The following is a 57,671-nucleotide window of genomic DNA, read 5'->3' on the forward strand; positions in this document are numbered from 1 at the left end:
GGCGAGTTCGAGGCGACCGGCACGGACGAAGAGGGCTGGGCACGCGACCGGAAGGTCGACATCCTGCTTGCGGACTGAGCGCCGCGCCGCGCGCGGCGCTGGGCGAACTTGAAGAGGGCCACGGCCGCGCTTCCAGGCGAGAGAGGGGGCCGTGGCCGCAAACTCCACTGAACTGGGCCGCGCGCGCGGAACCCTGACGAGCCGACTCCCTGACCCGAAGAGATCGAAATGGCCTTCCTGCAAAGCGCCCCTGAGCCGGCGACGGCGGTCCCGATCAAGCTCGATCCCGTCTCCCTCGTCCTTCACGCCTCCGGTCCCGTCTTCCTCGTCGTCTGGCTGCTGATCTTCGCGGCGATCCTCGTCTGGGTGATCGCCGTCCTCAAGGTCCTCCAGCTCGCGCGGCTCGCCTCTCTGCAGGCGCGGTTCGAGCAGGAGTCGGCGCACGCCCACTCGCCCGATCAGCTGTTCGCGCTCGCGCAGCGGCACGCGGACGCGCCCGGCGCCCGCGTCGTGATGGAGCTCAGCCGCCGCGTCGGGACGAGCCGGCTCCTCGACTCGATCGCGAAGCGGGCGATCGTGACCGAGACGCAGCGGGCGAGCGCGCTCATGCCGACGCTCTCGTCGATCGCGGCGGCGTCGCCGTTCATCGGCCTGTTCGGCACGGTCTACGGGATCATGGATGCGTTCCTCCGCATCGGTCAGCAGAAGAGCGCGTCGCTGCCCGTGGTCGCCCCCGCCATCGGCGAGGCGCTCATCGCGACCGCGATCGGGCTGTTCGCCGCGATCCCGGCGGTCATCGCGTACAACGGGATCAACAAGCGCGTCGACGACCTGCTCGCCGCGCTCGAGGCCGCGAGCGAGGGCTGGGTGGAGATCGCGTCGCTCTCCGCGCGGGGGATGCAGGAGTCCATCCCGCTGGCGCTCCAGCGGTCGAGCGACCGGCCCACGCCGGTGATGCCGAAGGGCTGAGGGGCGGGGCCGGTCATGGGCATGTCCCAATCGCGAGATCGATGGAGATCGACGAGAGCCCGACCGCGATCGCGTCCTCGAACCGCTCGAGCACGAACATCGCCACCGCGAGCGAGTTCTTCGCGCGCGCCTCGCTGCGGCGCGCCCCCACCGCGCGGAACACCGCGATCGCCTCGGCGTAGGCCTCCACCGCCTCCTGCACGCGGCCGACCCGGCGCAGGAGCACCCCCTTCGTGCGCAGCACCTCCGCGCGCGCCCGCGGCGTCAGCCCGCCCGCCTGCGTCACCCGGAGCGCGCGATCCGCCGCGTTGATCGCGCCCTGGATGTCGCCGAGCTCGCGCAGCACCTCCGACAGGATCGTGAGCGCCTCGACCTCGAGCGCGGGGCGGCGCGCGATGCGCGCGATCTCGGCCGCGCGCTGCGCGACCGGCAGGCCGCGGGCGAGGTAGCCGTCGTCGAGGTCGAACCGTGCGGTGCGCACGAGCGCGAGCGCCGCCCAGCGCGCCTGGCCGCTCTCCTTCGCGAGCTGGCGCAGCGCCGCGAGGTGCCGCCGCCGATCGCGGCGGCGGCCGAGGTGGCGGAAGATCGCCTCCAGCGCCTCGTGCGCGATCATCACGCGGGCGTCGCCGGCCGGCAGGAGCGACAGCGCCCGCTCGTAGTACCGCCGCGACAGCTGCGCCTGGTGCCCCGCGCGCGCGGCCCGCGCCGCGTCCAGGTAGAGCTCCGCCGCCTGCACGGGCGCCTCGCCCCGCGCGAGGTGCTGCGCCACGATCGCTGCCGAGAGCCCCTGCGCGAGCGGCGTCGTCGAGAGGTGCTCGCCGAGCCGCCGGTGCATGCGCACGCGGCTCGCGCCGTCGAGCGCGAGGTAGGCCACGTCGCGCACGAGCGGGTGCCGGAAGTCGACCGCCCCGGCGCGGCGATCGCACAGGCCGCGGGCGCAGAGGCGCGTCACCGCCTCGTCGTCGGCGAGCCGCGTCAGGTTCAGGATGTCGTCCTTGAGCAGCGGCCCCCCCGCGACCGCCAGCCAGTTCACGACGTCGTGCTCCGCCGGCGGCAGCTCGCGCAGGCGGTCGCCGATGAGCTGCTCCAGCGTCGAGGGCAGCGGCTCGCCGCGATCCCCCGTCCGGTCGTGGCGCACGAGCTCGTGCCGCCCGCCCGGGTGCTCGACGATCTCCAGCGTGCCCCGCTCGAGGAGCGCGTCGATCATCTCGAGCAGGAAGAACGGGTTGCCGGCGACGCGCGGCACGAGCTCGCCGCAGACGGTCGCCACCCCGTCGCGCACGCCGAGGCGCGCCTCCACGAGGCGCATCTGCTCCTCGGCGCTGAGGCCGCGGAGCTCGATCCGCACGAGCCCCTCGATGAACGGGGTCACGCGCTCCTCAGGGCGCGTGAGGAGCAGCACGAGCACCGGGAGCCGCTCCGCGCGCTGCTTCAGGAGCTCCGAGAGGAGCTCCAGGCTCGGCCGGTCGGCCCACTGGAGGCCGTCGATGACGACGACGAGCGGCTGGTGCCGCGCCAGCGAGCCGAGCAGGTACTTCACGCCCCGCACCACCACGTCGCGGCCGTAGGCGGCCGCGTCCTCCTCGGGGTGCTCGAGCTGCTTGCCCGTGACGAGCTCGGCGAGCCGCGTGACGATGCGCGCGCCGAGCGGCGAGCGCGCGATGGGCCCGAGCAGGGCCCGGATCACGTGGGACGCGTCGTCGATCGCGTGGTCGAGCCCCATCCCGGTGACGTCGCGGAGCACGTCGCAGACCGTGGCGAGGGGCAGCTCGCTCTTCACGGGCGAGCACTCGACGTGGAGCACGCGCGCGTCGCCCGGGAGCTCCGAGAGGAACGTGGAGATGAGCGCGCTCTTGCCGATGCCCATCTCGCCGACGATGACGCGCGCCACGGACTGGCCGCGGAGCGCGCCGGCCGGCGGGCTCGAGGGCCTGCTCGGCCGGCTCGGGGGCTTGCTCTGCCGGCTCCCCGGCGGCTCGCTCTCGCCGAAGCGCGCGGGCGGCTCGACGTTGCCCTTCACGGGCGGCGAGATCGCCCGGTGGTAGGCCGCGTGCAGATCGGCCCGCTCCGCGTCGCGCCCCACGAGGTCGTTCGGCGAGAGCGCGATCTCCGCCATCCGCTCCTCGCGGGTGAGCGGGCGCTGCAGCGCGTAGAGCCGCATCTGGTGCGGGACCGGGTAGCCGCGGGCGTCGTCGAGGTCGAGCGAGGGCGCGTCGCCCCAGCGGAAGTCGCGGCGGACGAGGCGGTAGACGCCGCCCGCGACCCACGTCTTGCCGAACGGGGTGCGGATGCCGATGCGCTCGGCGAGGAAGTTCGCGGGCTCCTTGAGCGCGTGGTTGATGAGGTGCCCCTGCTCGTCGCGCTCGCCGTACGCGATGCCGCGGACGATGCCGATCGCGGCGCGGAGCTCGACGGGCAGGTCCTCCGACGCGCCCGCGAGCGCCTCGTGCACGTCGACCGCGAGCGAGGCGGCGTCGGCCGCGGCGCGCGAGGGGTTCGCGAGCAGCCCGACCACCGCGCGCGCGCTCGCGTGCGACTCCCACGACCAGATCGCCCCGTGCTTGAAGGCGATCGCGTCGAGGGTCGTCCGGATCGAGCGCCCGCTGCGCTTGCCGGCGAGCCGGCCCTGCGCCCCGAGCAGCGCGTCGACGCCCTCGATGCGCAGCGTGACCACGGCGACGTGGCGCACCTCGCGCACGGCGCGCGGCGCGCCGGTGCCCTCGGCGTCGCCGCCCGTGCGCGCGGCCGGCACCGCCGCGAGCGTCTGCGGCTGCGCCACGGAGCCGTCGTCCGCGGGCTGCTCCTCCGCGCCCTCCGCGCGGCGCGCGGCGCCCTCGCGCGCCTCCTCCACGCGGTCGCGGCCGAGCAGGTGGGCCACGGTCTGCTCGACCGAGGCGTTGTCGACGAGCTCCTGCCTCGCGAGCAGCGCGCGCGCGACCGCCCCGGCCAGGTCGCGCGCGGTCTGGAAGCGGGCCTCGGGCTCGCGCTCCATGGCGCGCATCACGATCGCCTCGAGCTCCGCGGGGATGTCGCGCGCGTGCGCCGAAGGGGGGTCGAACCGGCCCTCCTTCACGGCCTGGAGGAGCGCCTCGTCGTCGAGCTTGCCGTACGGCGAGCGCATGGCGAGCATCTCGTAGAGCACGACGCCGAGGGCGTAGATGTCGCTGCGCCGGTCGACGCGCTCGCCGCGCGCCTGCTCGGGCGACATGTACCCGAACTTGCCCTTCAGCACGCCGGTCTCCTCGCGGAAGAGGTTGGCGCTGGCGATGCCGAAGTCGGCGATCTTCACGACGCCCTCGAGCGAGAGCAGGATGTTCTGCGGCGAGACGTCGCGGTGGACGATGGCGAGCGGCATGCCGCCCTCGTCCTTGCGCTCGTGGGCGTAGTGCAGCCCCTTCGCCGCCTCGGAGACGATGAACGCCGACACGAGCGGCGGGATCCGCGACTCCTTCTGCTGGGCGGCCCGCATCAGCTTGCCGAGGTCGAAGCCCTCGACGTACTCCATCGAGAGGAGCAGCCCGTCCTCGCCGTGGTCGGAGAACTCGTAGACCTGGACGATGTTCGGGTGGTTCAGGCGCGTGGCGAGGTGGGCCTCCTCCACGAACATCGCGCGGAAGCGCCGCGAGGCCCCGTGCGCGGGGAGGATGCGCTTGACGACGAGGAGCTTGTACGTCCCCTCGGCGCCCCGCTTCTTGGCGAGGAAGACCTCCGCCATGCCGCCAGCGCCCAGGCGGCGCTGGATCTCTAGGTCGGCGAGCTGGGACGGGTGCTTGGCCATGCAGCGAAGCGGCGCGCGGGCGCCCTGGCTGGGAGGCGCCGGGCGCGGTGAATCGGGTGACCGGTGATGAACAAGGTCCGCGCTCGGTTCCCCCGATCCATGGAAGGACGACGGGTTGACCCGCATGGTAGCGTCCCGCCCGCGTCTCCGGGGAGACAACCAGGGTGGAAAGACGAATCTTTCTGGGTGGCTCGGGGATCCCCGCCGGGAGCGAGCCCGCCCGCGCGCCGCACATCCGCGATAGCGGCGCCGCCCGACCCCGGCCCTGACGTCTCGTGCAAGGCACCCTCCCACGGCGCCCGACACCCGGCGGCTGCTGCGCCAGCAACAACAAAGCTGTTGCCGAAGCATAGGCCGTCTGTTAAAACGGATGCCGCGTCTGTGATGAGAGACGCCGGGCGTCCGACCCCGGCCGCTGGCCGTTGGCCACTGGGCCGAGAGGCGGTGGGGTCGTCGTGTGCGCGCGCCTGAAACCTTGAGGGCTTGTAATGGACATTCGCGTGACAGAGGCGGACGTCGTCGTCGTGGGCGGCGGCAGCGCAGGCTCCACTGCAGCGGTGGAGGCGCAACAGCGGTTGCCCCGGGGGAGGGTGGTCCTCCTCGAGAAGGCGCATATCAAGCGGAGCGGCGCCATCGCGATAGGCATGGATGGTCTCAACAACGCCATCATACCAGGGCACGCGACGCCGGAGCAGTACGTGAAGGAGATCACGGTGGCCAACGATGGCATCGTGAACCAGCGCGCCGTCTATGAATACGCGCGGAACAGCTTCGCGATGATCCAGGAGCTCGACTCCTGGGGCGTGAAGTTCCAGAAGACACGATCGGGCGATTTCGACGTCAAGAAGGTCCACCACAACGGGAGCTACGTGCTCCCGATGCCCGAGGGCTACGACCTCAAGAAGATCCTGACGCGCATGGTCAAGCGCGCCGGCGTGAAGGTCGTCAACCGCGTGATGGCGACGCGGATCCTCGTGACCGACGGGCACGTCGCCGGGGTGATCGGCTTCGACACCCGGGAAGGGCATATCGAGATCATCAAGGCGAGGGCGGTCATCCTGTGCTGCGGCGCCTCGGGGCGGCTCGGGCTGCCGGCGTCTGGCTACCTCCACGGGACGTACGAGAACCCGTCGAACGCGGGAGACGGCTACTCGATGGCGTACCACGCGGGCGCCGAGCTCTCGGGCATCGAGTGCTTCCAGGTGAACCCGCTCATCAAGGACTACAACGGTCCGGCGTGCGCGTACGTGACAGGCCCGCTCGGCGGGCACACGGTCAACGCGAAGGGGCACCGCTTCATCGAGAGCGATTACTGGAGCGGGCAGATGATGCTCGAGTTCTACCGGGAGCTCCACTCCGCGAACGGCCCCGTGTACCTGAAGCTCACCCACCTCGCCCCGGAGACGATCACCGAGGTCGAGCGGGTCCTGCACCAGACGGAGCGCCCGAGCCGCGGGCGCTTCCACGAGGGCAGGGGGCACAGCTACGCGAGCGATCTCGTCGAGATGCACATCTCCGAGATCGGCCTGTGCAGCGGGCACAGCGCGTCGGGCGTCTGGGTCAACGAGAAGGGCGAGACCACGGTGCCCGGGCTCTACGCCGCCGGCGACATGGCGTGCGTGCCGCACAACTACCTGCTCGGCGCGCTCACCTACGGGAAGATCTGCGCCCAGAGCGCGCTCGATTACCTCGAGCGCGCGCCCGCGGTCGAGCCGCTCGCCGCCGCGGTCGACGCCGAGCGAGAGCGCATCCTCGCCCCGCTCTCTCGACGAAGCGGCGTGCCGCCGCACCAGTACGAATACAAGGTGCGGCGCCTGGTGAACGATTATCTCCAGCCGCCCAAGACGGGGAACAAGATGACGCTCGGGCTCGAGTACTTCCTGCGGGCGAAGGAGGAGCTCGAGGAGGTCACCGCGGAGAGCCCCCACGAGCTCATGCGGGTGATGGAGTGCCATTTCATCCGCGACTGCGCGGAGATGGCGGCGCGCGCGTCGCTGTACCGCACCGAGAGCCGGTGGGGCCTCTACCACTACCGGCTCGATTACCCCGAGATGGACGACCAGCGCTGGTTCACGCACGTGAACCTGAAGAAGGACGAGCGCGGCGAGATGGTCGCCTTCAAGAGGCCGGTGGAACCTTATCTCTTCCCGATCGACGACGGCGAGCGCACGGCCTACCACCGGCTGCGCATCCCGGCCGAGGAGCCGCGCGCGTCGGTCTGACGAGCGCCCGAGAACGCGAGAACACGAGGTCAATCAAGCGATGGGTCACCTGCTCAACCGCGAATCCGTCAAGGCGCAGAGCGCCAGGTCCGTGGGCCACGCCGAGGCCGCCGTGCGGCTCGATCTGCCTGTCGTCATCGACGAGGCGTCGTGCATCAAGGGCTGCCGCATCTGCATCGACTCGTGCCCGGTCGATTGCCTCGCCATCGATCCCGAGACGAAGAAGGCCCGCATGGCCTACGACGAGTGCTGGTATTGCCTCGCGTGCGAGATCGATTGCCCCAAAGAGGCCATCACCGTGAAGATCCCCTTTCTCATCCGATAACGACCCCACGGCAGAGACGACATGACACAGCCTTCGCTCGCGCGGGATCTCGAGGGCATCCTCGGGGATCCCGACCCCGGCGCGCGCCAGCTGGCGCTGACGCAGATAGAGGATCTCTCGGATCCGGAGATCATCCACCCCCTCATCGCGGCCGTCCGCGACGAGGATCCGACGGTGCGGGCGCTCGCGCTCGGGCACCTCGAGGATCTCGGCGACGCCCGCTCGGTGCCCGCCGTCGTCGGGGCGCTCGACGACGAGGACGCCCGCGTGCGGGAGGCGGCCGCTACGGCGCTCCGGGAGATCCGCGGGGCGGACGCCGCCACGCACCTCATCGAGGCGCTGGGGCACACGAGCCCGTTCGTCCGCACCTCGGTGATCGTTGCGCTCCGGGAGATCCGCGACCCGCGGGCGCTCGCGCCCCTCGAAGGGGCGCTCGGCGACCCGGATCCCGAGGTGCGGCGCGAGGCGGTCCTCTCCCTGGCCTACCTGCGGCGGCCCGAGTCGGCGCCGGCGCTCCGCCCGAGCCTGCGCGATCCCGACGCGCGGGTGCGGCAGGTCGCGATCGGCGCGCTCGAGTCACTCGACGCGCCGGGGCTCGTCCAGGACCTCGTGGGGCTGCTCTCCGATCCGGACTGGCGGGTCCGGGTCGAGGCCGCCATCGTGCTCGGCCGCTCGGCGCACGGCCTCGCGGCGCCGCACCTCCGGAGCGCCCTCGACGACGGCGCCTGGCAGGTCCGGAAGGAGGCGGCGCTCGCGCTCGGGCGGCTCCGGGCCGCCTCGGCCACGGAGGATCTGGTCGGGCTGCTCGGGAGCGACCTCGCGGATCTGCGCAAGGCGGCCGCGCAGGCGCTCGGCGAGATCGAGGCGGCGGCCGCGGAGGCGCCGCTCCGCCGTCTGCTCGGCGACGCCGACGTCGAGGTGCGGAAGGCGGCCGGCCGCGCGCTCGATGCCATCCGGGCGGGGACAGGACGACATGAGACCTTTGCGAGGGATTGAACCGATGACCAGGGCGCTTCGCACGCTCGCCTTCCTCACGTTGCTCGCTGCGGTCCTCACCGGGCTGTCGTGCAAGCCGGAGGCGAAGCAGACGATCCGGATCGCGATCGGGACGCAGGACACGACCATCAATTGCGCCACCGGCGGGCTGCTCATCCGGGAGCTCAAGCTGCTCGAGAAGCACCTGCCGAGGGACGGCAAGTACAAGGACGTCACGTACGAGATCGAGTGGAAGGACTTCACCTCCGGGCCGCCGCTGACGACCGAGATGGTGGCCGAGAAGCTCGATATCGGCGCGATGGCCGACTTCCCCGGCGTGCTGAACGGCGTGGCGTTCCAGAAGCAGGGGAGCCGCAGCCACTTCATCGCCACGCTCTCCGGCAGCGCGCTGGGGAGCGGCAACGGGATCGTCGTGCCGAGCGACTCCCCGGTTCAGGGCCTGAAGGACCTCAAGGGCAAGCAGATCTCCGTGCCGTTCGGGTCGTCGGCCCACGGCATGCTGCTCCGGGCGATCCGCGATCTCGGCTGGGATCCGGACAAGGACGTGACGCTCGTCTCGCAGTCGCCGGAGGTGGGCGGCTCATCGCTCAAGGCGAACAAGATCGACGCGCACGCGGATTTCGTCCCGTTCGCGGAGCTGTTCCCCTTCCGCGGCTTCGCCAGGAAGATCTACGACGGCTCCAGCGTGAAGGTGCCGACGGTGCACGGCGTGCTGGTGCGCGAGGCGTACGCGGAGAAATACCCGGAGATCGTCGTGGCCTTCCTCAAGGCGGCGCTCGAGGCCGACCGCCTGTTCGCGGAGGAGCCCGAGAAATACAGCGAGCTCATCGAGAAGGTGACCGGGGTGGACGCCGAGGTCGCCTACATGTTCCACGGCCCGCTCGGCATCCAGACGCGGGACTTCACGATCAAGCCCGAGGCCCGCCGCGCCCTCCAGGTGGCGGTGGACACGCTCACGCTGCTGAAGCGCACGGACACGACCCTCGATGTCGGCACGTTCGTGGACGACCGGTACATCCGGCGCGCGGCGGCGGAGCTCGGGCTCGACTACGAGGCGCGGCTCGCGAGCTACGCGAAGCTCCCGCTGTCCGGGAAGGACGCGCTGTCCGGGGAGCCGATCGCCGAGCCGACGCTGGCCGCGCAGATCTGGGTCGCGGGCGAGCCGAAGGTGCGCGCGTACGCGAGCCCCGGCACGGCGCTCGCCGCCCTGGGGCAGCTGAAGACCGAGGGCAAGGAGATCCGCGCGGTGTTCGTGCACGATCGCGCGAGCGGGGTGAAGCTCCTCGCCGATCGCGCGTGGTACGCGAGGCGCCCGGACGGCGGCCTGTCGGCGTTCCTGGCGAAGGAGGACGCGGAGCGGTGGGCCGCGGAGAACGGCGCGGCGGTCGTCGACTTCGCGACCCTGCAGGCCGAGCGCGCGAAGCTCACGGCGGCGGCGCCATGACGATGATCTCCGAGCGCAGCGCGGCGGCCGGGGCGGAGCTCGGCGGCGCCGCGGCTTTCGCGCCCTCCCCGGCGAGCGCGAAGGCCGCGTCCGCCCCGGCGAGCGCGGCCCGGCGGGGCGCGTCCCCCGCGCCGGGCGGCGCGCGCCGCGAGGGGCGCCCGCGCCGCGACCTCCGCCGCGCCTTCCTGCGCGCCCTGTCCGTGGCGGCGTGCGTCGGCCTCTGGCAGTGGGCGTCGACGACACGCGCGGATCTCGGCGTCGTCACGTTCCTCAACGTGCCTGCGCCGACCGACGTCCTCGCCGCGGCGCGGGAGCTCTTCGCCTCGCCGAAGCTCTGGCAGCACCTCGGGAACAGCGTGTTCCGCGTCCTCGCGGGGTTCGCGGCCGCGGGCGCCACGGGGGTCGTGCTCGGTCTCCTCATCGGCAGGTCGCGGCTCGCCGAGGACACCCTCCTGCCGCCGCTCGAGATCCTGCGCCCCATCCCGGGCGTCGCCTGGCTCCCGCTCGCGATCCTGATGTTCCCGTCGGCCGAGCTGAGCATGATCTTCATCACGTACATGGGGGCGCTGTTCCCGATCCTGATCGCGACGATCCACGGCGTGGGCGCCCTCGATCCGCGGCTCATCGCGAGCTCCCGCAGCCTGGGCGCGCGCCCGCTCCGCCTGTTCCTCGAGGTGGTCCTGCCGGGCGCGCTGCCGAGCATCGTCACGGGGATGAGCATCGGCATGGGGACGTCCTGGTTCTGCCTCGTGACCGCCGAGATGATCGGGGGTCAGTACGGCATCGGCTACTTCACCTGGGAGTCGTACAACTTGCAGCGTTATCCGGACATCGTCCTCGGCATGCTGCTCATCGGCCTGCTCGGCATGCTCAGCAGCGCGCTCGTCCTGCGGGTCGGCGCGTGGCTCACCCCGTGGCAGCAGCCCCAGGAGAAGGGCCGATGACGCTCGACGCGAACCGCGCGGCGGCGCGCCGGGAGAGCCCGGGGGGCGCCGTGGAGATCCGCGGCCTGTCCGTGGCCCTCGGGGCGGGCGCCCGCCGCGTCGAGGCGGTGCGGGATCTCGACCTCCGCGTCGAGGGCGGCGAGCTCGTGAGCCTCCTCGGCCCGTCCGGGTGCGGGAAGTCGACGATCCTGAACGCCGTCGCCGGGTACGTGGCGCCGGAGCGCGGCAGCATCGTCGTCGGCGGCGAGCGGGTCGACGGGCCGGGGCCGGCGCGCGGCATGGTCTTCCAGCAGAGCTCCCTGCTTCCCTGGAAGACGGTGCTGAACAACGTGGGCTTCGGCCTCAAGGTGCGCGGCGTCCCCGAGCGCGAGCGCAGGGAGGCGTCCCGGCGCCTGCTCTCGCTGGTCGGGCTGTCGGGGTTCGAGGACGCCTACCCGGCGCAGCTCTCCGGCGGCATGCAGCAGCGCGTGGAGATCGCGCGCGTGCTGATCACGGAGCCGCGCGTCGTGCTGATGGACGAGCCGTTCAGCGCGCTGGACGCCCAGACCAGGCTCTCGATGCAGGAGCTGCTGCTCGACGTCTTCCGCCAGGTCCGCACGACGGTGCTGTTCGTCACGCACGACATCGACGAGGCCATCTTCCTGTCCGACCGCATCGCCCTGATGACCCGCCGCCCCTGCCGCGTCGGCGCGGAGATCGCGGTGCCGTTCGGGAGGCCGAGGACCGCGGCGATCGTGGGCTCCGGCGAGTTCGCGGCGATCAAGCGGCGGTGCCTCGAGGCCCTCCGCGACGAGCGCGCCGCCGCCGCGCACCGCCACGACCTGGAGGCCCAGACCGGCGCGTGAGGCGCGGGCCGGCGCCCCGCCCCGGGCCGCGGTGGCGCGGCGTTCCGGGTCCGGCGGCTCCGGCCCTCTCTTGCGCGCTTGATGTCCCGGGCGTTCCTCCTTACTACCGAGCCGAGAGGAGTGATCCCGATGTTCAAGAGATTCCTGCGGGTTACCGACGTGCCGTTCTCGGCCTCGGTCGGGCTGCTCGCGCTTCGCGTCGTTATTGGCGTCGCGTTCATGTTTCACGGCTGGGGGAAGATCCAGCACCCCTTCGGCTGGATGCCGGCCGGCGCGCCCGTTCCAGGGTTCTTGCAGGCGCTGGCCGCGCTCTCGGAGTTCGGGGGCGGCCTTGCCTGGATCGTTGGCCTCCTGACGCCGCTCGCGTCGCTGGGCATCGCCGCCACCATGGCCGTCGCGGTCGCGATGCACGTGTCGCAGGGCGATCCATTTGTCTCGATGGGCGGACACTCCTACGAGGCGGCGGCGGTCTACCTCGGCATCTCCCTCGCGCTCCTCCTCGTCGGGCCAGGGAGGCTCTCCGCCGACGCGGCGATCTTCGGGACGAAGCGCTGAGCTCTCGCGCGCGCCCTCGCCCGATCTGCGCGAGGGCGTCGCCGCTCGATCTCGCGCGGCCGATCTGAGCCGCGCCGCCCTGCTGCGTCCTGCCTGGCGGATGAGGCCGGCGCGCGCTGGAGCGCCCGGATCCATCTGGGTTGGACAGCGTGTGCGCCGGCCAATGTGCGCGTTTGAATTGCGCATGTGAAGCCGCGCCGTCCCGACACTATGCTCCTGTCGGGAGGACCCGATGAGAGACGCCGAGGCGATGGCGCCTTCGAGCAGCGCGCGGCGCGGTGTCGTCATCGCAGCGGCCTGTTCGTTCGCCGTTGGGTGCGTGACGCTGCTCGGCTGGTGGATCGGGGCGACCGCCCTCGTCGCCATCGCGGACGGCCTGCCGCGCCTGATGCCCAACACCGCCGTCGCCCTCGTCCTTGCGGGGGTGTCGCTCTGGGCGCTGGGCGCGCGAGAGTGTCCGGCGCCTTTACGCCGGCTGGGACAGGCGTGCGCCGCCGTCGTCGTCGCGCTCGGCCTCGCGGTCCTCGCGCAGTACATCTTCGCCTGGGATCTCGGCATCGATCGCGTGCTGTTCACGGAGCGCGTGGATTTCCCGAGCAAGTTCCCCGGCAGGCCGCCGCCGAACACCGCCCTCTGCTGCGTCTTGATCGGCCTTTCGCTCCTCTCGCTGCGCGTGAAGACGCGGCGAGCGTGCCTGTTCTCGGAATGGAGCGCGCTCCTGGCCGCGGCGCTCGCGCTGACGGCGCTGACCGGCTACGTGTTCGGCGTCGGCTACTTCTACGGGCTGCCGCCGCTATTTCCGTTCACGGGCATGGCGCTCCACGCGGCGATCGCGCTCCTCGCCCTCTGCGCCGGGCTCCTCATGGCGCGGCCCGATTGCACGGCGTTCGCCACGCTGACGGCCAGCCGGTCCGGAGGCAACCTGCTGCGGCGCTTCCTGCCCTACGTCGTCCTCGTTCCGCTCGTGAGCGGTCGCCTCTTCCTGTTCGGCGCGGATCGCGGGGCGTACCCCATCGCGGCGTCGTTATCGCTCGCCTCCGCCATCACGACGCTCCTGCTCGGGGCCATGCTCTGGGTCAGCGCGGCGCGCATGAACCTCCTCGACGAGGCGCGGCAGCGCGCCGAGGAGGCGCGCGCCTTCCTCGCGACCGTCGCGCAGGCCTCGGACGACGCCGTGATCGGCACCTCCCTCGACGGGACCATCCTGAGCTGGAACCCGGCGGCGGAGCGCCTTTACGGCTACTGCGTCTGCGAGGCGATCGGGAAGAAGCTGCCCCTCCTGTGCCTGCCCGAGCGCGCCGCCGAGGCGAAGGCCGTCCTCGCGCGCCTGCGCCGCGGCGAGCGCGTCGAGCGCTTCGAGGCCGTGAGCCGGACCAAGGGCGGCAAGAGCATCGATATCGAGGTCACCGTGTCGTCGATCGTGGACGCGTCGGGCCGCGTCACCGGCGTCTCGACGATCTGCCGCGACATCGGGCGCCGCAAGGCGATGGAGGCCGAGGTCGCGAGGGCGCACGAGGCAGAGCGGCGCATCCGCTCGCAGCTCGAGGCCATCGGCACGGCGAGCGCGGCGGTCTCGGAGGCGCTGGCGAGCCTGCCGCGCACCGAGTCGGGGGTGCGCTCCGTGCTGGAGGTCTTGACGCGGCACGCGAAGGAGATCGTGGGCGCCGACTACGCGGCGCTCGGCATCGGAGAGGACAGCCGGCGGCCGTTCGACGCCTGGGTCCCGAGCGGCGTCCCCGCGGAGCGGATCGCGCAGATCGGCGCGCCGCCGCGGCCCGTGGGCGTCCTCGGGGCGGTGGTCCGCGAGGGCCGAACGATCCGGCTCGCCGACCTCCACGCGCACCCCGCCTATATCGGTCTGCCGCCGCACCACCATCCGCTCGAGGCGTTCCTGGGCGTGCCGCTCCGGTTTCACGGCCGGAGCGTGGGCAACCTGTATCTCGGCAAGCGCCCCGGCGGCCCGCCGTTCACCGAGGATGACGAGCGCGTCGCGGAGCTGCTCGCCGACCGGACCTGCGGCGTCCTCGAGACCGCGCGGCTGTGCCGGGCCGAGGCGAACGAGCGAAAGCGGCTCGAGGCGGTCGTCGAGCAGCTTCCCGAAGCGGCGATCCTGGTCGACGCCACGGGGCGGCTCATCACGTGCAACAGGGTCGCGCTCCAGTACGCGTCCAGCGCCGCGGATGACCCCGATCCCTGGGGCAACTCGGTCCTTTTCGAGCACAGGACGCCGGCGGGGAGGCCCGTCGCCTGGGAGGACCGCCCGCTGACCCGGGCCCTTCAGCGCGGGCAGATCGTGACGGGTGCCGAGGGACTGTTGTGGCGCGACGACGCGGGCTTCGTCCCGGTGCTGGTCAACGCCGCGCCGGTGCGCTCGGACGACGGCGAGCTCCAGGGCGCCGTCGCGGTCTTCCAGGACATCTCGGTGCTCAAGGAGATAGAGCGGCAGCGCCAGGAGTGGATCGGCGTCATCGCTCACGATCTCCGCCAGCCCATCCAGGTGATCGCGACCGCGAGCCAGCTCCTGGGTCGCGCGGCCGGCGAGCGGCCCGTCGCGGACTGCCGGAAGCAGCTCGACAGGATCACCTCGTCCATCGAGCGGCTGCGCCGCATGATCGACGATCTCCTCGATGCCTCGCGGATCGAGGCGCGGCAGCTCACGCTGGATCGTTCGCCGGTCGATCTCCGCGCGCAGCTCGGCGAGATCCTCGAGAAATCGGCCGATGTGACCGCGGGCCACGCCGTGCGCCTGGCGGTGCAGGGCGAGGTGCCCGCCGTTTTGGCGGACCCAGGGCGGCTCGAGCAGATCGTCACCAACCTGCTCTCCAACGCGGCCAAGTACGGTCGGCCGGAGGGGGACATCGTGGTCGCGGTCGACGCCGGACCGGCCAGCGCGCACGTCGCGGTGACCAACTGGGGCGGCGGTGTCCCGGAGGCGTCCCTCCCGCACCTGTTCAAGCGCTTCTGGCGCGCGCCCGATGCCGTTCCGCGCAGCGTCCGCGGCGTAGGTCTCGGCCTCTACATCACGAAGGGCCTCGTGGAGGCCCACGGGGGCAGCATCTCCGTCGAGAGCAGCCCCGGCGGCGCGACGACATTCCGCTTCTCGCTGCCGTTCGCGCCCGATACCGCGCGAGCCGTCGGAGCGTAGCGCGCAGACAGCGCCTCTCTGCCCCTCTCTCCTGCTTCCTGCTCCACCGGCGACCCCACCTCGAAAAGCGGGCTTTCAGGCGAGCTCGTCAATCGGTCCTCCCGGTCCTCCCAGGATTGAAGAGACGTTTATCCTGCCGCTGTACGTTCTCCGTAGTCCATTTTGCGGTGCTGCCATTCTTTCGCAGGTTTCTACGGCTCAGATCGTCAGAATGATTGCAGAAGGAACTTCCTGAGGTTCGTATCCTTGCTACACCTGAGATCCGCTCCGGCCCGACGCCGGGGCAGTAAGGTGGCGCAGCAGTGAATTCCTGGTTCTTGCAGGTGAGTAAGCGGCTGGGGCCCGCGGGGCGCCGGCTTTGGGTGCTTGGGTTCATGGGGGTGGTGCTTGCGGTCACGCTCGGGCTCGCGCTGCGCGCGGCGCGCGAGTCGTCCGCGCAACGTACGGCGACGTACACCGAGCTCCTCCAGATCGCGCAGGCAGGGCAGGCGACCGCGGTCGAGGTGACGGGGGATCGCTTCCTCGTGCGTCAGGCGGGCGGCGCCGCGGTGACGGCCGTCGTCGATGAGCCGACGCTCCGGCAGGAGCTGGTCTCCCGGTTCGCTGGCGCCGGCGCCTCTGTCGACTTCGCCTCCCGGGAGGATCCGTCGCGCGCCGCGTCGGCGGTGCTCCCGGTGGTCGTGCTGGCCGCGGTCGGCTTCGCGCTCTTCACGGTGAGCCGGCGGCGCAGCCCGAAGGTCTTCTCCGACGTCAAGGCCGGCGCCGCGCGGGCGGCCGTGCGCTTCGCCGACGTCGCGGGGATGCACGAGGTCAAGCAGGAGCTCGCCGAGACGGTCGAGTTCCTGAAGAGCCCCGATCGCTTCGCGCGCCTCGGCGGCCGCCCGCCGCGCGGCGTGCTGCTGACGGGCGAGCCCGGGACCGGAAAGACGCTGCTCGCGCGCGCCGTCGCGTGCGAGGCGGGCGTGCGGTTCCTCTCGGCGTCGGGGTCGAGCTTCCAGGAGATGTTCGTCGGCGTGGGCGCCTCCCGTGTCCGCGCGCTCTTCGCCGAGGCGCGCAAATCCGCGCCGTGCATCGTCTTCATCGACGAGATCGACGCCGTGGGGCGGGCCCGCGCGAAGGGGCACGGCGACTCCGCCTCCGCGGAGCACGACCAGACGCTGAACCAGCTGCTCGTCGAGATGGACGGGTTCGACCACGAGACCGGCATCGTGGTGATCGCGTCGACCAACCGCGTCGACATGCTCGACCCGGCGCTGCTCCGGCCAGGGCGCTTCGACCGCAAGGTCACCGTGCCGCTCCCCGACGTGCGCGGCCGCGAGGAGATCCTCAACGTCCACGCCGGGCCGATCCCGCTCCAGGGCGAGGTCGACCTCGGCTACATCGCCCGCGGCACGCCGGGCTTCTCGGGCGCCGACCTGGCCAACCTCCTGAACGAGGCGGCCATCCTCGCGGCCCGCGAGGGCGCCGACGCGGTCGACCCGACGCACATCGACCGCGCGCGCGACCGGGTGCTCATGGGGCTCGAGCGCAAGGGGGTGCTCGTCGACGAGGACGAGCGCTATGCGACCGCCGTCCACGAGGCCGGGCACGTCGCGGTCGGGCTCCTCGCACCGAGCTGCGATCCCGTGCACAAGGTGTCGATCCTGCCGCGGGGCCGCGCGCTCGGCGTGACCCAGGCGCTGCCCGAGAAGGATCGGCTGATGTACCGGAAAGAGTACCTCGAGGATCAGATCTGCATGCTGATGGGCGGCCGCGCCGCCGAGATGGTGATCCTCGGGACGATGACGGCGGGCGCCTCGGACGACATCCAGCGCGCCTCGACGATCGCCTGGAAGATGGTCGCGGAGCTCGGCATGAGCCACCTCGGCCCCATCTGCGTCGGCGACGGGCACCCCTCGCGGAGCCCGGCGCTGCTCGACCGGGTCGACGAGACGGCGCGGGCGCTCACGGAAGCGCAGCTCTCGCGCGCCATCGAGATCGTGAGGTCCCGGCGAGGCGAGATCGAGGCGCTCGTCAAGGCGCTCCTCGAGAAGGAGACGCTCGGCATGGATGAGATCCACGCCTGTTTCCCGGCCGATCGCAGGCCGCGCCCCGAAGGCCAGGCCGCCTGACCGGCGGAGGCTCGAGGACGCCGGGAAGGGAAGTCCTTTTCAGGCGTCCTCGGCGACAGGCCGCCCCCGCTCGCCGCGAGCGCGTCCGGCGCTCTCCCTCTCGCCGCCGGACTCGACCCAACTCTCCCTAGCAGCCCAGCCGTCTCCTCTCGTCTCCGACGCTTCCGACGCTTCCGACGCTCCCGCGCGTGTGGCTGGCGTGTGAAGCGCCTGTTGTCCGAGATACGTTGTGCTCGGAAAGCTCGCTTCACGGCTGCGCGCGCCGGATCCGAACCCGGCGCGGGGGCATTGAGCCGCGGCGCGTCGCGCCTTCTTTTCCGTCCGGAGATGGCAAATCTCCCCTTGCGATTGCCGGGCAAGCTGGTGAAGTGTGGCCACTTGCATGCATGGATTCCGTTTCGTTCGCGTGTCTCTCGACAGGGCACCCCTTCCGCGTTCGCCGATGGTCAGGCCTCTCTCCGGCCGCTCCCAGAGCTCGGCGCGGCCGTCGCGGGCTCTCCTGCTCCGCGTAGGCTCGGAGGCGTGCGGTGCCTGAGCCTCGGATACTGATCCTGTCCAACAGAGATCCGGAGGAAGCCGTCGATGAGCCGCCACTCGCGCAGCGGGTTGGGAGCGGGCGGCTCCGGCTCGGTCGCGAGGACGGCAGCGCGGTGGTCGCCGAGAGCGTGCTCGCGACCCTCGCCGCGGCTCCGGGCGTGCGCGTGGCGCACCGGCCTGTGCTCCGGCCGAGCGAGGTGCTCGCGGCCATCGGCGACCATCGCCCGGACGTGATCTTCAACCTGTGCGAGGCGCTCGACGGCGACAGCCGCCACGAGGTCATGTGCGCGTGGCTGCTCGCGGGGCTCGATCTCGGCTTCACGGGCAGCGATCACGTCGCGCTCCGGAGCTGCCTGCACAAGGCCGAGGCGAACCGGATCCTCGCGCGCGCCGGCGTGCGCGTGCCGGCGACGGTGCGGGTCGAAGGCCCGGATCGCATCCCGGAGGTCGCGTTCCCGGTCATCGTCAAGCCGGAGCGCGAGGACGGCTCGATGGGGATCGATCGGGGCTCGGTCGTGCACGATCGCAGGGCGCTCCGCGACCAGGTCGCCTCGGTCGTCGCGCAGTGCCGCCAGCCGGTGGTGGTGCAGAGTTACGTGCACGGGCGGGAGATCTCGGTCTCGCTGCTCGGGTGGCCGACGCCGCGCGTGCTGCCGCCCGGCGAGGTCACCTTCCAGGGCCTGCCCGAGGGGCACCCGCACGTGATCACGTACGAGTCGAAGTGGCGCCCGGAGACCGCCGCGTCGATCGGGACGCCCTCCTCTGCGGCGGTGCTGCGGCCGCTCGATCTGCGCCGGGTCGTCGCCGTGGGCCGCCGCGCGTTCGAGGTGCTCGGGCTGCGCGACTACGGCCGCGTCGACGTGCGGCTCGACGAGCGCGGCACGCCGTACGTCATCGACGTCAACCCGAACTGCGATCTCTCGCCGGACGCCGGCTTCGCGCGGGCGGCGGCGCGCGCCGGCCTGTCGTACGCCGACGTCATCTGGGAGATCCTCCGCGCGGCGCTCGCCCGCGGCGCGCGCCACGAGGATCTGCTTCACGCGCGCGGCCGCGCGCCGGCGCGCGGCCGCGCCGCGGCGCGCTCCGCTGCCCGCGGCGCCCTCGCCGCCGCGCCCGAGGCGCCGTGATCACCCAGCGCGGCCTCCGCGCGGAAGATCGGCCGCTCATCGCGGCGCTGCTCGAGTCGGTCCCGGCGTTCACCGACGACGAGCGCGCGGTGGCGCTGGAGCTCGTCGACGTGACGCTCGGCCAGCCCTCGACGGACGGCTATGGCTACCGGTTCGTGCTGAGCTTCCAGGGCGCCCCGGGCGGAGACGGGGCGCCGCGGCTCCTCGGGTACCTCTGCTACGGCCGCACGCCGATGACGCAGTCCACGTACGACCTGTACTGGATCGCGACCTCGCCCGATTTCGCCCGGTCGGGGGTGGCGCGGGGGCTGGTGTCCACGATGGAGAGCGAGATCGCGCGCGAGGGCGGCGGCCTCGTGCGCGTGGAGACGGGCAGCCGGGAGGGGCACGGCGCGGCGGTGCGCTTCTACGACGCGGTGCAGTTCACGCGGTCCGCTGTCCTCGCCGACTTCTACGCGCCGGGCGACGATCTCATCATCTACACGAGGCGGGTCGCCTCGGCGGCGCCCTCGGCCGGCGAGACGTCCGCGCGCGGCGAGGCACCGGCGCGCGGCGAGGCGACCGCGCGCGGCGAGGCGCCCGCGCGCAGCGATACGCGGCCGCCGGGCGAGCCTGCGCTCTACGACGCGGCGTTCGGCTACCGCGACTACGCCGCGGAGCGCGACTTCCTGCTCGCGTGCGCGCGCCGCTTCGGCGGCCGCCCGGTGCAGCGCGTCCTCTCGTGGGCCTGCGGGCCCGCGCGGCACCTGGAGGCGTTCGCCGAGCTCGGCGTCGGCTGCGCCGGCGCGGACGGCTCGGCGGCGATGATCGCCTATGCGGAGCGCGCCGCGTTCGCCCGCGGCGCCGGGGCGGGCATCCGCTTCTCGTGCGCGGAGCTCGACGAGCGCCCGGACGTCGCGCCGGTCGATCTCTCGTTCGTGCCGCTCTCGGCGATCCACCAGCTGGCCACGCCGGCGGCGCTCGAGCGCCACCTCCGGCTCGCCGCCTCGCTGCTCTTGCCGGGCGGCGTCCACGTCATCGAGGCGACCCACCCCGCCGATCTCACGCCGTCCGGCGTGAACAGGACGGAGTGGACCGAGCTGCGCGGCGAGCAGTCGATCGACGCGCGGTTCCGCATCCACATCGAGCGGTCGACGCCCGATCGCGTGGTGCCGGTGACGCTCGAGGTGGTGTGCTCGGCCCGGCGCAACGGCGGCGCGCCGAGGGAGCTCTCGTCGATCCGCCAGGAGGTGACGTGGTACATCCCGGACCTCGCCGGGTGGCGGCGCGTCGCGGAGCGGGTGCCGGAGCTCTCGCTGGTGGCGACGCTCGGCGACTTCAACGTCGACGTGCCGTTCGAGCACGCCGCGGCGTGGCGGCTGATCCTGGTGCTGAAGCGCCTCTGATCGCCCGCGCCGCGCGCGCAGCGGAGGGCGCTTGCAGCGGGATCAGTTGAGGTCCCAGAAGTACTTGCCTCCGCTCGGCGGCGGCTCGTCCGCGCCGCCGCCGGGGCGGCCCGCGTCTCCGGCGCGCGTCAGCTGGAGCACCTCCTCGAGCGAGCTTGCCTCCTCGCGCCAGTACGCCTCCGTGCCGAAGTGCGGAAAGGTCCTCGGGAAGATGGGGTCGTGCCACCGCCGCGCGATCCATGCGGCGTAGTGGATCATGCGGAGCCCTCGGAGGGGCTCGATCAGCCCGAGGGTCGAGCGGTCGAAGCGGCGGAGCTCCTCGTAGCCCTCGATGAACAGCTCGCGCTGCTGCCGGGCGGCCTCGTCGCGGCCGGGGAGGAGGAGCCACAGATCCTGCACGGCGGGGCCGACGACCATGTCGTCGAAGTCGAGCACGCGGAGCGCGCCGTCGCGCAGGAGCAGGTTGCCCGGGTGAAGATCGCCGTGGATGCGGTGCACGTCGACGCCGCGCAGGCGCTCCTCGGCCGCGTCCGCGATGCCGCGCGCGGCCGCGAGGTACCGCTGCTCGACGGCCGCGGGGATGAGCTTGCGCTCGACGAGCCAGCCGAGGTCCTCGCGCGCGTAGGTGTCGGCGGAGAGCCGGACGCGGTGCTCGGCGGCGCTGGCGGCGCCCACGTTGTGGATGCGGGCGGCGAGCCTGCCGAGGCGCACGAACAGCTCGTCGCCGAGCTCGTCGGGGGCGCGGCCGCCCATGCGCTCGAAGAGGCAGTACGGGATGTGGTCGATCTGCTTGAGCGTCTCGCCGTCGGGGAACGGGCGCGTCGGGCAGACGGGGATCTCGGCGTCCGCGAGCTCCGCAAGGAACCGGTGCTCCTCGAGGATCTGCTCCCGCGTCCAGCGCCCCGGCCGGTAGAACTTGGCGATGACGCGGGTGCGATCCTCGCGCTCGACCTCGTAGACGCGGTTCTCGAACGAGTTCAGCGGGTAGCAGACGCGGTTGCAGGGGACGCCCGCGGCCTCGACGGCCTCGATCACCTTGTGCGGAGTCAGCGACAGGAAGAGGTCGGTCGGGGTGGTGGTGCTCATGGTGGGGAGAGTTGAGCACCGACCGGCGTCGCGCTCGACGAGAACTTTCGCCGCGCGCTGCCGGAGGCCGTTGCCGCGCGGCGAGCGCCGTTGCCGCGCGGCGAGCGCCGTTGCCGCGCGGCGAGCGCCGTTACCGCGCGGCGAGCGCCGTTACCGGGCGGGCCCAGGGGCTGTGTCAAGCGCGGCCGTGATACGCTATCCTGAGCACCTCATGATGGAAGAAACGCAGCTTTCGTTTCGTCACCTCGAGATCAGCAGGCTCGAGGCGATGGTCGAGATCATGTTCCTCGCCGCATACGCTGACGGATCCATCAACGAGGCCGAGCGCGCCGAGCTCGCGCGGCACGTGGCGGCCATGAGCGAGGGGCGCGTCGGGGCCGACCTCGTCGAGTCGCTCATCTCCATCATCGAGCGCTCGGTGCGCGACGAGGGCAGGAGCGGCCGCTTCGCCGCGCTGCGCGCCCGCCTGCCCGACGTGCGGATGCGCGAGGCCGCGATCGAGCTGGCCGTCCGCCTCGTGGCCGCCGACGGCGTGATCCACGAGAGCGAGCACGCGCTGCTCGTCGAGGCGGCCAGGGCCCTCGAGGTGCCGATCGCGTTCAAGGGGCGCGTCGTGCCCGGCTCGGCCCGCTAGCTCCGCCCGCCAGCAGTCCGGCCGGGGATGGCCGGACTGCTGCGCGCTTCGCGGCGGCTTCGCGCGGGCGGCCCTGGGTTCGTCTCCTCGGGGCTCCGCCCCGAACCCCAGCGTCCGCTCCGCGGCGACCCCGGCGCGCCCCCGTGGTGCCTCGCTGGCCACGACGCGATCCGGACCGACATCCGCCGTCGATGTACCCGTAGAGCGCCGGTGTTGCGCGCAGGGAATGCGTCGTGCGACGACCGTTGCGCCGACGGATCGGCCGCGCGCTCGTCCCGGGACCGCGCCGGCGGACGAGGCGCCGCGCGCCGGTCGCAGCGGACGGCGCGCGGCCCCCGGGCGAGCCGAGGGCGGCGGGCGCCGATCTGAGGCCTCCACACCGCAATCTCGGCGTCACGGCGAGCGGGAAAGGGGCGGATCTGCGGCGATTTTAAGCGGCCTGCTCCTTGCAATACCCGTGAGCAAAGGACATGGACAGCCACCGAACTGACAGCTCCACGACGCCACATGGCGCCTCGATGGATCCCGCGTCGAATCGATCCCGCCCTCCGAGTGGGGGCCGAGCCTCTCAGCGTGCGTACCGCTCGCCGCGGTCTCCGCGCTGGCCTTCGTCTCACCGCCCTCCGTTCGAGCCTGTCGACCTCCGGACGTCGGGCCGCCTGTCGCGGCCGTCTGGCTCGGCCTTCCGTCACGGCGGGGACGTCGCGCCGCTGGAGGCGCCGAGCGACGCTCCGGCCACCCCGGCGAGCGTACCGCCCGCCACGCTGCGGACCGGCCTTGCCGGCTCGCCCACGGCTGCCGCCCGGGCGGTCCCCGCGATCGACCCGCGCTCCGCCGCGCTGCGGCGCTACGCCCCAGGCGACGTCCTCGGGGGGCGCTATCGCCTCATGGAGCTCCTTGGAGAGGGCAGCATGGGCGCCGTGTGGAAGGCGCGGAATCTCGCCCTGAGCCTCGATGTCGCGCTCAAGCTCATCCGTCGCGACTGCGCCGTCCCGGAGGCCGCCTCGCGGCTGACCCGGGAGGCGCAGGCGACGGCGCGGGTGTCGCACCGCGCCGCGGTGCGGATCTTCGATCTCTGCTTCACGGAGGAGGGAGAGCCGTTCGCCGTGATGGAGCTCCTCCAGGGCCGGTCGCTCGCCCAGGTGCTCGCCGAGTCGGGCGCGATGTCGCCGATCTCCGCGGTCCAGCTGCTCCTTCCCGTGATCGGCGCGCTCGGCGCGGCGCACGGCGCGGGGGTCGTGCACCGGGACGTGAAGCCGGCGAACATCGTCCTCGTGCGCGAGGGCCGCCGCACCGTCCCCAAGCTGATCGACTTCGGGATCGCCTCCACGGCGGTGCGCGCGGCGGGCGACGAGCGGGGCGAGACGCTGGTCGGGAGCCCGGCCTACATGGCGCCCGAGCAGGTCCGCGGCGGGCAGGAGTCGGACGCGCGCGGCGACGTGTGGAGCGCGTGCGTCGTGCTCTACGAGCTCGTGAGCAGCCGCCGCCCGTTCGGCGGCCCGAGCAGCATCTCCATCGTGCACGACGTGCTGCGCGCCGCCCCGCCCCGCCCGGAGGCCCTCGATCTGCACCCGCGGCTCTGGGAGATCATCGAGCGCGGCCTGGCCAAGGACCCCGAAGGGCGCTTCCCTACCATGGCGGCGCTGGGCCGCGCGCTGGCCCAGTGGGCGATCGCGGCCGGGGTCGCCCACGACGTGACGGGCGCGTCCCTCGTCGACTACTGGCTGTCTTGAGCGGGGCTCTCAGTACTTCACGTCGCAGCCCTTCGCGTCGGAGAAGGCCTTGATCGCGTCGAGCTCGGTCGTGGTCGCGTCGCTGTAGGCCCAGCTGATCGCGCCCGCATATCCGTGGCTGTACCAGCTCTCCAGGAGGGTCGGCAAAGCGGCCGTGGCCAGGCCGGCGATGGGGAAATCTCCCATGATGACGGGCTTGTCGGTGACGCCGTAGTCCTTGGGCGACTGGTTGTAGGGCCAGTACAGGTTGACCCGGTCGTTGATATGAAAGGTGTAGAAATCGACGTCCGTGTCTCGCCAGGATCGCGCCCACTTCATCGACGCCGAGCCGATCGTGATGAGCGCCGTGCTCTCCGCGCGCAGCGCCCGGATGGTGTCGCCGAGGAAGGCCGCCATCTGCGCGTGCTCGATCGGCTCCACCTGGGGGTCGGGTTCGTAGCGAGGGCCGTCGTCCGGGCTCGATCCGGTCATGGCCAGCTCGGGCTCGTTGATCACGTCCCACGCGACCATCCGGCGCTGGTAGGGGCTCTGCGCCACGGCCTTGGCGATCGGGCGGACGACCTTGTCGATCAGCTTCGCGCGCCGCTTCGCGTCCTTCACGATGGAGGTGATACCGACGGTCTTCACGTCGGCGTCGAGCCGGGTCGGGTGGAAGTTGTCGAAGGAGAACAGGCAGAACACCAGGTTGACGTCCGCCTGCTCGGCGAGCTCTAGCGCCTTCTGGACGTCGCGCCGCGTCGTCCCGCCGAGGCCTGTCGGGTTCTCGCTCGTGTCGAAGACGACGCTCTCGCCCCGGATCTCCGGCAGCATCCACCACCGCACGACGCTCGCCCCGTGAGCACGGATGTCGGCGAGGTTCTTCGCGTGCGTCTCCGCCTCGGCCGCGACGCCGTGCTTGCCCCACGCGGCGATGCCGCCGAAGTCGCCGGCGAAGTTGTGCCACGCATAGTTCATTCCGAACATGAAGCGCTTCTTGCAGCCGATCGTGATACCCGCGCTCTCAGCGGGGCACTCGTCGACACACTCCATGGCGTCGCCCGGACCGCCTCCCTGTCCTCCGTGGCCACCGTCGGAGGGGGCGCCCTCGCCACCGCCGCCGCCCGCGCCGCCAGCGCCCTTGCCGGACGCCCCGCCAGCAGGCGAGCTCACGCCGGAGCAGGCGACGAGGACCAGCGCGGCTGTTGCGATGAGCGCGCGGAGACCGGGTGGGCAACGGAGTGCGTTCATAAGGACAGCGGGGTGATCGTACGCGTGCTGTCACGCGAACGCCATCCTCGGGTGGCGGCGCGGGCAGCGAGCGGGCCGCGAGATGCGGGCAGGCCGGGCGGCGAGATGCGGGCAGGCTGGACGGCGGGCGGCGCGGGGCGTCGCCAGCGGGGTCCCCCCTTGAAACCTGCTTCCCCGCCCGGCTATTGGAGGGGCTCGGGCGCCGCTCGGCCCCGAACGCCCCGCTTGCGGGAGGAGAACCACCGATCATGAAAGCGCGCGCAGCCGTGGCCCACAAGGCCGGCGAGAAGCTGACGGTCGAGGACGTTCAGGTAGAGGGCCCTCGCGAGGGCGAGGTCCTCGTCGAGATCAAGGCGACCGGCGTCTGTCACACCGACGCTTACACGCTCTCAGGCAAGGATCCGGAGGGCCTCTTCCCCGCGATCCTCGGCCACGAAGGCGCTGGCGTGGTCGTCGACGTCGGGCCGTCCGTGAAGAGCCTCAAGAAGGGCGATCACGTGATTCCCCTCTACACGCCCGAGTGCCGGCAGTGCTCTTATTGCACGAGCGGAAAGACCAACCTGTGCCAGGCCATCCGCGCCACGCAGGGGCGCGGGCTCATGCCGGACGGGACGAGCCGGTTCTCGATCGGCAAGGAGCGGATTCACCATTACATGGGCACGTCGACCTTCTCGAGCTTCACCGTCCTCCCCGAGATCGCCGTCGCCAAGATCCGCGAGGACGCGCCGTTCGACAAGGTCTGTTATATCGGCTGCGGCGTGACGACGGGTATCGGCGCCGTCATCAACACCGCGCAGGTGAGGCCTGGAGACAACGTGGTGGTCTTCGGCCTCGGCGGCATCGGGCTGAACGTGATCCAGGGAGCCCGGATGGCCGGCGCCGACATCATCGTCGGCGTCGACATCAACCCGAAGCGCCGCGAGCTGGCCGAGAGGTTCGGCATGACCCACTTCGTCAACCCGAACGAGGTGGCGGGGGATCTCGTGCCCTACCTCGTCGATCTGACCCGGGGCGGCGCCGATTTCAGCTTCGAGTGCATCGGCAACGTCAAGGTGATGCGCCAGGCGCTCGAGTGCTGCCACAAGGGCTGGGGGACGAGCATCATCATCGGCGTCGCGGGGGCCGGCGAGGAGATCGCCACGCGCCCCTTCCAGCTCGTCACCGGGCGGGTCTGGAAGGGCACCGCGTTCGGCGGCGCCAAGGGGCGCACCGACGTTCCCAAGATCGTCGACTGGTACATGGAGGGCAAGATCAAGATCGATGAGCTCATCACCCACACGATGCCGCTCGACGACATCAACCACTCCTTCGACCTCATGCACGAAGGCGAGTCGATCCGCAGCGTCGTGCTCTTCTCCTGAAGCGGCGCGGGGCTCGACGCCGGCCGCCTCGCGCGTGACCGCAGGGGCGGACGAGCGCACTAGGCCGCTCGGCGCGCGGGCATGGCGCGCGCGCCATGCATGCGGGCCATGCCCGCGCGCGCCAGGCCTGCTCCTCGGGGCGCGTGTCGGTGCCATGTCGGTGCCCTATCGGCGGCGACGGGTGCTGCAAAAATGCTGACCCATGTGACATCATTCGCCGCCATGGTCCATGTCACCTCCCTGGCGGGGCTGCCCGCCAACGCCCTCGCGGAGTCGACCGCGGCGATCGCGGCCTGCGATGCTGTCGTCCTCGTCGCGCCATCGCCCATCGCGAAGTACGCGGGGGGGCTCGGCTCCGCCGTGGGCGCGGTGGTCGAGGCTGCGGCGCGCGTCGACTCCGCGCTCGAGGGCAAGTGTGCTCCGCTCGTCCTGCCGGCGCCGGGGGTGCCTGGCGGGCGCCTGGTGCTCGCGCCGATGGGGCCGCTCTCGGAAGACGTCGATGACGTCCGCTCCGTCGCGGAGGCGGCGGCGGCCGGCTTCGCGCGGGCGGTGGACGCGGGGGCGAGCCGGCCGCTGCTCGTCGTGCGCGCTCCGGTGGGCGCTGCGCCGCGGTTCGCGCGGGCCGTGGAGGTGGGCGCGCTCGCCGCGCTCGGGAGCCAGTGGACGCCGCTCGAGGCGCGGGAGGCCGAGATGGCCCCGCGCTCGGCCGAGTCGGTCGCGGTGCTCGGGCTGTCGGAGGCGCGCGCCCGCGAGATCGCGGCCATCGAGGTCGGCCGGGCGCTCTGCCGCGACATCACGGGCACCGAGCCGGAGCGGATGGCGCCCCGCCGCGTCGCCGAGATGTGCGAGGCGGCATTCGCGAGGACGGGGGTGCTCGTCAAGATCGAGCGCAACGTCGATGACTATCCGCTCATCAGCGCGGTCTCGCGGGCGTCGCGGGTCGTCGAGCGGCACCGGCCGTGCGTCGTGCGGCTCGACTACAGGCCTCGCGGGGAGATCCGGCGAACGGTGCTGCTCGCGGGCAAGGGCGTCACCTACGACACGGGCGGCGTCGATCTGAAGACCGACGGGCACATGGCCGGGATGTCCCGGGACAAGGGCGGCGCCGGCGCGGTCGCCGGCCTCGTGCGCGCGGCCGCGGCGCTCGGCCTGGAGGGCGTGCGCATCGTCGGGCTCCTCGGGCTCGTGCGCAACAGCATCGGCGAGGAGTCCTATGTGAGCGACGAGATCATCCGCAGCCGCGCCGGCGTGCGCGTGCGGATCGGCAACACCGACGCCGAGGGGCGCCTCATCCTGGCTGACCTGCTCGCGCTCTCGCGGGAGCTCGCCATGAGCGGCGCGGCGGACCCTATCGTGTTCTCGGTCGCGACGCTGACCGGGCACGTCTACCGCGCCCATGGGCCTTATACCGGCGCGATCGGCAACTCCGCCGCGCGCGAGGAGCTCGATCGGCTCGACGTCCTCGCGGAGCGCTGGGGCGAGCCGATGGAGCGCGTCCGGCCGCGGCGCGAGGACTACACGTTCGTGGCGCCCCGGTCGAGCGCCGAGGACGTGGTCTCCTCGAACCGCCTCGCCTCGGTGAACACGCCGCGCGGGCACCAGTTCCCCTTCGCGTTCCTCGACATCGCCTCGGGGCTCAAGGGGGGGGCGCTGCCGTTCATCCACCTCGACATCGGCGGGGTCGGGGTCGAGTCGGCGGACTGGCAGTTCGGCCGCCCGACAGGCGTCCCCATTCCGAGCCTGACAGCCTATCTCTCAGGCGAATCTTAATCGATAGCAGCGGGAAGGAGGAGAGTGGGGCCTTCCGAGCTCTCGTGGAGAACCGGGAGGGAGCTCGTGGTGTTCCGCGCTCGATGGGCGCGTGATCCGTTCCTGGTGGCAGGGACGGAGGCGGCCCGAGCGGATGTGTTGCACGGTATCATCGGGCGATGGGGGCGGCCGGCACGTCGCTGGCAAGCTGGGCCTCCATGCGGAGAACTCGCTCGACCACGACCGGCCATCGCGCACCGATCCCGCGCGCGCTCGCCGGGGGACTCGCCCTCGCGGCCGCCGCGTGCAGCACGGGGGAACCGGGGATCAACCTGGATGTACCGCGCCTGCCGGCACAGCGTGCCAGAGGCGATGTCCTGCCAGCCGCCACGAGCGACGGCGAGCAGGTCGAGAGCGCGCAGCCGGCGCCCGATACGACCGGGATCACGAGCATGGCAGTCCCGATCGGAAGCACCGGATTTGCGCGTGGACGGTCGACGGTGGTCGTGAAGGGCTCGCTGGAGCGCGTGCGCGCCGCCGTGCTCTCGTTCGAGCGTTATCCGGAGTTCATGCCGCACTACAAGAAGTGCCGCTTGCTCGGGCGCACGCCCGCAGGCGGGTGGGATCTCTACATGGAGGTCTCGGCCCTCTCGGGCGCAGTCACGATGTGGGCGCGCATCGAGATCCAGAAGCCGGTCGTCGAGGATGGCGTCGAGACCTACGCGTCCCGCTTCATCTCTGGCAATGTGCAAGATCTCCAGGCCACCTGGCGGCTCGAGAAGATCGACGCCCAGTCGACGCGCCTGTCCCTCGAGGTGTTCCTCCGGCCGAAGCTGCCGCTGCCGAAGAGCCTCCTCAACGCGGAGAACCTGGACGGTTCGGCGCGCGCCGTCGCGGCCATCCGGGCGCGCGTCGAGCAGGCGCAGGACGGGAATCGCTGACGCGCGCGCGAGCGAGGCGGAGCGGCCGGCGTCACCCGCCCGAGGCGAGCCGCCGGACGGGGTTGGTCACGTCGAGCCGCGCCGCCGTGGCGCCGTAGACGACCCGCTCGGTGCCAGGGTCGCCCAGGAACTCGTAAGGAAAGCCGAGCGGCACCCGGCTCGCCGCGTCGAGCCTCTCGAGGGCCGCGGCGGGCAAGACGACGTCGAGGCAGCCCAGGCAGTCCTGCATCTGCTCGGGCTTCCGGGCGCCGATGATGGGGATCACCTGCGCCGGGCGCGACCTGAGCCACGCGAGCGCCACCTGCGCCGAGGAGCACCCGAGCTCGTCGGCCACGGCGTCGACCGCGCGCGCGACGCGCAGGCCCCGCTCGTCCAGGCGCCCCTGGTTCATCGCCGCGCGCGCGGCGTCCTTGCCGCCGCCCCGCGTGTACTTGCCCGTGAGCACGCCGCCGGCCATGGGCGCCCACGCGAGCACGCCCAGGCCGAGCCGGGACGCCATCGGGACGAGCTCCCGCTCCACCGTGCGCTCGATCAGGCTGTACTCGATCTCGATGCCGATGAATGGCGACCAGCCCCGGAGCTCGGCGATCGCGTTCGCCCGGGAGACGACCCAGGCAGGCGCGTCGGACATGCCGACATAGAGCACCTTGCCCGCGCGCACCACGTCGTCGAGGGCGCGCATGAGCTCGGCCTCCGGCGTCGTCCAGTCCCACGCATGGACCCAGAGCAGATCGATGTAGTCCGTCCCCAGGCGCTTGAGGCTCGCCTCGACGGACTGGACAAGGTTCTTCCTGCCGTTGCCGCTCGCGCTCGGATCGGCGTCGTTCATCGAGAGCGAGTACTTCGTCGCGATGACCCACGCGCCGCGGTCGCCGCGGACGAGCTCCCCGACGATCCGCTCGGCGCTGCCGTTCGTGTACTTGTTGGCGGTGTCGATGAAGTTGCCGCCGCGGGCGCGGTACGCCTCGAGGATGCCGCGGCACGCCTCGGCCGAGGCGCCGAAGCCCCAGTCCTCGCCGAAGGTCATCGTGCCAAGGCTGATCTCCGAGACCTTGAGCCCGCTGCCGCCGAGCAGCTTGTAACGCATCTCCATGGTCGTCCTCCTCGGGCGCAGTCGTCGCCCGGCGACGGGCAGCCTAGGGCCGGCGGGGAGGGTGCTATAGAACGCCGCTGCGCTCCCTGGAACCGGGCTGCTGCGTTGACCGGCCACGCGCCGCAGGCGCATGCTGGGGCCGGCTCTCCAATGGCATCCCGCGCATCTCGCGTCTCTCGTGCCTCCCGCAGCGCCATCCCGTTCGTCCGCGCCGGCACCCGCGAGCCCATCGAGGCGCTCCGGCAGGCGGAGATCCGCGCGTCCAGCCGCTCGCTGCGCTGGACGGGCATGGTGGCCGAGCTCGGCGTAAACCCGTCCTGGGAGACAGACCACCTCGCCGTCGCCGGCCATTACATCGCCATCAACCTCGCGGACGCGCCGCTGCGCTTCGAGCGAAAGGGCCAGCGCGGCTTTGAGCGCGTGGAGATGCCGCCCGGCAGTCTCTGGCTCCAGCCCGCGGAGGTGCCTTTCTCTCATCGCGTGAGCGAGGCCACGATCTATGGCGCGCTCGTGCTCGACCCTGCGCGGCTCGCGCGGCTCGCCGGGGTGCGGGAGCTGCTGCTGGAGCCCCGCGTGGGGCTCGTGGACGCCCAGATCGAGCACGTGCTTCGCGCGCTGCTGGTCGAGGTCTCGCGCGGCGGCGCCACGGGCGCGCTCTTCGCGGACGCGATGCTCTCCGGGCTCGCGGCGCGGCTCGGCGCCCGCCATGCGGCCCGGCCGGACCGGCCGGCTCGGGGCGGGCTGTCCCCTGCGACGCTGCGGCGCCTGCTCGACTACATCGAGGCGCACCTCGGCGACGACTTCGGGCTGGAGGCGCTCTCCGGCGTGGCCGGGCTGAGCCCCGCGCACATGGCGCGGGAGTTCAAGCGAGCGCTGGGGGAGCCGCCGCTCGCCTACGTGACGCGGCGGCGGCTCGACCGCGCCCGCGAGGCGCTGCTCGCCGGCGGCCGCCCGATCGGGGAGCTCGCGGGCGCGCTCGGCTTCGCCGACCAGAGCCACCTGACACGGCTCTTCAAGCGGCGGTTCGGGATCACCCCGGGCGCGCTCGCCCGTGGCCGGTGATCGCCGCGAGGCGCTCGCGGACCCCTCAGGGCAGCCGGGTGCTGAGGTTGGCGATCCCGTCCGGAGGGCCGTCGAGGGGAGGGGAGCCGAGCGTCCATTTGCGGACCGGCGTGCCCGGCGGCAGGCCGACGTAGTTGTGGCGGTGCCGGGACCCGTTGAGGTGCGCCCGGTTGCCGGTGAAGGCGCTGAGCCCTGCGGGGTCCTCGTTCTGGATGCCGAAGAGCGCGTTCCTCGACAGCGTGTTTCCCTCGACCAGCGCGCGCGCGCAGGCCCTCAGCCAGATCCCTTTTCCGTCGTTGTTCGCGGACTGGCAGCCGATGATCCTCGCGTCGCTCTGCCGCTCGAGCAGGAACCCCGCGCCCTTCTGCGGGTCGCCGCGCGACGGACCGGCGTCGACCGGGGGGGCCGGCGGCTGCACGAACAGCGGCGCGCGGTGGACGGTGTTGCCGTCGGCGATGCAGTCGACGAACGCGTTGCCCTCGCCGCCCACGAGGCCGCCCTGCGGATCAGCGAGCGGCGTCGAGGCGATGAACCCGGCCGCGAGCCCGTCGTCCTCGGCGGCCCCGCTCGCGTTCCTGTTCCCCACGGCCACGCAGCGCCTCAGCACCACGTGGCGGGTCGAGTGGAGCGCGAAGCCGCCGGCGGGCGCGTTCGCGCTCGCGCCGTGGTTGCCGATCGCGCGGCAGCCCTCGAGCAGCCCGCGGTACACCGCCCTGCCGATGCGAAAGCCGAGCGCGGAGAAATCCTTGACCGCATCGGCGGACGCGGCCGGGTTCGCGTTGTAGTTCCCGTCCGCCTCGCACTCGACCATCTCCAGGTTGCTCGTGGTCGAGATGTTGAACCCGCACGCGCGGTTCCCGGTGAGCGTGAAGTTCCGGTTCGCCCTGCAGCGCAGGAACTTGTAGTTCTCTCCCCACGCGAAGAAGCCGGCCGGCTCTCCGCCCGACGTGTTGTCGTGCGCCTCGCAGTCCTCCACGAGCACGTTGCGGCAGATGACGAAGTCGACGCCGACGACGTTGAACTGCACGCCGCTCGGCTGGGCGCTGGTGTTCGCCGTGCGGTTGAACACGCACTCCTTGACCTGCACGTCGTCGCAGAACAGGACGAGCGCGCCCAGCGTCACGACGAAATCGAGTCGGCTCGTGTTCTCCGAGCACACGCAGTTGATCATCCGGATGCCTTCCGCGAAGGCGACGCCGCCGGCCGCGTCCCGGGCGCCCATCACGAAGATCCCGCCGTTGCGGCACAGGAACCCCGTGTCGATCACGCCGTCGCCGCCGCACCGCCGGACGGACAGATCGAGCAGATCGAGCTGGCTGCACGCCCTGGCGGCGATCCCGACCCCCTGGATCCCGAGCACGCTGCCGTTCCTGATGACGAGCCGCGCCCTCCCCTCGGCGAACACGCCGACGTTCCCGGAGACGACCTCGCCCCGGCAAGGCCTCGCGCCCGGGTCGGGGGCGACGACGGGCGCCGGTGGGTCGATCTGCCGCAGCGTCCTGCCGCCCAGGTCGAGGGTGACATCGTCGCTCGCGATCGTGATGGCCCGCGCGTTCGCGTCCCGCGCCACCCAGTCGACGTCCTCCACGAGGGCGTACACGCCGGGCGCCGTGATGACGAAGGGGACGCGGCGCTCGGGGTCCGGTCCGCCGTTGATGTCCTGCGCCGTGATCGGCGTCGCGGGGAGGCGCGCGCTGGCGCCGGGGAGATCGCTCATGGTCCTCGGTCGGGAGTCTACGCCGTTCACCCTGCTCCGCGCGGCGCCGGCGAGCGCGCGCCTCACTGGATCGGCACCGCGCGCAGCGACTCGGCGAGCTTCGCGTAGAGCGAGCTCCGCGGGTCGTCGCGCCGGTAGACGAGCCGGAAATGATCGCGCGCGAGGGGCGCGGACGGCAGGAGCCGCTTCAGCTTGCCGCCGCGGAGCTCGGCAGCGACCATGTGGCGCGGCAGCACGGCGACGCCCTCGCCGGCGAGGACCAGCGCCTTGATGGCGGCGCCGAGCCCCACCCAGCGGTGCCGCGCGAACGCGAAGCGGCCGGCGCCGCCCGCCTGATCGGCGAGGTACCGGAACAGCGGCATGGTCGGGTCGATGTCGAGCAGGCAGTGCCGCGCCGCGTGCTCCGGGCGGGCGAACGCCTCGCGCCGGAGCAGCCTGGGGGAGGCGACGAACGCGTAGCGCTCCTCGTGCAGCGTCTCCGCCGCGAGGCTCGTGGCGCTCCAGCGGGCGCTGGTGACGACGCAATCGACGCTGCGGTCGTGGAGGCGCCTCAGCAGGTCGTCGGAGGCGCCGAAATAGAGGTGGAGCGTCAGCTCGGGGCGCCGCCGCGTCAGCGCGCCGAGCTGGGGGACGATCCACGACATCCCGAGCTCGAACCGCGTTCCGAGCGTCAGCTCGACCGGCGCGGGAGCGGGGCGCATCGCGCTGCGGAGGCAGTCCTCGGCGAGCGCCAGGCACTGGCGGGCGCGCGGCAGCAAGGCGAGCCCGCGCGGCGTCAGCTGCACCCGGCGCGTGGTGCGCTCGAACAGCGGAGCCCCGACCTGCTCCTCGATCTGCCGGATGCGCTGGCCGAACGCGGCGGGGCTGAGCGCGACGGCGCGCGCTGCGGTCCGGAAGTTCAGCGTCCGCGCCGCGGCCTCGAAGCAGGCGAGGTTCTCCAAGGAAGGGAGCAGCATGGCGGCATTGTATCGTCCAGCGCAACAATCCTGACCATGAGAACCGGGATCGCGCCGGCCACGGCGCGCGGCGCGCCGCGCGGCCGGCGCGCGTGCTCCGGAGGGCTCGGGTGGTCCGGACGCCGGGGCGCTACCGGGGATCCTCGACGGGCGCGGTCTCGAGCGGGACGGTGCCGCCGTTCGCGACCCACTTGAAGCCGTCGACGAGCGCGGTCGAGTCGAGCCTGTCGTCCCCGGTGTCGAAGATCATGAACCGGAGCTTGAGCTCCTCGCCGCCGGTCACCGGGGCCTGCGTGCGAAGCCAGCCGGTCGCGCCGGCGTCGTTCCAGAGCCCGAAGCCGGTGCCCTCGAGCTCGTCAGTCCCGAGCGGGCAGCCCTCGCAGACCTCGAAGAAGCTGATGTTGACGCTGACGGGGTTGCCCACGCTGTCGAACGACAGATTGCCGTTGAGCGACCCTGGCGGGGCCGGCGTCGCCAGGGCGACGAACTGGTCGTTGAAGGCGTCGCAGACGAACTCCGGGTATTCGAAGGTGTAGAACTTGAACGCGAACTCGTAGCCGGTCGCGTTCGTCGGCGTGCGGATGACGAGCTCGAGGGCGATGTCGTCGTTGATGTTCGCCGACGGAGAGCACGCGGGGTTGTCTTGCGGGAAGCCGGGCGGCGCCGTGCCCGATCCGTAGTTCTTGCAGCTGTCCGCGTTGCACGCGCCCGGCCACTGGGCGATCCGGGCGCGGCCCGAGGACAGGACGAGCAGGCGGGTCCCGCCCTGCGGGCGCACGTTGGGGCCGAAGGAGTCGAGCACGCCCACAGCGGGCGAGGGCGCCGCGGGCGAGCCGTCGCCGCGCACGTACTGCGCGCTCAGCACGCCCCACTTCCTGTCGCCGGGCGACGCCTTGGCGCAGAGGTCGATCGCGTGGGCCCCGTGGATGGCGTCGAAGTCGGCGGGAGCGATGTTCCTGTCGCAGGCCGTCGGCGCGTTGTCGATCACGCCGTCGCAGTCCTCGTCGACTGGCTCGGGCACCGCGCCGCTCTGGTCAGGCTCCGTGATCACGACCTCGACGGCGCCTGGGTTGACGTTCGGGTCGCCGTCGTTGCAGTCGCCGTCCTCGACGGTGAACCCGTCGCCGTCCTCGTCGGGTGAGGCCCCGTCCTCCGTCGGCGCGCCGCCGTCGCCGAAATCAGCCCAGGAGCCCGTCGTACCGGTGGCTCCGCCGGCGCCCGCCTCCGCCGTCGTGGCGCTGGTCGCGCCCCCGCCGCCCTCGCCAGGCGCCTGCTGGAGGTGCGCCGTCGCAGAGCACGCGCCCGAGGACCAGAGCGCCGCCCCGATGCTCGCGCAGAGACCCAAGTAGACGAAGCGCCCGCCTCTCATGGTGCATCCACCTCGATGGTCGATCCGGACGCCGGAGCGACCTGCTCCCGGCGACCCACGGCAACATGCGAGCACATCACGGCCCGGGCTCGCTGTCTGCTGTGCGCTGCCGTGGCGGCGCGGGGTCGTCGGGCGGCGCCCCTCGTTCTCCTTGTTCTCGTTCCCCTCGCTTCAGGAGCCGCGCGGCCCACAGCGAGAGCGCGAGCAGCCCGACGGCCAGCGCGCCCCCGATCGCCGTGCGGTGCCGCTCGGTGAACGGGAGGTCGCGCGCGACAGGGGCGGCGCCGAGCGCAGGGTTCGCGGTTGCGGCGCCGAGCCTCGCGGCGGGGGGACGCTCGCGCACGGTGTGGTCGAGCAGGTCGACCAGGTCGTAGCTTGGGCGCTTGCCGAGCGCGTCGCCCACGTAGAGCCGGTGCGGGCCCGGCTGCGCGGCGCGGAACACGACCTCGCGCGCCCGCACCTCGCCTTGCGCGCCCGAGAGGGAGAGCGGCGCCGAGTCACCGTCGTGGATCGTGAGCCGGAGGAAGCGCTTCCGGGTGGGGTTCAACGGGACGCGCGTCGACGCGAGCGAGGGCCCTGACTCGCCGTGCGGGCGGATGCGATGGATCATACCGCTCCCCACGGCCGGCCAGACGGCGCGGTACGTGGTCGAGGCGACGTCGACGCGGCGGCTGAACTCCGGCGTGGAGACGTCGAGGAGGACGGCCTCCAGCGGCGCGCCGTCGGCGCCGGCGTCGAGCGTGACGAGGGTCGTCTTCGCCTCGCTGTCCCGCTGCGTCTCGACGATCGCGAGCGGCAGCAGCGCGGGGGACTCGGCGGGGGCCTGCGTCTCGCACGAGACGGCGCCGCCCGTGATCCGGACGTCCGCGGCCGCGTCGCGCGCCGGGGCGCCCTCGGGGACAAGGCGGATCCGGACCAGGGCGGCGCGCGAGAGGGGATAGCGGACCGACAGGTGCTCGACCGTCTCCGATCCCTGGGGGATGCGGTAGACGTAGGCGCCGCGCGCGACCTCGCTGAGCGACCTCGGATCCGTGCCGGTCTCGACCCGCGCCTCGCGGAGGAAGCTGCCGCCGATGACGCTGAGCTCGACGTGGCAGTGGCGCGTGCCGGGCGCGTCGAGCGCCCACGTCGCTTGCGCGACGCCGGCGGCGTCGACCCCCGGATCGAGCATCGTGGCCGCGATCCGCCCGGACGAGTGCGCGGCGCCTGGCTCGCGGAGCACGTAGGGCACCTCGGCGCCGTCGGGGCCGGCGATGCGGACGTCGGCGAGCAGCTCTTCTGCGCGGCTCTCGCGGTAGAGATCGAGATCGACGTCGACGCGGTGATCGCCGGCGGCGTCCACGCCCTCGATGGGCCGGACGAGCGCGTGCTTCTCGATCGGGAGCGCCGCGCCGTTCTGCGCCTCGGAGGGCCGCGCGAGGCTCATCGCCGCGAGCAGCGCGAGCGGCCCGGCCGCGCCCCGCGATCCGGCGCGAAGGAGCGTCACGAGGCGCCGGCCGAACCGCGCGTAGAGGAACCCTCCGCCGACGAGCAGCGCCCCGACGCCCGTGAAGAGGGCGATCTGGTAGATGCGCTCGACGTGCCAGACGTCCCAGGCCACGAGCTTCGCGATGGTGACGGCGAACAGGGAGAGCCCGGCGTAGCGATGGAAGGCGTCGCGCGCCGCGAACCCCGCGGTGAGCAGCGCGATCGCCGCGAGGGCGAGCACGAGCGTTGTCGCCATCGCGAGGCTGCCTTCCTGGCCCTCCAGGGCGGCGCGGTGCTGTACGGTGAGCTCGGCGAACTCGGACGCGTCGAGCGGGGCAGGGGGGGCGGCGGGGAGCGCGGTGATCGCGCTCCGCACCTCGAGGACGACGGTCGTGATGAGCAGGGCATACCCGGCGCCCAGCGCCGCGGCCGCGGCGCCGCGCAGCTCGGCGCGCGCGGCGTCCAGGGGGCGGGCGAACGCCGCGCGCGACAGCAGCCGCCCCGCGGCGAGCAGGGCGGCGCTCACGCCCGTGAACGCATAGGTCCTCGCGTTGAGCAGGACGGGAACCGCCATCGTCCCGTCGCGGCCGCGCGTCGCGAACCAGGTGGTCACGAGCGCCTCGGCCTGAGCCCGATCGACGACGAGCGCCCGCGTGAGGGCGGCGGCGAAGAGCAGCAGCGTGACGGCGAGCCAGACCCGCTCGCCGGTGCGCGCCGCGATCGCGGCCGCCACGGCCGCGAGGATGCTCCAGATCACGGTCACCGTCGCGCCGCCGAGCCCGAACGCGGCGGACGCGGCGAACAGGGCGAGCGCCTGTCCGAGGAGCAGGGCGATGCGATCGGCGGGGGGCGCGGCTTCGGCGCGGGTCACGCCTGCGCGGAGGAGCGCGGCGCCGAGCGCCAGGTCCAGGGCGCCGGCGCCCGCGGTGAGCAGCGCGCGGAGCGTCGGCGTGTCCTCCGGCGTGGCGCCGAGCGCGGCCGCGACGAACCCGAGCGTCGCCACGCACGCGGCGAGCGCGTCGGACCAGGAGAGCGCCGGCGCGCCGGGCTCGCGCGGGCGCCGCGCCGAGGCGCCCGCGGCGCCGAGGAACACCAGCATGACGAGCGCCGAGGCGCCGAGGAAGCTTGCGTTGACCGCGCCGACCGCGCCGGCCGCGCTGGCGGCGTCGATGGACGCCGAGGCGCCCGCGTCCGCCGGCGCGATCGCGAAATGCGCCGCCGCGGCGAGCGCGCCTGCCGAGAGGATCGCCGCGGCGAGGAGCAGGGCGGGGAGCGCGGCGCGCGCGGCCGTCCACGCCGCGAGGGCGGCCGCGAGCGCGAGCGCGATCGCGAAGAGCGCCGCGTCGGCCTCGATCAGCAGCATGCCCGCCGTGCAGGCGAAGAGCGCCGCGCCGGCGGAGCACGCGATGGCGGTCTTCCGATCGAGCTGGCCCGCGAGCCCGGCGCCGCCGCGGAGCCACCCCGCGAGGTAGACGAGCGTCCAGGCCGCGACCAGCGCGACGAGCGTCGTGCGATGCGCGGCTGGCGCGTCCGCGAACGTCGCGGCGAAGGAAAGGAAGCCGGCGCCCATCGGCGCCAGCAGCCAGGCGCCCTCGTCGGGCGCGCGCAGGGCGACCAGCGCCGCGAGCGCGAGCGTGATCGCGGCGGCCGTGAGCGCGCGCGGCGCGTCGAAGAGCAGCGCGGTCGCGGCCGCGTGCGCGAGCACGAGCGCGGCGATGCTGGTCGCGGTCGCGTCCGCGCGCGCCGCGACGCGGAGGACGCCGGTCGCCTCCGCCCCGGTCGGCGGGACGCTTCGGTCGGGGCTCGTGGCGGGCGCGCGGCGCAGCCACAGCGCGCGCAGGACGCCCTGCGCCGTGGCGAGCGCGACGAACGCGAGGGGCGCAGCGCGCGCGGCGAGCGCGAAGTAAGGCCCCGGGAGCGCCTGCGCAGGCGAGTCGAGCCAGGGCGCCGCGTCCGCGTCTCCGCCGGCCGGGGCGGCGCTGGCGTCGAAGTGCCTGGCGTACCAGCCCCAGAACAGCGCCGTGTGGCCTGCGATCGCGAGCCACGGCGCGACGCGGAAGCCGAGCCTCGCTGCGACGGCGTGGACGACGCTCGTCATGAGCAGGAGGTAGCCGAACAGGACGAGCGGCCGGTCCTGCCCCGTCGACAGCACGACGGGGTTGAGGAATCCGGCGACGAGGCTGAGGATCAGGATGGCCTCGCCGCGGTGGCGGAGCGCGAGGCCGGCGCCGAGCAGGAGGAGCACCGTGTCCGCCGCGAATGCGGCGGGGATCGGGACGAGCTCGTACAGCGTGGCGCTCGCCCACACCGACGCGATCAGGACCGAGAGGCCGAGGCCGATGAGCGTGTGGACGAATCGACGCTGCGCGCGCCCGTGGAGCACCTCGGCGATCGCGAGGAGCGCGGCGCCGGTGGCGGCGCCGATCGCGACGCGCCCGAACGGCCCGATCCAGGCGTTGTCCGAGGCGTACTTGAAGAAGAAGAGCGCGCCGAGCAAGAACGTGGTCGCGCCTGCGCGGGTGAGCCAGGTGAGGCCGAGCCGCTCCTCGATGGAGGGTCGCTCCTGGGCTTCGCGATGCGCGGGCGAGCCAGCGCCGAACGCGCTCGCCTCGAGCGTCGCCGCGGGGCGAGGCGCGCGAGGCGGCGGAGGAGCGGCGGGGCCCGGGAACGCGACGTCCGGGGGCGCCGCGGCCGAAGCGGCGGCGAACGCCGTGGACGCGAGCGCCGGGGGCGCGGTAGCGGTCGGATCCGCGATCCCAGGAAAGGCGCCGGCGGTCGCCGCGTCGAGCGCGGGCGGCGCGCTGGCGGTCGTCGCGTCGAGCGCGGGCGGCGCGCCGGTGGTCGCCGCGTCGAGCGCGGGCGGCGCGCCGGCGGTCGCCGCGTCGAGCGCGGGCGGTGCATCTGCGCCCTCGGCGTCGAGCGCGGGCCGGGCCGCCGCTGGGGGCGGGATCGCGCCCTGGGCGATCCTCTCTTGCTCCAGGTCGTGTGTGCTTCGCGGGCTCTCCGCCGCTGCAGTGAGCGCTGCGCGGCCACGATGCCCGGAGAGCTCGGCCACCCGGTGCTCCAGCGCGTGGATCCGCAGCAGCAGGTCCTCGTTGCGCCGGTTGGCCCGGACGGCGAACACGAAGGCGACGAGCGGGGCAACCAGGAGATAGCCGACGAGCGCGAGCCCGAAGAAGACGACGATTCCTGCCCCCATGCATGCTTCGTAGCATGCGGTGCGCGTCGCAGGCGCCGCCCGTCGGCGCGATGATGCCTGTGCTGTTCACGCTGCTCGCGCTGACGACCCCATCGGAAGGCGAGGACCTTTCGGCGCGCGCTGGGATTCGGGTAAGGTGCCTCCGCATGAGGAACACACGCCTGCCTGATCGCCGTGCGCCGTGCGCCTGCTATCTTCCCCGTGTTCCCGGACGGCGGCGTTGCTCGGGGGGGGAGCGCGGCCATTCGGGAACAGTTCTTCTGTCCTCTCGACCTTCGGCGCCGGAGACCTCGCGATGGTGAAGCACCCGACCGTCTCTGCATGGCAGCGGGATCACGAGGAAGGCGGTTATACGGCCGAGTTGCACGGCTGGACCTTGCGGGTCCGCTGGATACCCGAGCGCCCGGGTGAGCTCCGCGGCTTCGTGTGGGAGGCCGTCGATCCCTCGGGGAACAAGGTCACCTCGCCCGAGATCCACGAGGAGATCGAGGTGGCGATGGCGCACGCCGAGGAGCGCGCGGCCCCCGATCCGAAGAAGCACGAGGGGAAGACCGTCGATTGAGTGAGCCGCGCGCCGCGCGGCGGCGCCGGGCTCAGCCCGCCTTGTCCGCGGGCGCCGCCTTGCGGCTCCGCCTGGACCCGTAGTTCCGGATCACGATCTCCCCCACGCGGCCTCTGGCGTCGCTCTTCGCGTTGATGCTCCGGAGCGCCGCGACGCGGTCGATCTTGAACCGCTTGTAGAGCGGCGGGATCTCCGGAACATCGGAGTTCGAGAGCATCACCTGGACGCCTCGCCCGTCGAGCTCCGCGAAGAGCGCAGCGAGGCGCTCCTGGTCGCGGAAGCCGAAGCCGCCCGCGCTGTAGGACGTGAAGTTCGCGGTCGACGAGACGGGCGAGTACGGCGGGTCGAGGTAGACGAAATCGCCTTCCTGGGCGTGGTCGAGCACGCGCTCGAAGTCGCGGACCTCGAGCTCGACGCCCCGCAGCGCCGCCGAGCAGGCCCGCAGCTGGGGCGGGTTGCAGATGGCCGGCTTCACGTAGCGGCCGAAAGGCACGTTGAAGCGGCCGGCGCTGTTGACCCGGTAGAGCCCGTTGAACCCCGTCTTGTTCAGGAAGATGGTCCGAGCGGCGCGCTCGGGCAGCGTGAGCGAGGCGGGATCGACGTCGCGAACCTTGTAGTAGTGCGCCTCCTCGTAGGCGTGGCTGCCCAGCGCGGCGATCACCTCCTCGACCCTGTCGCGCACGGCCCGGTAGCAGTCGATGAGCTCGGCGTTGACGTCCGTCAGCGTCGCGCGCTCCGGCTGCAGGCAGAAGAAGAGCGCGGCTCCCCCCACGAAGGGCTCGAAGTAGCGCCCGTACGACGCGGGGAGGAGCGGCTGGAACTGCCGGAGCAGCTGGCCCTTGCCGCCCGCCCATTTGAGGAACGGACGTGGCATCACGGGCGCGTCGTCGTCGGGTTGGGTGACAAGGGCGGTGGTCATCGCGCAATACTGGACGCCAACCTACCAGGGCGCGCGATCGTCCTCAACCACCGAAGGCCACGGCGAGCGAGCGCGGGCGCCCTGGTCCGACGCCCCTCGCCGGTCCGCCCCCGACGCGAGGGTGCCCGGGGCCATGCGTCTCTCCAGGCTAGGTCGTTCTATGTCCACGCCGCGGCCCCGTCGGGCGGCGAGGTGCCTTGTGGGCGACGGTGGATGTTGGCCTGATTCATTAGCGATTCCAATTGTTTGTAAGCGTGCGTAAGCATGCGTGTCCCGGCTGGAGCGCTGCCCGGATCATGGCATGTCGCCGCTTGCGCGATCGCCGAGCAGGGATAAGTTGAAGTCTCGACACGCGGGCTGCACAGCCGCTGGTGGAGCGGAGTTCTCCCGCATGCGCGCACCGCCGCGTCAGGCCATCTCGCCGGTGGACCTGCGCGGCGCGGCAGGGGCTCGCCCGGGCGCTGGGCGCGGGCGTCCCGCGCCGGGTGGCGGCTCCTCGAGGGCCGCCATTCGTGGAAGCCGCCGTTGCTTCTCGACAGGAGGGATGCCGCCATGATGCTTGCCTTCGACCTCGATCGCGACGATGCCCCGCAACAGCGCGGCCCCGCTCCGGCGGACGGACCGGGGTGTTTCGGTGAAGCTGCCGACTACCGTGCTCAGCGGATCCTGTACGCGGCCCGCGACTGGATCGGCGAGCAGGACGGCATCACCACCGACGGGCGCTCGCTGATCCTGCTGCACGCCCAGCGGACGCCGCCGGAGCGGCGCGAGGCGCTCGTGCGCTGCTTCGAGCGCGTGCTCCTGCACGCCCCCCGGCCGGAGCTCTCCGCGCTCTCGGCGTCGCTGCGCCAGGCGGGGCTCTCCGTGGACGAGGACTTCTCGGTGATGGGCGCCCCGGCCGGCGAGGTGCGCGCCGCCGTGCAGGGGCTCGGCCGGTTTCGCGCCTTCCCGCCGGGCCTGCGCCTGTCCAGGGTGTCGCCGGACGACGACGAGGCCTCGATCCGCGCGATCCAGGAGCTCCAGGCCGAGGGCGGCCACGCGCCGCTCCCGGGGTGGTACCTGCGCGGCGGCGAGGGCCGCTCCTTGACGCTCACGCTGCGCGACGGCGCGGGCGCGCTGATCGGCTGCACCACCCTGTGCGTCGTGACGCGGCCGCAGCCTGCCGAGGTCGGCGGCCGCGAGGCGCTCGCCCAGCTCGGGCTGCTGGGCGCCCCGCCGCTCTGGATCTCCGACGTGGACGAGGCGCCGTCGTGGACGGCCATGCCGATCTGCACCTGTCTGCGCGAGGACCACCGCGGACGGGGGCTCGGGGCCCCCCTCCAGGCGGCGGCGCTCCGGGAAGGGCACGATCGCTTTGGGATCCGGTGGTTCTATGCGCTCGTCAGGGCCGGCGACGAGATCGCCAAGCGCATGAACGCGCGTTGCGGGCTCGCCCCGCACCGCGCTGAAGGGTTCCTCGTCGCGTCGGCGTTGCCTCCCGAGAAGCCCCGGCGGCCGGCGGACGCGCGCCGCGGCTCAGGCTGACGGGACGGACGCGAGGAGAAAGCGCCGGCGTCCTAGCCGAGGAGCCACGGGGCCGGCGCGTCGCCAGCAAGGCGCCGGCGGATGGTGTCGAGCGCGCGCTCGAAGTAGCCGTCGCGCGCGACCACGAACTCATCGAGCCGCGCGTCGCGCGGCTCGACCTTCACCGCGCCCGCGGCGTCCGGCGGCCGCCGCACGAGGCCGCTCGCGCGGGGCACCTCGCCTCGGACGAGGCGCAGCGCCGCGTCGAGCGGGAGCGACAGCAGCGCGGTCACCTCGTGCGGATCGGGACGCAGCTCCTCGAGCGCGCGGCGGGTCGTCGCGAGCAGCACGTCCTGCAGCTCGCGGTCGACGATCCCGGGCGCGTGATCGTCCTGGCTGCGGCGCGTGCCGAGCCGGACCACATCGCGCGGCGAGAGCGGCAGGCCGATCTCCTCCTCCGCCTCGCGCAGCGCCCCCGCGAGATCCTCTCCGGCGCGGTAGTGCCCCGACACGGCGACCTCGAGCGCGCCGGGCCAGGTGTCCTTGTCCGGGCTGCGCTGCTGGAAGAGCACCCAGGGATCCGCGGCGCTCTGGCGGCTGTCCAGCTCCAGGCCATCGGGCCCGCGCTCGAGGAGCACCCACACGTGAACGCTCCGGTGCCAGTCGCCGTCGCGGTGAACGAGCCCGCGCGCCTTGCGCACGCCGAGCGGCCGGCCGCCGTCATCGAGGATGTCGAAGAGCTCCTCTACGTCCTGCGCGGCCATGCGCCGGAGGGTAGCGCAACGTGAACGGCGCAAGACGTCTTTGCTGCTCTGCGTGCTCGAGCGCTCGTCAGATGGCGCTGTGCTTCGCGTCGTGCTCGACGCACGACATCGAGCGGAAGCAGCAGGAAACGAGGCGAAAGGGTGTGAAAGTGGCGATCCCAGCGGGAATCGAACCCGCGTTACCGGCGTGAGAGGCCGATGTCCTAACCGCTAGACGATGGGACCTTGTTCTGTGGAGAAGACCGACAGCAGAGCTGAACGGCCTGGCTGGGGGACAAGGATTCGAACCTTGATAGCAAGAGCCAGAATCTTGCGTCCTGCCGTTAGACGATCCCCCAAGGGGTCAGCGCCGTGTTCATCAGCGCCACGGGCCGCGGAATCTACTTGGGCTGCCTGGATTGTCAAGCGATCAAAATCGGGCCCGACGAAGAAAAATGCTCGGCACCAAAATCCCCGATGTTTCGTGCGCTTCGCGGGGCTCAGCAAGGCCTCCCGCTGCTCGACCCCCTCGTTCCCCTCGCTCAACCGGCTCCGCCCTCGTTGCATTCCGTCCGTTGTCGTTGCACGCCGCGCTGTCGCCATGATCCGTCCAGGTTGTCTACAGCGTGCCCTGCGTGCTGTCGGAGAGGGGGCTCGTCCCTGGTCGGAGAAGGGAGCTCGTCCCTGGAGGAGGCTTCACGACGTCGCGGCCGCTCCCTCGGCGTCGCTTCTCCAGACATCTCGGCTTCGCCCCTCCGGACTCTCGGCTCCGGAAAAGTCGCGGCTCCCTGCTGCGTGCCCTTGACGCGCCGGGTGACTGATTTACTTTCGGCCGCGGTTTAGCCACCGGCCTAGGAGAGTGCCAAGACACTGCGATCTCGGGCACTTAGCTCTTGTCGTGCGGGCGGAATGCCCCAGCGGGGGGGCGAACGGGACCTCCGGCGAGCCGATGGTCAGTCAACAAGCCGAGGACGAGGGAGCCAGCATGAAAATCAGGCCGCTGCAGGATCGGATTGTCGTCAAGCGCGTCGAGAGCGAGACGAAGACCAAGGGGGGCATCATCATCCCCGACGCCGCGAAGGAGAAGCCGATCGAGGGGCGCGTCGTCGCGGTGGGCAACGGCAAGGTCCTGAAGGACGGCAAGGTTCGCCCGCTCGATGTGAAGGTCGGGGACAAGGTGCTGTTCGGCAAGTACAGCGGCACCGAGGTGAAGCTCGACGGCGAGGAGCACGTGCTCATCCGCGAGGACGACGTGCTCGCCGTGACCGAGTCCGCCGCGACGTGAACAAGGCCTGAGGCAACCGAACGCAAGCGTTTGCACACGCGGCCGCGCGGCCGCGAGGGGATTGAGACATGGCTGCGAAGCAGATCGTTTTTAGCCGCGGCGCCCGCGCCGCGATCCTCAAGGGCGTGAACACGCTCGCCGATGCGGTCAAGGTGACCCTCGGGCCGAAGGGGCGGAACGTCGTCATCGAGAAGAGCTGGGGCTCCCCGGTCGTGACGAAGGACGGCGTCACGGTCGCCAAGGAGGTCGAGCTCGCCGGCAAGCTCGAGAACATGGGCGCCCAGATGGTGCGCGAGGTCGCCTCGAAGACCAGCGACAAGGCGGGCGACGGCACGACGACGGCGACGGTGCTGGCGCAGGCGATCTTCGGCGAGGGCCTCAAGCTCGTCGAGGCCGGCCACAACCCGATGGACCTGAAGCGCGGCATCGACGCGGCGGTCGCGAAGGTCATCGAGGCCGTGCAGAAGGCCGCCAAGCCGACCAAGGACAAGGACCAGATCGCCCAGGTCGCCACGGTCAGCGCCAACGGCGACAAGGAGATCGGCCAGATCCTCGCCGACGCTATGGAGAAGGTCGGCAAGGAGGGCGTGATCACGGTCGAGGAGAACAAGCGTATGACGACGGAGCTCGAGACCGTCGACGGCATGCAGTTCGACCGCGGCTACCTCTCGCCCTACTTCGTGACCGACCCCGAGAAGATGACCGCGGTGCTCACGAACCCGCTCATCCTCGTGCACGAGAAGAAGATCTCGGCCATGGCCGACCTCCTGCCGCTGCTCGAGCAGGTGGTGAAGCAGGGACGCGAGCTGCTCATCCTCTCCGAGGACATCGAGGGTGAGGCGCTCGCCACGCTCGTCGTGAACAAGCTGCGCGGCACGATCAAGGTCGCCGCCGTGAAGGCGCCCGGCTTCGGCGATCGCCGCAAGGACATGCTGAAGGACATCGCCATCCTCACGGGCGCGACGCCGTTCATGGAGGACCTCGGCCAGAAGCTCGAGAGCGCCACGGTGCGCGATCTCGGGACGGCCAAGCGCGTCGAGATCGACAAGGACAACACGGTCATCGTCGACGGCCAGGGCGACAAGGGCGCCATCAAGGGCCGCATCGAGGCGATCCGCAAGCAGATCGCGGACACGGCGAGCGACTACGATCGCGAGAAGCTCCAGGAGCGGCTCGCGAAGCTCGCCGGCGGCGTCGCGGTGGTGAAGGTCGGCGCGGCGACCGAGACCGAGATGAAGGAGAAGAAGGCGCGCGTCGAGGACGCGCTGCACGCGACCCGCGCGGCCGTCGAAGAAGGCATCGTGGTCGGCGGCGGCGTGGCCCTCTTCCGGGCGGCCGCCTCGCTGGAGTCGCTCAAGTTCAACGACGAGCGCGACGTCGGCGTGCGGCTCGTGCGCCGCGCCGTCGAGGCGCCGCTCCGCCAGATCGCCCAGAACGCGGGGGTCGACGGGACGGTGGTCGCGGAGAAGGTCCGGTCGGGCGCGCCGACGTTCGGCTACAACGCCGCGACCGACGCGTACGAGGACCTGCTCGCCGGCGGCGTCATCGATCCGGCCAAGGTCGTGCGGCACGCGCTCTCCAACGCGGCCAGCGTCGCCGCGCTGATGCTCACGACCGAGGCCCTCGTCGCCGAGAAGCCCAAGAAGGAGAAGGCCGCTGGCGGCGGCGCTCCCGGCGGCATGGGCGGCATGGGGGGTATGGGCGGCATGGGGGGTATGGGCGGCATGGGCGGCATGGGCGACTTCGACATGGGTTGATCGCCTGTCCGCGCCGCTCTCGGGCTGCCGCCGCCTCCGCGCGGCGCCGGCCCGCTGAGCGCGCTGCTCCCGACGAAGCGGGCCGAGGGGTCCTCCAAAGCATGGTGGCTTGGGGGGCCCCTCGAGTTTTGTGAGGGCCAGCGCTCTTGCCCGGGTTTTTGACCCGCGGTCACGTGGGGCGCTAGACTCCCGGGCAATGTCGGAGTCGTCGTTCGCCCGCTATGGCCGCGAGTACGTGCCGGGCGACGTGCTCTTTCGTGAGGGGGACTCCGGCGACGTCATGTTCGTCATCCAGTCGGGCGCCGTGCGGATCACGAAGTCGGTCGCCGGCGAGGACAAGGTGCTCGCCGTGCTCGGGCCCGGCGAGTTCGTCGGCGAGATGGCGATCTTGAACGGCAAGCCCCGGAACGCGACGGCCACCGTGAGCGAGCCGTCCCGCTGCCTCGTGATCGACGCGCGGAAGCTGGAGATCATGCTGCAGCGCGACGTCGAGATAGCGCTCCGTCTCCTCAAGAAGCTGGCGAAGCGGCTCGACGCGGCGAACTCGCTCGTCGAGATCCTCATGCACCGTGACCCGAAGGCGCGCGTGATGCTCGCGCTCGCGCGTCACGCCGAGGCCTTCGGGGAGGAGACGCCTGAAGGCATACGCGTCCGCTCCTCTCCCGAGGACATCGCGCGCGAGGTCGACGTCGAGCAAGAGACGGTGGACGAGGTGATGAAGCGGCTCCGCCGGCTGAGGCTCCTCTCGTACGGGCCGCCTGCACCCGCGGCGATCATGGTGACCGACATGCGCAGGTTCCGGGATTTCATCGAGTTCCTGGACATGCCGCAGAAGTTCGGCGGAGAGAGCTGAACCAGTGGAGCTGCGTGTCATCGGCTGCCACGGCGGTGAGACCCCCAGGCATCGCACGTGCGCGTTCGTCGTGGACGACGTCCTCGCGATCGACGCCGGCTCGCTGACGAGCGGGCTCGAGGTGAAGGACCAGGCGCGGATCGAGGCGTGCCTCGTGAGCCATGCGCACCTCGATCACATCCGCGACCTGGCCACGATCGCGGACAACCGTTGCCAGCTCGGGTGCCCGCCGCTCGTGATCGCGGGCACGCGCGAGACGCTGCGCACGCTCAAGAAGCACTTCTTCAACAACGTGCTCTGGCCCGATTTCGCGGTGATCCCGAGCGCCGGGCAGCCGACCATCCAGTACCTCGAGCTCAAGCCGGAGCGCCCCACGCCGGTCGCCGGGCGGCTCGTGCGGGCGGTCCACGTGACGCACACGATCGACGCGTCGGCGTTCGTGATCGAAGGGGACGGCGGCGCGATCGCGTACAGCGGCGACACCGGGCCCACGGAGCGGCTGTGGGAGGTGCTGAACCAGCAGCAGGACCTCCGCGCGCTGCTGATGGAGGTCAGCTTCCCCAACCGGGAGCAGCGCCTCGCCACCGTGAGCGGCCACCACACGCCGCAGACGCTCGCCGTCGAGCTCCAGAAGTTCCGCGCGCCGAGGGATCTGCCGACGATGCTCTACCACATCAAGCCGGTCTTCCAGGCCGAGGTGGAGCGCGAGTGCGCCGCGCTGAAGGGGCTGAACCTGGAGGTCCTTCAGCTCATGGATCACTTCGTCCTGTAGCCGACGCGTCGCCGACGCATCGGCGCGGGGCGTCGTGCGCGCGGGTGATGGCAGCGCTGCGCTCGGCGGGAGCGCGGCGCCGAGCTGCCCGGCCCGAGGGGGATAGCTCGATGCCCCGAGCGAGAGCGCACCGCGCAGGAGGTGAGGCCTGCGCGGCGGCGGCGGGAGCCCGCGCGCAACCGCAGCACGGCGGCGCGGGCTAGCGGCTTTCCTGCGTGGGCTCGTCGTTGAAGGGGCGCTTGCCGTCGGGCACCTCTTCGACGCGGGCGAGGACGACCGTGATGTTGTCGGTGCCGCCGAAGTAGTTCGCCCGATCGATGAGCGCCTTGCACGCAGCGTCCAGCGAGCCGCTGGACATCACGAGCTCGAGGATCTGATCGTCGCTCACCAGCCCGGACAGGCCGTCCGAGCAGAGGAGGTACACGTCACCGTGCCGCGTCTCGTCCGTCACGAGATCGACGAGGACGTCCTCGCGGATGCCGAGCGCGCGCGTGATGACGTTGGCCGGAAGCTGCCGGACCTCCTCCTCGGTCATCCACGGGGCCATGTGCGCCGCGTCGCTGACGAGCGAGTGGTCGCGGGTCAGCTGCGTGATCTGGCTGTCGCGCAGGCGATAGCAGCGGCTGTCCCCGACGTGACCCACCGTCACGTGCTCGGCGTCCTTGGAGAACATCGCCGCCACGATCGTCGTGCCCATGCCGAAGTCGGCGAGCGTCTTCAGCGAGCGATCGAAGATGCGCCGGTTCGCCAGCCTGAGGCCGGTGACGACGTAGTTCTCCTCCTCGGTCAGGTTCGGATCGGCAGGGAAGGGCCAGGTGGCGTCCCTCCCCACCGTCACGGACAGGAAGTCCGAGAGCGTGCTCACGGCAAGCTGGCTCGCGACATCGCCCGAGCGGTGTCCGCCCATTCCATCCGCCACGGCCACGACACGGTACTCCTCGCTGACGAGGAGGTTGTCCTCATTGTGGTCCCGGAGGAGCCCGGTATCCGTCATCCCGGCAAACCGGGTCCGCAACATGGGCAGAGAGTAGACGCGGAGCAGGGGGGCAGCGCAAGTTCAAGGCGAGGGCAAAGCTGAAATCCTGGGCCGGATCTCCCACAGCGACCGCTCCATGGCCGCCGGAAGCGGCCGGCGGCAGGGGTGGAGGACCGTTCCGGAGGCGCTCGCTCGCCGGACGCACTTTGCTCTTGAAAGATGAGAGAGGACGTGGGGTTCCTCGCGGAGCGGCGCGCGCCGAGGCGACGGGCGCTCGAGCTCAGAGCCAGCTCTCGCCGATCGCGATCCCCGCCGAGGCCGCGATCGTCTCGGCGGCGCGCACGCCGCAGGCGTGCGCCTCCTCGAAGAGCGCCATCCCCGGCTGATCGACGTGAGCCCAGGCGACGCGCTCGGAGAGCGCGCAGCGCGGCTCGAACGGCCGCGGGCCGAGGAAGCCGGGGCGCGGGCGCGGCATCGCGTGACCCCAGATCATGACGTCCATCCGCTCGACGTCGTCGCGCAGGTGCGGGTGCGCCGGCGCGAGGTCGCGCAGCACGCCGTCGGCGAGCGACTCCCACGGCGCGCGGAGCAGCGCCGCGCGCGCGGCGGCCACGTCCGGCCCGCCGAAGGCGCGGTAGTAGGTCAGCACGGTGCGCTGCACCGGCGTCTCGAGGCGCGATCGCTGCATCGTCGCCGCCGCGAGATCGGTGAGCTGGTGGCGCGCGTCGACGTAGCCGAGCCCCTCGGCGCCGTAGAGGACGGAATCCCACGCGTGGTTGGGGTCGATCGGCCGCTCGACGTGCAGGTTCGCCACGAGCCACGCCGACGCGATCCGCTCCGGCAGGCCGCCCGCTGCGCTCCCCGCGAAGATCCGGCGCACGACGAACGCCGGCGCCGCGAGGATGGCCGCGCGGGCCTCGATACGGCGCGCCTCGCCGCGCTGCACGTCGACGTAGTCGATCTCGACGCGGCCGCCCGGCTGCGGGCGCACCGACGTGACGAGCGCGCCGAGCGACACGCGCGGCGCCGCGCGCTCGAGCAGCGCCTTCACGAGCCGGCCGTTGCCCTCGGGCCAGACGAGGTAGCGGCTGCCCGCGAGCTCCGGCGCGCGCGCCTTGCGCCCCGCGAAGTAGTGCAGCCCCGCCCAGGCCGAGATCTCCTCGGGCGCGCCGCCGAAGTCGTCGAGCATCGCGTAGCGCACGTACCAGCGAAGGAACGGCGTGCGGTACCCCTCGCGATCGAGCCACGCCGCCATGCTCATCCGGTCGAGCTGGAGGAGCTCGGGGTCGCGCGAGGAGCGTTCGAGCGGGATCTGGAACGCCGGGCGCCCGTCGCTGCCGGTGAGCTCCGTGAGCTCCTCCTCGAACGCATGAAACCTCTCGAGCTCGTCCAGCGCCTCGCTCGAGAGCGCGTCGAGCGGCGCGAGGCCGCTGTGCCACGCGCCCTCGTAGAACAGCCGCTCGCCCGGCGCGTGGCACAGCCGCCGCGGATCGAACGTGGGGCGCCCCGCCGCGTCCCACCCGGTGACGACGCCCATCTGCTCGAGCAGGCGCAGCGTCGCGCGCGCCTCGACGTTCGGCGCGGCGAGGTAGTGCGCGCCCCACGGGTACGGCACGACGCCGTCGTCGCCCCACGCGCTCGTGCCGCCTGGCCTCGGCTCGAGCTCGAGGACCCGCAGATCGAGCCCGGCACCGGCGAGCCGCCACGCGGCCGACAACCCGCTCACCCCGCCGCCGACGATCACGACGTCCGCGCGCTCGGCGGGGCCGCTCGCCGCGGGCAGCGGGCCGCCGCGGAGCAGGTGGCCCGCGCCGTGGGCCGCGCCGACGATCTCGCCGGCGAGCGGCGCGCGCCCGGGCGAGGCCGTGTGCACGACCCAGCCCGCGGCCACGGAGCTCAGGAAGCCGCGGCGGTTCACCGGATCACCGGGTCCACTCGGCCCACTCGCGCGTGTACACGGAGACGAGCTTCTGGTCGTTCAGCCGGTTGATCGGCGCCTCGACGCGGCCGAGATCGCGAGGGAACCGGAAGAGCTCCGGCAGGCCGCTCGAGTCGAGGTAGCGGAGCCTCGACGGATCGATCCGGAGGGCGCCTGGCGCGGCGAGCCCCTCGCCGCCCGCCAGGATGAAGCCCCACTCGCCGAAGCTCGGAACGTAGACGTGGAGCGGCGCGGTCTTGAAGCCGGCCGCCTCGAGCGTCGTCACGACGCACCAGAACGACTCGCGCGCGTAGTGAGGCGACGTCGCCTGGACGACGGCGAGCCCGCGCACGGAGAGCCGCTGCCGGAGCAGGTGATAGAACGCGTCCGTGTACAGCTTGCCGACGGCGTAGTTGCCCGGATCGGGGAAGTCGACGATCGCGAGATCGAACGACTCGGTCGACTCCTCGAGGTACTTGAACGCGTCCTCGTTGCGGACGGCGACGCGCGGGTCGCGGAGCGAGCCCTGGTTCAGCTCCGCGGCGAGCGGCAGATCGCGGAAGGCGCCGGTGACCGCGCCGTCCAGGTCGACGAGCAGGATCTGCTCGACCGACGGGTAACGGAGCAGCTCGCGCGCTGCGAGCCCGTCGCCGCCGCCGAGGATCAGCGCGCGCCGCGGCTCGCGCCCCAGCGCGGCGACGGCCGGGTGCACGAGCACCTCGTGGTACCGGTGCTCGTCGTCCGACGAGAACTGGAGGTTGCCGTTCAGGAAGAGGCGCGTCGTGCGCGGGCTCCTCGTGATGACGAGGCGCTGGTAGGGCGACTGCGCCGCGTAGACGATGGGCGCCCCGAAATAGAGCGCCTCCGAGCGCTCGACGAACCGCGAGACGAGCGCGAAGGCGACCCCGAGCCCAGCGATCACGATCAGGCAGAGCGCCCGCAGCCGGACGACGACGGCGCGATCGAGGGGGAACAGGAACGTGCTCGTGATCGCGACGGCCGCGTTGAGCATGCCGAAGAACAGGCTCGTCTGGTGGATCCCGAGGCGCGGCAAGAGGAGCGAGGGGAAGAGCAGGCTCGCGGCCAGCGCGCCGATGTAGTCGAGCGTGAGCACGCGCGCGACGAGCCGCTTGAGATCGAGCGAGAAGTTGAGCAGCCGGATGAGCAGCGGGATCTCGAGCCCCACGAGCACCCCGATGAGCAGCACGAGCGAGTAGAGCAGCGCGCGGAACGAACCGAGCGCCGTGTACACCCGGAAGAGCATCGGCGCGGAGAGCCCCCCGACGAGTGCGAGGCCGAGCTCGATCTCGACGAAGCGCTCGAGGAGCCGGCTCTCGATGTACTGGGAGAGGTACGAGCCGATCCCCATCGCGAACAGGTAAAGGCCGATGACGAAGCTGAACTGCGTCACCGAGTCGCCGAGGACGTAGCTCGCGAGCGTGCCGGTGATGAGCTCGTAGACGAGCCCCGACGTGGCGATGACGAACACGCTCGCGAGGAGCGCCGGGTGCACGAGCCGGGGCAGCGGCTGCGCAGCAGGAAAGGGCGCCGGAGCGTCCCCGGGAGGGGCGCCCCGAGCTCCCGCAGGGCTCTCCTCGGTGGCCGGCATCGGCGCGGTCCTAGCACCGCTCGCGCTGGACCACAGCCTGTTCGGGCTCGCCGGCGCGCTGGTGAGCTCTGGCGAGCGTCCGCGCGCTGACGAGCTGCGGCGTGCGGCGTGTGCGGTACGCACGACGTGCTCCGTGCGACGTGCGACGTGCGACGTGCGACGTGCGACGTGCGACGTGCTGCGTGTGATGTCGACGAGCGCACCTGAAACGCTTCCTCTTCCGTCGTCGAGGCTTCTAGTATGGTGCTCGCGTGAGCACGCCCTTCGACCGAGCAGCCGCGTGCCCCTCCTGCGGCGCGCCGATCACGTTTCGCTTCGCGGGCGCGATGGCGCAGGTGTGCAAGCACTGCAAGTTCGTCGTCGCGCGCACCGATCGGGACCTCCGCGCCGTCGGGCGCGTCGCCGACTTGGTCGATATACCAACGCCCCTCCAGCTCGGCGTCACCGGGCGCTGGGGCAACGAGCCGTTCGTTGTCGACGGCCGCGTCCAGCTCGATCGGGCCAGCGCGCCGGGCGCGCCCTGGCAGGAGATCTTCATCGCGTTCCCGGCCAGCGGTCGCTGGACGTGGGTCGCCTTCGCTCAGGGGCGCTGGTACGCCACCACCGAGGCGCCGCTCCCGCTGAACGGGCTGCCGCAGTGGAGCTCCCTCCAGCCGGGCGGCCGTGTCCACCTCGAGGGGCACGGCATGTTCACCGTCGTCGAGGTCGGCAGCCGGCGCGTGATCTCCGCCGAAGGAGAGATGCCCTACGTCGCCGCGCCGGGCGTGGTGACGGGCTTCGTCGACATCGCTGGGCCGAGGGGCGAGTTCGGGACGCTCGACTACGGCGACGGGCGGATGATCCCGCCCAAGCTCTACCTGGGCCGGCAGATCGACCCGGCCGTGATGAAGCTCGACACCGGCGCCCCTGTGGACCAGCCCACAGCGCAGGTGTCGGCCGTCGCGTGCCCGAACTGCGGCGGCAACCTTCCGCTCGCCGCGCCCGGCACCACGGAGCGCATCGTCTGCCGGTACTGCGGTACGGCGAGCGACCTCACGAAGGGCGCGCTCGTCGCGCTCGGCCAGGTCCCACGGCCGCCCATGGAGCCGTACGTCCCGCTCGGCGCCGAGGGCCAGCTCCGCGGCACGCGCGTGCTCTGCATCGGCTTCGTCATCCGGGGCTGCACGGTGGAGGGCGAGCGCTACCGCTGGCGGGAGTACCTGCTCTACGGCGGGCCGAGCGTCGGCTACCTGTGGCTGATGGAAGAGGACGGCGCGTGGCAGCTCGTGACGCCTCTCTCACCCGGCGAGGTCCAGCCGATGGGCTCGACGGCGAGCTATCAAGGGCGGACGTACGCGCTCAAGCAGAGCGTCCACGCCGAGGTGGAATACGTCATCGGCGAGTTCTACTGGAAGGTCGAGATCGGCGAGGCGGTGCAGGCCACGGAGTACGAGGGCGAAGGCGGCAAGGTCAGCATCGAGCAGGCCCCGACCGAGGTGAGCGTGTCATTCTGCTCACCGCTTCCAGGGAAGGAGCTCGCCGCCGCCTTCCACCTGCCGCCCCCGCCGAGCCCCTCGTTCGGCGGCGGGACGAGCGCCAGCGCCGGCACGGTCGTCGTCATCGTCGTCGTCCTGATCGTCGTCCTCCTCATTCTCATCGCGCTCAGCGACTGCGGTGGGGGCGGCGGCGGCGTCATCTTCATTCCGAGCGGGGGGGGCAGCCCGAGCTTCGGCGGTGGGAAGTGATCCAGTTTCACTGCTCTATTCGGTTGCGTATGAAATAAACGGCCTGCGTCGGTGCGTCTTTTGCGATCCCGGCTGGTGTCGTGTCGGGCACGAGCAGCGCTGGACATGTCTATGTCCACCTCCGTGGAAAGGCGACATCGCGTCGAGCGGAGCGGTCGGATTCGGGCAGATGATGGTCGGTTTCGGGTATCGACCGCCGCCGGCCGCCGCTGGCGATCGAATGATTTCAATGGCTTACGCGCTGGCCACCGGCGGCCCGTGACGTGCAATGTGCCGTCCGACGCCGGCGGTGGGCCGGCGGCGGAGGCCCATGCAAACCGTGAATTCGATCGACCCGCACGCACAGCTGCGTGCGCTCTACATCTCGCTGCTCCGAAACCAGGAGTACTTCGACGAGTTCAAGCAGTTGCTCGCCCTCTACGTCGTCGCGCCCGAGGCAGACGAGGAGCCGGTGGACGCGGCCAGGATCCGCGCGCAGCTCAACGGCCGCATCCGCTCCTGGATCGGCGGCTTCTTTGATGGGCTGAGCGCCTCCCAGGTGCTCCAGTGGCGCGCGATCGTGGTCGAGGAGCGCTTCAACGTGTGCCTGTCGCCCTGGAAGGAGTCGAACGTCTATTGATGCTGCGGCGCAGGCGACAGGCGGGGTTGCACCGCCATCGGCGTACGTCTCACCGGCGCGGCTCTGCCCCGGCGCCATCTACCGGCGCCCGGAGCGCGCCGCGCACCGCGAGCGCCGAGCCCGGCGCGGCGCGCCGGGCGATGGAGGTGCCCGCGCATGGATGACGCCCTCTGGGTGGACGAGCTCTACAAGGCGTTCTGGCGGACCCTCCCCGGGATGCTGCACGCCGACGCGCAGGGGCTGGCCTACACGCTCGGCCTGTCCCCGTCGCGCGACGTGCCCTGGAGCGCCGTGTTCAGCAACGAGATCACGCTGGCCGCGCCCGCGCTGCTCGCGGAGGCCATGCCGGGCGTCCGCGGGGCCACGGTACAGGACGCGCTGCTCGCGCACATGCTCGCCGTCATCGAGGCGTTCGGCACCGATCGCATCAAGGACAAGCAGGTCCGCCCGACCTGGCAGCTCGAGGCCATCCTGGCGCACGCTCGGCGGGCGCGCGACGACGCGCTCCGCCGCGTCGCGCCAGGCGTCGACGACCCGGCCATCGATTTCGCGCGCGCGGACGACGCGACGCTGTTCGCCATCGAGACCGAGCGCAGCCTCCTGGCGAGCGGCGGGCCCGCCGGCTTCAGCCGCTACTACGCGCTCTCCCTCGGCAAGCAGAGCGTCGGCTTCCCGGCGTCGATCGCCCTCGCGCACGCCGCCGGCTGGAACGCCGAGCGGCGCGAAGTGCTCGCGCGGCTGCTGTCGTCGGTGTGGCTCGGGCTGCAGCTCCACGACGACGTCATGGACTGGCAGGACGACTACCAGCGAGGCGGCGCCTGGGCCGTCGTCCTGGCCTCGGAGCTCCGATCGCGCGCGCACGGAGAGCCCCAGGCCGAAGAGCGCGATCGGGAGCGCGCCTCGGAGCCGCGCCACCGCGGTGCCGTCGCGTACGGGCCGCTCGGCACGCCGCCCTGGGGGATCGCGGTGACGCCGAAGGCGCAGAGCGAGCCGCCGATCCCCGACGCGCCCTCGTCCCTGCTCCCCGTCCGCCGGATCGTCCTCGAGTCCGGCGTCCTCGCGGCGATGCTCGACGGCGAGCGCCGGTGCTTCCGCGCCGCGCGGCGGCGGGCCGCCGTGCTCGGCGCTCGCCGCGTCGCGGCCTGGGCGGAGGGGAGGGAGGGGCAAGCCCAGGAGCTCGCGCGGTGCGAGGCCGAGAGCCCCGGCTTCGCCAACCGCGCCCACGCGCTCAACGCCTGGGCCAAGGCCGTGCTGGCATGAGCCGCGGCCGCGGCGCGGCCGCGCGAGGGGGGGCGGGCTCTCCGGAGGAGGGGTCCGCGCGCGCGCGTCCGGCGCCCGGCCGCAAGAGCGCGCCGCCTCCCGCGTCGTCGGCCGCGCCGAGGACGCGCCCGCGGCGCCCGCCGTGGGACTTCGGCTATGCCCCGGTCCCCACCGCCGCCGGCGACGACGACGGTGGTCCCCTCGACGTCGTCGTCGCCTCGCGGTGCCCCGTCGCGCCCGACGCGGTCGCCGAGGCGCTCGGGGAGCGCTGGTCTGGCGTCGCGGTCGAGCGCGTCATCGAGCGGACGCCCATCTTCTGGCTCCGCGTCCGATCCCCCGATCGCGGGCGGCGCGCGGACGTCGTCGCGGCGCTCTCGGCCGCGGCGCTGCCGGTGCGCTACGTCGCGTCGGCCCGGCGCCCGAGCGCCGCCGTCGCCCCCCGCTTCGACGCGGCCGCCGGCGCCGCGGCGCGCCCCGAGGGGTGGAAAGCGCGCGGCGCGTCGGACGAGGACGAGCCCGTCACCCCTGGCCGCTGGTTCCTGCGCGACGAGGGCGGCGGGATCGGCGTCGATCGCCGCCGTTGCGGGGGCGGCGCCGGGATGCGCCTCGGGGTCATCGACGACGACGCCTGGACGGCCGACGAGCTCGGCCTCGAGCGCGAGGTGCTCGTCATGATGGAGCAGCCGCCGCGCAGCCAGGCGCACGGCGCGTTCATGGTCGCGTGGGCCGTCGGGGGCCGTCGCCCCGGCGGGTTCCGCGGCGTCGCGCCGGACGCGTCGCCCCGGCTCTACCTGATCCCGAAGCCTGGATCGTGCGTCCTCGCCCTGCCGGTCGCGATCGTCCAGGCGGTCAGCGACGGCGCCGACGTCGTTGTGTGCGCCGCGTACGTCGAGGGCTCGACGACGCCCATGCTCGACGACGCGCTCGAGTTCGCCGCCCGCCTCGGGCGCCGCGGCCGGGGCTGCCCCGTCGTGTTCCCCACCGGCCGCGAGGCCTCGAGCCCTCCCGAGTCGCTGCACGCGAGCTTCTCGCTCGGGTTCGGCGAGCCCGCGAGCGACCCGCGCGTGTTCTGCGTCGGTCCGGGCGCCCGCGGCGACGGGTGGTTCCTCTGGCGGGACCGCCGGGGGCGGAGTCGCCCCTTCGCCAACCGCGGCCCGGCGGTGCGGTGGCTCGCGCCAGGGGACGACCTCGCCT

General features: G+C 72.4%; 41 protein-coding genes and 2 tRNA genes (1 of these 43 running past the window's edge). 28 read left to right on the forward strand and 15 right to left on the reverse strand.

What is annotated here, in order from left to right:
• Positions 1 to 228 precede the first annotated feature (228 nt).
• Positions 229 to 969, forward strand: a complete 741-nt coding sequence (locus POL72_RS24420; protein ID WP_272097765.1) for a MotA/TolQ/ExbB proton channel family protein — start codon at positions 229 to 231, stop codon at positions 967 to 969.
• 13 nt (positions 970 to 982) lie between these two features.
• Here the strand turns inward: POL72_RS24420 and POL72_RS24425 are convergent, their stop codons facing one another.
• Positions 983 to 4,747, reverse strand: coding sequence for a serine/threonine-protein kinase (locus POL72_RS24425; protein ID WP_272097963.1), 3,765 nt, complete (start codon positions 4,745 to 4,747; stop codon positions 983 to 985).
• Positions 4,748 to 5,247: 500 nt separating this feature from the next.
• Here POL72_RS24425 and POL72_RS24430 point away from each other — a divergent pair, with 500 nt between their 5' ends.
• The 11 genes from POL72_RS24430 to POL72_RS24480 all read left to right on the forward strand — a co-directional run bounded on the left by POL72_RS24430 (position 5,248) and on the right by POL72_RS24480 (position 20,383).
• Positions 5,248 to 6,969, forward strand: coding sequence for a fumarate reductase/succinate dehydrogenase flavoprotein subunit (locus tag POL72_RS24430; protein WP_272097964.1), 1,722 nt, complete (start codon positions 5,248 to 5,250; stop codon positions 6,967 to 6,969).
• Between the two features lie 40 nt (positions 6,970 to 7,009).
• Positions 7,010 to 7,294 carry a 4Fe-4S dicluster domain-containing protein gene (locus POL72_RS24435; RefSeq protein ID WP_012235387.1) on the forward strand — a complete coding sequence of 95 codons (285 nt, stop codon included), beginning with the start codon at positions 7,010 to 7,012 and terminating at the stop codon, positions 7,292 to 7,294.
• Between the two features lie 21 nt (positions 7,295 to 7,315).
• Positions 7,316 to 8,290, forward strand: coding sequence for a HEAT repeat domain-containing protein (locus POL72_RS24440; protein ID WP_272097965.1), 975 nt, complete (start codon positions 7,316 to 7,318; stop codon positions 8,288 to 8,290).
• A 4-nt stretch (positions 8,291 to 8,294) separates the two neighbouring features.
• Positions 8,295 to 9,734 (forward strand): ABC transporter substrate-binding protein, encoded by a 1,440-nt coding sequence (locus POL72_RS24445; RefSeq protein ID WP_272097966.1) that lies wholly within the window; start codon positions 8,295 to 8,297, stop codon positions 9,732 to 9,734.
• A complete protein-coding gene (locus tag POL72_RS24450; RefSeq protein ID WP_272097967.1) occupies positions 9,731 to 10,678 on the forward strand; it encodes an ABC transporter permease in 948 nt (315 codons plus the stop codon). The genes POL72_RS24445 and POL72_RS24450 overlap by 4 nt, the downstream gene beginning before the upstream one ends.
• Positions 10,675 to 11,523, forward strand: a complete 849-nt coding sequence (locus POL72_RS24455) for an ABC transporter ATP-binding protein (RefSeq protein WP_272097968.1) — start codon at positions 10,675 to 10,677, stop codon at positions 11,521 to 11,523. The genes POL72_RS24450 and POL72_RS24455 overlap by 4 nt, the downstream gene beginning before the upstream one ends.
• A 129-nt stretch (positions 11,524 to 11,652) precedes the next feature.
• Entirely contained in the window at positions 11,653 to 12,078 is a 426-nt protein-coding gene (locus POL72_RS24460) for a DoxX family protein (RefSeq protein ID WP_272097969.1), read from the forward strand.
• Between the two features lie 232 nt (positions 12,079 to 12,310).
• A complete protein-coding gene (locus POL72_RS24465) occupies positions 12,311 to 15,223 on the forward strand; it encodes a PAS domain S-box protein (protein ID WP_272097970.1) in 2,913 nt (970 codons plus the stop codon).
• Positions 15,224 to 15,597: 374 nt separating this feature from the next.
• A complete protein-coding gene (gene ftsH, locus POL72_RS24470) occupies positions 15,598 to 17,334 on the forward strand; it encodes an ATP-dependent zinc metalloprotease FtsH (protein WP_272097971.1) in 1,737 nt (578 codons plus the stop codon).
• 527 nt (positions 17,335 to 17,861) lie between these two features.
• Positions 17,862 to 18,998, forward strand: a complete 1,137-nt coding sequence (locus POL72_RS24475) for a D-alanine--D-alanine ligase family protein (RefSeq protein ID WP_272097972.1) — start codon at positions 17,862 to 17,864, stop codon at positions 18,996 to 18,998.
• Positions 18,995 to 20,383 (forward strand): bifunctional GNAT family N-acetyltransferase/class I SAM-dependent methyltransferase, encoded by a 1,389-nt coding sequence (locus POL72_RS24480; RefSeq protein WP_272097973.1) that lies wholly within the window; start codon positions 18,995 to 18,997, stop codon positions 20,381 to 20,383. The genes POL72_RS24475 and POL72_RS24480 overlap by 4 nt, the downstream gene beginning before the upstream one ends.
• Before the next feature lie 42 nt (positions 20,384 to 20,425).
• Here the strand turns inward: POL72_RS24480 and POL72_RS24485 are convergent, their stop codons facing one another.
• Positions 20,426 to 21,469, reverse strand: a complete 1,044-nt coding sequence (locus tag POL72_RS24485; RefSeq protein ID WP_272097974.1) for a serine/threonine protein kinase — start codon at positions 21,467 to 21,469, stop codon at positions 20,426 to 20,428.
• A gap of 187 nt (positions 21,470 to 21,656) precedes the next feature.
• On the opposite strand from POL72_RS24485, the gene POL72_RS24490 reads away from it, so the two are divergent.
• Positions 21,657 to 22,103 (forward strand): tellurite resistance TerB family protein, encoded by a 447-nt coding sequence (locus POL72_RS24490; RefSeq protein WP_272097975.1) that lies wholly within the window; start codon positions 21,657 to 21,659, stop codon positions 22,101 to 22,103.
• A gap of 887 nt (positions 22,104 to 22,990) precedes the next feature.
• Positions 22,991 to 23,836, forward strand: a complete 846-nt coding sequence (locus tag POL72_RS24495; protein WP_272097976.1) for a serine/threonine-protein kinase — start codon at positions 22,991 to 22,993, stop codon at positions 23,834 to 23,836.
• A 9-nt stretch (positions 23,837 to 23,845) separates the two neighbouring features.
• Here POL72_RS24495 and POL72_RS24500 read toward each other — a convergent pair whose 3' ends face one another.
• The gene (locus POL72_RS24500) at positions 23,846 to 25,063 is read right to left on the reverse strand and encodes a glycoside hydrolase 5 family protein (RefSeq protein WP_272097977.1); all 1,218 of its coding nucleotides are present in this window, start codon (positions 25,061 to 25,063) and stop codon (positions 23,846 to 23,848) included.
• 248 nt (positions 25,064 to 25,311) lie between these two features.
• On the opposite strand from POL72_RS24500, the gene POL72_RS24505 reads away from it, so the two are divergent.
• The 3 genes from POL72_RS24505 to POL72_RS24515 all read left to right on the forward strand — a co-directional run bounded on the left by POL72_RS24505 (position 25,312) and on the right by POL72_RS24515 (position 29,114).
• The gene (locus POL72_RS24505) at positions 25,312 to 26,424 is read left to right on the forward strand and encodes an S-(hydroxymethyl)glutathione dehydrogenase/class III alcohol dehydrogenase (protein ID WP_272097978.1); all 1,113 of its coding nucleotides are present in this window, start codon (positions 25,312 to 25,314) and stop codon (positions 26,422 to 26,424) included.
• 222 nt (positions 26,425 to 26,646) lie between these two features.
• Positions 26,647 to 28,194 (forward strand): M17 family metallopeptidase, encoded by a 1,548-nt coding sequence (locus tag POL72_RS24510; protein ID WP_272097979.1) that lies wholly within the window; start codon positions 26,647 to 26,649, stop codon positions 28,192 to 28,194.
• A gap of 197 nt (positions 28,195 to 28,391) precedes the next feature.
• Positions 28,392 to 29,114, forward strand: a complete 723-nt coding sequence (locus POL72_RS24515) for a type II toxin-antitoxin system RatA family toxin (protein ID WP_272097980.1) — start codon at positions 28,392 to 28,394, stop codon at positions 29,112 to 29,114.
• Positions 29,115 to 29,145: 31 nt separating this feature from the next.
• Here POL72_RS24515 and POL72_RS24520 read toward each other — a convergent pair whose 3' ends face one another.
• Positions 29,146 to 30,207: an aldo/keto reductase gene (locus POL72_RS24520; protein ID WP_272097981.1), complete on the reverse strand. Its 1,062-nt coding sequence runs from the start codon at positions 30,205 to 30,207 to the stop codon at positions 29,146 to 29,148.
• A gap of 150 nt (positions 30,208 to 30,357) precedes the next feature.
• Here POL72_RS24520 and POL72_RS24525 point away from each other — a divergent pair, with 150 nt between their 5' ends.
• Positions 30,358 to 31,269, forward strand: coding sequence for a helix-turn-helix domain-containing protein (locus POL72_RS24525; protein ID WP_272097982.1), 912 nt, complete (start codon positions 30,358 to 30,360; stop codon positions 31,267 to 31,269).
• A 25-nt stretch (positions 31,270 to 31,294) separates the two neighbouring features.
• Here the strand turns inward: POL72_RS24525 and POL72_RS24530 are convergent, their stop codons facing one another.
• The 4 genes from POL72_RS24530 to POL72_RS24545 all read right to left on the reverse strand — a co-directional run bounded on the left by POL72_RS24530 (position 31,295) and on the right by POL72_RS24545 (position 39,977).
• Positions 31,295 to 32,986 carry a right-handed parallel beta-helix repeat-containing protein gene (locus POL72_RS24530; protein WP_272097983.1) on the reverse strand — a complete coding sequence of 564 codons (1,692 nt, stop codon included), beginning with the start codon at positions 32,984 to 32,986 and terminating at the stop codon, positions 31,295 to 31,297.
• 62 nt (positions 32,987 to 33,048) lie between these two features.
• A complete protein-coding gene (locus POL72_RS24535) occupies positions 33,049 to 33,942 on the reverse strand; it encodes a LysR family transcriptional regulator (RefSeq protein ID WP_272097984.1) in 894 nt (297 codons plus the stop codon).
• Positions 33,943 to 34,072: 130 nt separating this feature from the next.
• Positions 34,073 to 35,311, reverse strand: a complete 1,239-nt coding sequence (locus tag POL72_RS24540; RefSeq protein ID WP_272097985.1) for a choice-of-anchor L domain-containing protein — start codon at positions 35,309 to 35,311, stop codon at positions 34,073 to 34,075.
• Positions 35,312 to 35,387: 76 nt separating this feature from the next.
• Positions 35,388 to 39,977 carry a DUF2339 domain-containing protein gene (locus POL72_RS24545; protein ID WP_272097986.1) on the reverse strand — a complete coding sequence of 1,530 codons (4,590 nt, stop codon included), beginning with the start codon at positions 39,975 to 39,977 and terminating at the stop codon, positions 35,388 to 35,390.
• Positions 39,978 to 40,272: 295 nt separating this feature from the next.
• On the opposite strand from POL72_RS24545, the gene POL72_RS24550 reads away from it, so the two are divergent.
• Positions 40,273 to 40,539, forward strand: coding sequence for a hypothetical protein (locus POL72_RS24550; protein WP_272097987.1), 267 nt, complete (start codon positions 40,273 to 40,275; stop codon positions 40,537 to 40,539).
• Between the two features lie 31 nt (positions 40,540 to 40,570).
• Here the strand turns inward: POL72_RS24550 and POL72_RS24555 are convergent, their stop codons facing one another.
• On the reverse strand, positions 40,571 to 41,458 hold the full coding sequence (locus tag POL72_RS24555) for a DNA adenine methylase (RefSeq protein ID WP_272097988.1): 888 nt from the start codon (positions 41,456 to 41,458) through the stop codon (positions 40,571 to 40,573).
• A gap of 552 nt (positions 41,459 to 42,010) precedes the next feature.
• On the opposite strand from POL72_RS24555, the gene POL72_RS24560 reads away from it, so the two are divergent.
• Positions 42,011 to 42,982, forward strand: coding sequence for a hypothetical protein (locus tag POL72_RS24560; RefSeq protein WP_272097989.1), 972 nt, complete (start codon positions 42,011 to 42,013; stop codon positions 42,980 to 42,982).
• A 32-nt stretch (positions 42,983 to 43,014) separates the two neighbouring features.
• Here the strand turns inward: POL72_RS24560 and POL72_RS24565 are convergent, their stop codons facing one another.
• From POL72_RS24565 to POL72_RS24575, 3 genes are all read right to left on the reverse strand, one after another.
• Entirely contained in the window at positions 43,015 to 43,725 is a 711-nt protein-coding gene (locus POL72_RS24565; protein WP_272097990.1) for an NUDIX hydrolase, read from the reverse strand.
• 150 nt (positions 43,726 to 43,875) lie between these two features.
• Positions 43,876 to 43,950 (reverse strand) — tRNA-Glu (locus POL72_RS24570).
• A 39-nt stretch (positions 43,951 to 43,989) separates the two neighbouring features.
• Positions 43,990 to 44,063, reverse strand: a tRNA-Gln gene (locus POL72_RS24575).
• Between the two features lie 626 nt (positions 44,064 to 44,689).
• Between POL72_RS24575 and groES the strand changes: the two genes are divergently transcribed.
• The 4 genes from groES to POL72_RS24595 all read left to right on the forward strand — a co-directional run bounded on the left by groES (position 44,690) and on the right by POL72_RS24595 (position 48,371).
• Entirely contained in the window at positions 44,690 to 44,989 is a 300-nt protein-coding gene (groES, locus tag POL72_RS24580; protein WP_272097991.1) for a co-chaperone GroES, read from the forward strand.
• Positions 44,990 to 45,057: 68 nt separating this feature from the next.
• Complete coding sequence (gene groL / locus POL72_RS24585; RefSeq protein ID WP_272097992.1) at positions 45,058 to 46,746, forward strand: chaperonin GroEL; 1,689 nt, start codon at positions 45,058 to 45,060, stop codon at positions 46,744 to 46,746.
• A 196-nt stretch (positions 46,747 to 46,942) separates the two neighbouring features.
• Positions 46,943 to 47,599 (forward strand): Crp/Fnr family transcriptional regulator, encoded by a 657-nt coding sequence (locus tag POL72_RS24590; protein WP_272097993.1) that lies wholly within the window; start codon positions 46,943 to 46,945, stop codon positions 47,597 to 47,599.
• Positions 47,600 to 47,603: 4 nt separating this feature from the next.
• A complete protein-coding gene (locus POL72_RS24595; protein WP_272097994.1) occupies positions 47,604 to 48,371 on the forward strand; it encodes an MBL fold metallo-hydrolase in 768 nt (255 codons plus the stop codon).
• Between the two features lie 199 nt (positions 48,372 to 48,570).
• Here the strand turns inward: POL72_RS24595 and POL72_RS24600 are convergent, their stop codons facing one another.
• The 3 genes from POL72_RS24600 to POL72_RS24610 form a co-directional block, all read right to left on the reverse strand.
• Positions 48,571 to 49,389, reverse strand: a complete 819-nt coding sequence (locus POL72_RS24600; protein ID WP_012235416.1) for a PP2C family protein-serine/threonine phosphatase — start codon at positions 49,387 to 49,389, stop codon at positions 48,571 to 48,573.
• Positions 49,390 to 49,627: 238 nt separating this feature from the next.
• Positions 49,628 to 51,265 carry an FAD-dependent oxidoreductase gene (locus tag POL72_RS24605; RefSeq protein ID WP_272097995.1) on the reverse strand — a complete coding sequence of 546 codons (1,638 nt, stop codon included), beginning with the start codon at positions 51,263 to 51,265 and terminating at the stop codon, positions 49,628 to 49,630.
• A gap of 4 nt (positions 51,266 to 51,269) precedes the next feature.
• Positions 51,270 to 52,874: a polyamine aminopropyltransferase gene (locus tag POL72_RS24610; protein ID WP_272097996.1), complete on the reverse strand. Its 1,605-nt coding sequence runs from the start codon at positions 52,872 to 52,874 to the stop codon at positions 51,270 to 51,272.
• A gap of 251 nt (positions 52,875 to 53,125) precedes the next feature.
• Between POL72_RS24610 and POL72_RS24615 the strand changes: the two genes are divergently transcribed.
• The 4 genes from POL72_RS24615 to POL72_RS24630 all read left to right on the forward strand — a co-directional run.
• Positions 53,126 to 54,598, forward strand: coding sequence for a DUF4178 domain-containing protein (locus POL72_RS24615; RefSeq protein WP_272097997.1), 1,473 nt, complete (start codon positions 53,126 to 53,128; stop codon positions 54,596 to 54,598).
• 310 nt (positions 54,599 to 54,908) lie between these two features.
• The gene (locus POL72_RS24620) at positions 54,909 to 55,217 is read left to right on the forward strand and encodes a hypothetical protein (protein ID WP_272097998.1); all 309 of its coding nucleotides are present in this window, start codon (positions 54,909 to 54,911) and stop codon (positions 55,215 to 55,217) included.
• A 156-nt stretch (positions 55,218 to 55,373) separates the two neighbouring features.
• Positions 55,374 to 56,477, forward strand: coding sequence for a hypothetical protein (locus POL72_RS24625; RefSeq protein ID WP_272097999.1), 1,104 nt, complete (start codon positions 55,374 to 55,376; stop codon positions 56,475 to 56,477).
• A protein-coding gene (locus tag POL72_RS24630) for a S8/S53 family peptidase (protein WP_272098000.1) crosses the window boundary here: on the forward strand, positions 56,474 to 57,671 show its 5' portion. Its footprint extends 773 nt past the window's final position; only the first 1,198 of its 1,971 coding nucleotides appear in the window; its start codon is at positions 56,474 to 56,476; its stop codon lies beyond the right edge, outside the window. Before POL72_RS24625 ends, POL72_RS24630 begins: the two co-directional genes overlap by 4 nt.

This window comes from Sorangium aterium (assembly GCF_028368935.1).
GTDB lineage: Bacteria > Myxococcota_A > Polyangia > Polyangiales > Polyangiaceae > Sorangium > Sorangium atrum.

Excerpts from the sequence above, each read along its gene's own strand:
- POL72_RS24485 (WP_272097974.1), bottom strand. The coding sequence starts at position 21,469 with ATGAGCACCACCACCCCGACCGACCTCTTCCTGTCGCTGACTCCGCAC.
- POL72_RS24565 (WP_272097990.1), bottom strand. The coding sequence starts at position 43,725 with ATGGCCGCGCAGGACGTAGAGGAGCTCTTCGACATCCTCGATGACGGC.
- POL72_RS24495 (WP_272097976.1), top strand. The coding sequence starts at position 22,991 with ATGGAGCTCCTTGGAGAGGGCAGCATGGGCGCCGTGTGGAAGGCGCGG.
- POL72_RS24620 (WP_272097998.1), top strand. The coding sequence starts at position 54,909 with ATGCAAACCGTGAATTCGATCGACCCGCACGCACAGCTGCGTGCGCTC.
- POL72_RS24505 (WP_272097978.1), top strand. The coding sequence starts at position 25,312 with ATGAAAGCGCGCGCAGCCGTGGCCCACAAGGCCGGCGAGAAGCTGACG.
- POL72_RS24525 (WP_272097982.1), top strand. The coding sequence starts at position 30,358 with ATGGCATCCCGCGCATCTCGCGTCTCTCGTGCCTCCCGCAGCGCCATC.
- POL72_RS24540 (WP_272097985.1), bottom strand. The coding sequence starts at position 35,311 with ATGAGAGGCGGGCGCTTCGTCTACTTGGGTCTCTGCGCGAGCATCGGG.
- POL72_RS24425 (WP_272097963.1), bottom strand. The coding sequence starts at position 4,747 with ATGGCCAAGCACCCGTCCCAGCTCGCCGACCTAGAGATCCAGCGCCGC.
- groES (WP_272097991.1), top strand. The coding sequence starts at position 44,690 with ATGAAAATCAGGCCGCTGCAGGATCGGATTGTCGTCAAGCGCGTCGAG.
- ftsH (WP_272097971.1), top strand. The coding sequence starts at position 15,598 with ATGGGGGTGGTGCTTGCGGTCACGCTCGGGCTCGCGCTGCGCGCGGCG.
- POL72_RS24465 (WP_272097970.1), top strand. The coding sequence starts at position 12,311 with ATGAGAGACGCCGAGGCGATGGCGCCTTCGAGCAGCGCGCGGCGCGGT.
- POL72_RS24450 (WP_272097967.1), top strand. The coding sequence starts at position 9,731 with ATGACGATGATCTCCGAGCGCAGCGCGGCGGCCGGGGCGGAGCTCGGC.
- POL72_RS24535 (WP_272097984.1), bottom strand. The coding sequence starts at position 33,942 with ATGCTGCTCCCTTCCTTGGAGAACCTCGCCTGCTTCGAGGCCGCGGCG.
- POL72_RS24435 (WP_012235387.1), top strand. The coding sequence starts at position 7,010 with ATGGGTCACCTGCTCAACCGCGAATCCGTCAAGGCGCAGAGCGCCAGG.
- POL72_RS24460 (WP_272097969.1), top strand. The coding sequence starts at position 11,653 with ATGTTCAAGAGATTCCTGCGGGTTACCGACGTGCCGTTCTCGGCCTCG.
- POL72_RS24545 (WP_272097986.1), bottom strand. The coding sequence starts at position 39,977 with ATGGGGGCAGGAATCGTCGTCTTCTTCGGGCTCGCGCTCGTCGGCTAT.
- POL72_RS24420 (WP_272097765.1), top strand. The coding sequence starts at position 229 with ATGGCCTTCCTGCAAAGCGCCCCTGAGCCGGCGACGGCGGTCCCGATC.
- POL72_RS24440 (WP_272097965.1), top strand. The coding sequence starts at position 7,316 with ATGACACAGCCTTCGCTCGCGCGGGATCTCGAGGGCATCCTCGGGGAT.
- POL72_RS24455 (WP_272097968.1), top strand. The coding sequence starts at position 10,675 with ATGACGCTCGACGCGAACCGCGCGGCGGCGCGCCGGGAGAGCCCGGGG.
- POL72_RS24550 (WP_272097987.1), top strand. The coding sequence starts at position 40,273 with ATGGTGAAGCACCCGACCGTCTCTGCATGGCAGCGGGATCACGAGGAA.
- POL72_RS24560 (WP_272097989.1), top strand. The coding sequence starts at position 42,011 with ATGATGCTTGCCTTCGACCTCGATCGCGACGATGCCCCGCAACAGCGC.
- POL72_RS24625 (WP_272097999.1), top strand. The coding sequence starts at position 55,374 with ATGGATGACGCCCTCTGGGTGGACGAGCTCTACAAGGCGTTCTGGCGG.
- POL72_RS24530 (WP_272097983.1), bottom strand. The coding sequence starts at position 32,986 with ATGAGCGATCTCCCCGGCGCCAGCGCGCGCCTCCCCGCGACGCCGATC.
- POL72_RS24445 (WP_272097966.1), top strand. The coding sequence starts at position 8,295 with ATGACCAGGGCGCTTCGCACGCTCGCCTTCCTCACGTTGCTCGCTGCG.
- POL72_RS24515 (WP_272097980.1), top strand. The coding sequence starts at position 28,392 with ATGCGGAGAACTCGCTCGACCACGACCGGCCATCGCGCACCGATCCCG.
- POL72_RS24590 (WP_272097993.1), top strand. The coding sequence starts at position 46,943 with ATGTCGGAGTCGTCGTTCGCCCGCTATGGCCGCGAGTACGTGCCGGGC.
- groL (WP_272097992.1), top strand. The coding sequence starts at position 45,058 with ATGGCTGCGAAGCAGATCGTTTTTAGCCGCGGCGCCCGCGCCGCGATC.
- POL72_RS24600 (WP_012235416.1), bottom strand. The coding sequence starts at position 49,389 with ATGTTGCGGACCCGGTTTGCCGGGATGACGGATACCGGGCTCCTCCGG.
- POL72_RS24510 (WP_272097979.1), top strand. The coding sequence starts at position 26,647 with ATGGTCCATGTCACCTCCCTGGCGGGGCTGCCCGCCAACGCCCTCGCG.
- POL72_RS24500 (WP_272097977.1), bottom strand. The coding sequence starts at position 25,063 with ATGAACGCACTCCGTTGCCCACCCGGTCTCCGCGCGCTCATCGCAACA.
- POL72_RS24555 (WP_272097988.1), bottom strand. The coding sequence starts at position 41,458 with ATGACCACCGCCCTTGTCACCCAACCCGACGACGACGCGCCCGTGATG.
- POL72_RS24610 (WP_272097996.1), bottom strand. The coding sequence starts at position 52,874 with ATGCCGGCCACCGAGGAGAGCCCTGCGGGAGCTCGGGGCGCCCCTCCC.
- POL72_RS24520 (WP_272097981.1), bottom strand. The coding sequence starts at position 30,207 with ATGGAGATGCGTTACAAGCTGCTCGGCGGCAGCGGGCTCAAGGTCTCG.